Genomic DNA, 56547 nt, shown 5'->3' with positions numbered 1-56547 from the left:
CGCGCTTTGCCGACTGGTTCGCGCGCAACGAGAACGAGCCGGCGCTGCGCGCCATCATCGAAAAGGCGCTCGCGGCAAGGCCGGCGCGCGAATGGGAAACCATTCTGGAAGATGCCGGCGCGCCCTGCGCCAGCATCTGGAAGGTCGAGGAAGTGATCGACCATCCGCAGATCAAGGCGCGCGGCGCGATCCAGGAGCTCGATACGCCCTACGGGCGGCTTCGTTTCGCCGGCAGCGGATTCAAGCTCGCGCATGGCAGCGGCAAGCTCGACCGGATGGCGCCGGAGCTCGGTGCCGATACGGATGCGGTGCTGGGCGAGCTGGGATTTGACGCGGCGGAGATCGCCGGGCTGAGGGCAAGGGAGATTGTGTGAGGCCGAAGCCGCCTAGAACAACGACCCCTGCCCGTCATCGGCCGGCCCGGCCGCCGCTTTCCGCACCGCCCGCTTCGGTTTCGCGGCCTCTACCTCCGCCTCGATCTCCTCCGCGCTGATCGGAAGGAGCAACTGATCGTCGTCATTGGCGACGCGGTTGACGCGGGTGGAGACCGGGTGCCATGCGAATTCGCCGATGCGCGGGGCGGTCATCAGCGACAACACGGCATCGACGTCATCGCTGCGGCTGTCGAGCCAGCGCTCGAAATCGCGCGGGCTGATGGTGACGGGCACGCGATCATGCAGCGTGGCGAGATCCTCGCCCGCGGCCGCCGTGACGATCGCGACCGTGTCGAGCTCCTCGCCGTTCGGCCCGACCCAGGTCTCGAACACCGCTGCAAAGCCGAGCGGCGCGCCGTCGGCGCGATGGATGAAGAACGGCTGCTTGCGGCCATCCTCCGTCTTCCATTCGTAATAGCCGTCGGCCGGAATCAGGCCGCGTCGCCGGCGAATCGCGCGTTTGAAGGCGGGCTTCTCCAGCACCGTCTCGGAACGCGCATTGATCAGCAGCGTAAACCCGCGGGGATCTTTGACCCAGCCCGGCAACAGGCCCCAGCGCATCAGGCGGAAATGGCGCGCGCCGTTCTCGGCCAGCACGACCGGAATCGGTTGTGTCGGGGCCACGTTGAACCGGGGCGGGAAGTTCGGCTGCTCGATGTAGCCGAACAGTTGCCGCAAAGCCGCGGGGGCCGAAGTTATGACGAAGCGTCCACACATCCTTGAGGGCCTATATAGGGTCCGTTCAGGTCCTTTTAACTCCGAACGTTAACACTGCGGCAGATGAGCTCAACGGTCTCCCAGCCGGCGCGAATGCATGGACAGACGGCGCCCGAGGCAGCGGCCTGGGCCGAGCGGCTGCGCGTGGCCAACATCAACCCGCGGACCGGGCTTGCCACCGACTATCTCAACCATTTCAATGAAGCCGTGATGCTGCTGGAAATGGTCCCGGACATGCCGGAATGCGCGGAAGATTTTCTGACCTGGTCGCCACTTTCCTATGCCGAGCATTTCACCGCCTCGAATTTCAAGGCCCGGGATCTGGCGATCGAAGCCTATGAAAAGGCCGACCCGAATGTGCGCGCCCAGTTCGACCACCTTGCCGACACCATGACCTCGATCCTGACGGCGGTCGGCTCGGCCATGCGCGAGGTCGAGAAGGACACGACCCGCGTTCGCCTCGCCGAGCAGGCCGCCCACTGGGTCAAGCCGCTGATCGCGGCCTGCGGCGGCATCATCAATGGCGGCGCGGAAGCCGACATCGACACCATCATGGCGAACTGAGCCCGAACAGGTGAAGTCATGGCTGCGATCGTTCAGCCCACCCGTCCCCAGATCGCGGTCAGTGCCGCGATTTTTCGTGACGGCAAAGTGCTTCTGACCCGTCGCGCGCGCTCGCCGGCAAGGGGGTTCTATTCGCTGCCGGGCGGCCGGGTCGAATTCGGCGAATCGCTGCACCAGGCGCTGGGCCGCGAGATCGAGGAGGAGACCGGGCTCGATATCGACATCATCGGCCTCGCGGGCTGGCGCGAAGTGCTCCCCGCCGCGGCCGGCGCCGGCCACTACCTGATCATGTCCTTTGCTGCCCGCTGGGTGGCCCGGGAGCCGGTTCTCAACGACGAGCTCGACGACTACCGCTGGATCGCCCCGCAGGCCCTGGCGGGCCTTGGCGACCTCAAGCTGACCGGCGGGCTGGAAGAGGTCATCCAGTCGGCCCACCGGCTGATCGGCCCCTGACCGCCCCCGCCTTGCGTCCACCGCCCCGAGGAGGCATACACCCCGCCGATGTCGACGCGATTTCTGGCCATTTTTGCCCTGATTCTCGCCTGCGCCTCGGTGCCCACGAGGGCTCAGGACGGGGCAGCGCCGTTTGACGGCGATTTGCAGCGGCTGGCGGAGATCCTCGGTGGGCTGCACTATCTGCGCGGCATCTGCGGGTCCAACGAGGGCAACAAATGGCGCAGCGAGATGCAGGCGCTGATCGATGCCGAAACCCCCGCGGGCGAACGCCGCACCCGCATGATCGCCGGCTTCAACCGCGGCTATAACGGCTTTCAGCAGACCTACCGGAGCTGCACGCCGGCCGCGACGGTGGCGATCCGCCGCTACATCGAGGAAGGCTCGAAGATCTCGCGCGATCTCACGGCGCGTTACGCCAACTGAACTCTCCATTCGTCATCCCGGGGCGCGACGAAGTCGCGATTTCGGAATGACAGCGGCGGGAACCCTGTCATCGACTTTGTACACAGCCGTTAACCGTTCCTAAAGATGTGGCCTAGCGGGCGTTAACGCGCGTGCTACACCTCTCGCACAGCGCATCGCCGTGGATCGCGCCCCAGCCCTGATCGAGTTTCATGAGCCATCCAGTGTCCTACGCCCCCGCACGCGCGCCGCTGCCCGATCACGAGCAGAAGCAGGCCGCACTGAGCTATCTCAACGAGGCCTGGGCCGAAGCGCGCCATGATGGCGTCGACGGCGACTGCCTGGCGCAGGCCAGCCTGTTCGCGGCCCTTGCCGAGCTCGTCGGTACCTATGGCGAGGACGCAGTGGCGAAGTTCGTCGAAGGTTTTCCCGGCCGCATCCGCAACGGCGAATTCTCGGTCGACATCTCCCGACAGTAAGTCTTTCTCCAGGCAGCAAGTCTTGCCGAAAATGACCCCGCCACGCAGGCGGGGCCAGTCTACGGATGAATGACTTTACGACGAGGTCTTGACGACGAAGTCTTGACGACGAAGTCTTGGCAAGACGTCGCGAAGTCTGCCGTGTTTATCGCACGGGAGCGCTCTCGCCCGGACAAGCATTAGTCTTGGGATCGCCGGGAGATGTTCCCGCTGCCGTCGAGAATGCGCTCCCGGCCCGTTACGGCTCGATCTTGAGCGTCGCTTTCATGTTGGGATGATAGCGGCAGTAATAATCGACCGTGCCCGCCTTCTTCAGAACCAACGTCCCTGATTTTTTCGCCGGCAGGTTCACGTCGAAATCGCCGTTCCCAGCGGTCGCGGTGTGGGCGAAGACGTCCTTGTTGATCCATTCAATGGTGTCGCCGACCTCGGCCGAAGCGTCTTTCGGCGACACCTCGAGATTCTCCATCGTGATCTCTATGGTCGCAGCGTGCGCCGGGACGGCCGACGCCACGAGCAGGACCGCTGACGCGATCGCAGACAATCGTCCCGGCATCATCGCCTCCCTATTTCAGCTCCGCCGCGACGTGCTCGGCGTGCTGCTGATGGCCCTGGAAGATTTTCAGACCGGTCTGCAGCAGGCTCTTCAGTTCGGCATTGCTGGCGGATGGAATGAGCTGGGTTTCCAGCGCGCCGTTGACCGTTTTGTGGTAGGCGACCTCGTTTGCGACATAGGCCTTGTCGAAGGCCGCACCGCTCAGCTTGTCCTGTTCGGCGAGCTTCTCGCTCGCCTGCTTTGACAGCGCCTTGCTGGTGTCGTTGTCTTCAGGCGTGACGTTCAGCTTCTTGACCAGCGCGAGCGCCTGCTTGTTGACGGCCTCGTGGTCGCGCAGCATGTCCTCGGCGAACGCCTTCACGTCCTTGTTCCTGGCCTTCTTCTGCGCCTGCTTGGCTGCGTTGATGTCGATCACGCCCGCGGTGTAGGCGATATGGGCGATCTGCGGATCGGTCAGCTTGTCGGCGGCTCTGGCGCCTTGCAGCAGCGCAGGGCTCGACAACAAAATTGCAGCGGCGATCGCCGCGCTCCAACGAACGAACATGGTTTGAAACTCCTGTGGTGCCGGACGTTTTGCCGGCGCGTTGCTTCACAGGCGTTGGATGGGACTATGGCGCGAACGTTCCCGAAAAACTTCAGCCGCCGATGCCGAGCCGCTTCAGCACTGACACGGTCAGCCGCTCGCAGCGCCACCCGGCGAACGGGAACGCATCCATTACCACCGGACCGATCTCCTTCTCGACGTTCTCGCGCAACATGGTGCGCGCACGGTGCAGTCGCGTCTTCACGGTCTCGGGCTTGACGCCGAGCAACTCGGCGGTCTCCTCGATGTTCATGCCTTCCATGACGCGTGCGACGAAGACCATGCGGAAGACATCCGGTAATTCATCGATGGCGCGCTCGACGACGCGCTGGATTTCACGTTGGGCCATGGTCCTTTCCGGATCGCCTGCGGGAGAAGCGGGAAATTTGATGATCTGCGCCTCGAGCGTCGCTTCGGGCACCGAGCCCAGCTCGACATGGGGCCTGGTGCTTCGCGCCCGGCCAAGCGCCTCGTTGATGGCGATGCGCGACAGCCAGGTCGACAGCCCGGATTCGCCGCGGAAGCCGTCGAGATGGGTGAAGGCGCGGACATAGGTTTCCTGAACAACATCCTCGGCTTCGCTGTCGCTGCGCAGAATTCCGCGCGCCAGACGATAGAGCCTGCGGTTGTTGGTCTGCATGATCTCGCGCAGCGCGGTCTCGTCACGGCCCCGCGCCCGCTCGACCAGTTCGGCTTCCAATGTCCTGACTTCTGATGTTTTGGCGCTGGCGGACAGGCCGGCTGCGGTCCGTGGCATGGCGGTCACCTGCTGGTTTGGCTTCGTTCCGGACATTGGATGCCGCCCCAAGGGAAAGGTTCCCAAGTTTCTGTCCCTCCCTTGGGGGAGGGACCAGGGAATGTCCTAATCAGTCTCGATCGGGAGCGCCGGTTCCCTCGCCCACTCGCCCATCGAGGCGTCGTAGAGCGTCACCTTGTCGTAACCGAGCTGCGTCAGCAGCAGCAGGTCGATCGTCGCCGAGATGCCGCCGCCGCAATAGCAGATCACATCCTTGTCGCGGGTGACGCCTGCGGCGACGAATTTGGCTTCGGCATCGGCGAGCGTCGTCAGAGTCTTGTCGGCATTGACGAGCGTTGCCGCTGATACGTTGACGCTGCCGGTAATGCGGCCGGGCCGCCCGTAGCGGCTCGGCTCGAGGCCGCGATGAAACTGCGGACCGAGCGCGTTGACGATAACAGTCGCGGGATCGCCGAGCCGTGCCTTCACTGCATTCTTGTCGACGAAGAAGCCTGCGCGCGGTGTGGCCTTGAAGGTCGTGGCCGGATAACCTTTCGGGGCGCCTGTTACGACCGGCCGTCCCTCTTCCTTCCATTTGTCGAGGCCACCGTCGAGCACCCGCGCGTCAACGCCGAGCGAGCGCAGCATCCACCAGAACCGCGTCGACCACATCATGGTGCCGATGCTGTAGAGCACTACGGACTTGGATGCATCGAGGCCGTGGCGGCCGAAGGCAGCCTCCAGCTGGGCCACGTCAGGCATCATGAAGAATTGCCGCGCAGAGGCGTCGGAGAACTCGCCTTGCAGGTCGAGAAAATCAGCGCCCGGGATATGGCCCGCCTCGAACGTCTTGTCGCCGGGCACCGCGCGATAGGGCACGTCGCTGCCCGGCGGCACCGGCTCGTTGTAGGTCGTGCAGTCGTAGAGGCGCAAGTTGGGATCGCCGAGCTGGGCTGCGAGTTGCTCGGTGCTGATGAGGGATGTCGGTTGGGTCATTGTGCGCTCCCATGTCTCCCAATGTCGTCCCGGCGAAGGCCGGGACCCATAGCCCCGGGAAGAAATTATGTGGAGGCTAGTCGTTCGGTACTGCGACTTTCGCAACCGAGACACCTCGCGGTGTGGGTCCCGGCCTTCGCCGGGACGACATCGAGTGTGCTGCGCGCGCGTGCTGCCTCACCGCAAATTACTTACGCCTTCAACGTCTCCAGAAACCGCACCGGCTCACCTTGCGCGGCGGTCACGAGCTCGCCCTGCCACATCACACGGCGGCCGCGGATGAAGGTGCCGACGGGCCAGCCGGTGACGCGCAACCCGTCATAGGGGGTCCAGCCGGCCTTGGACGCGACCCATTTGTTGGTGATGGTCTCGCTGCGCTTGAGATCGACGACGGTGAAGTCGGCGTCGTAGCCGGCGGCGATGCGGCCCTTGCAGGCCATGTTGTAGAGGCGCGCGGGGCCGGCGCTGGTGAGATCGACGAAACGCGCCAGCGACAGGCGGCCGGCATTGACGTGGTCGAGCATGAGCGGCACCAGCGTCTGCACGCCGGTCATGCCGGAGGGCGAGGCCGGATAGGTCTTCTGTTTCTCTTCGAGCGTATGCGGGGCGTGGTCCGACCCGAGCACGTCGATGATGCCCTGCTCGATGCCGCGCCAGATTCCGGCGCGGTGATCGGCGCCGCGCACCGGCGGATTCATCTGCGCCAACGTGCCGAGCCGCTCGTAGCATTCGGGCGCGACCAGCGTGAGATGATGCGGCGTCGCCTCGCAGGACGCGACATCCTTGTGGTCGCGCAAAAATTCGATCTCTTCCTTGGTCGAGATGTGCAGCACATGGATGCGCTTGCCCGTCTCGTGCGCGAGCTTCACCAGCCGCTGCGTTGCCATCAGCGCCGCGGTCTCGTCGCGCCACACCGGGTGCGAGCGCGTGTCGCCCTCGATGCGCAGCGATTTGCGCTCGTTGAGGCGGTATTCGTCCTCCGCGTGGAACGCTGCGCGGCGGCGAATCACCTGGAAGATGCGGCGCAGGCTTTCGTCGTCTTCCACCAAGAGCGCGCCGGTCGAGGAGCCGATGAACACCTTGACGCCGGCGCAACCGGGCGCTCGCTCCAGCACCGGCAGGTCCTGCACGTTCTCGCGGGTGCCGCCGATGAAGAAGGCGAAGTCGCAATGCATGCGGTGATGGGCACGCTTCACCTTGTCGGTGAAGGTGGCCTCGGTCACGGTCAATGGCGAGGTGTTCGGCATCTCGAACACGGCGGTGACGCCGCCCATCACGGCGCTTCGCGAGCCGGTCTCGAGGTCTTCCTTCTGCTCCAGCCCGGGCTCGCGGAAATGCACCTGCGTGTCCATCACGCCGGGCAGGATGTGCAGGCCCTTGCAGTCGATCACCTCCGCGGCGGAAGCCTGCGACAGCGCACCGATCTCGGCAATGCGGCCGTTGACGACGCCGATATCGCGGGCTCCCTCGCCGTCCTGGTTGACGACAGTGCCGCCCTTGAGGATCACGTCGAAACGCTGGGTCATGGCTGAAGGCCTCTCTCGTCCCCAAGCGCAGGGCTTGAGGTCTTGTCGTTTTTGCCTTGCGGGCTTACGTTCCGGAGCAACATGTCGCAAGAGATTTTCGTATGAAATCAGCGTTTCTTCCGGACCGGGGCGTGATCAAGGTCGCGGGCGAGGATGCGCGCAACTTCCTCAATGGCCTCGTCACGACCGATGTCGACAAGCTGAAGCCGGGCCTGGGTCGATTCGGCGCGCTGCTGACGCCGCAGGGCAAGATCATCGTGGATTTCCTGATCACGGAAGCGCCTGCCGGCCATGGCGGCGGGTTCCTGATCGATTGCCCGAAGCCGCTTGCCGACGGCCTCGCCACCAAGCTGAAATTCTACAAGCTGCGCGCCAAGGTCACGGTGGAAAACCTGTCCGACGATCTCGGCGTGCTCGCGGCCTGGGACGGCAAGCCCGCGGCGCAGCCCGACCTCGCCTTCGCCGATCCGCGCAATGAGGGCCTCGGCTACCGCATCCTGATCCCCGAAGATCTCAAACAGAAGCTGTCCGATCTGATCGGCGCCGAGCTCGTCGATGCCGCCGCATACGAAGCCCACCGCATCGCGCTCGGCGTGCCGCGCGGCGGGCTCGATTTCACGTACAGCGATGCGTTCCCGCACGAGACCAACATGGACCGCCTTTCCGGCGTCGATTTCGACAAGGGCTGCTATGTCGGTCAGGAGGTCGTCTCGCGCATGCAGCATCGCGGCACCGCGCGCACCCGCAGCGTGAAGTTGCTGCTCGAGGACTCCTCGCCAGAGCCCGGCGTCAGCGTCATGGCCGGCGACAAGCCCGTCGGCACGATGGGCTCGTCGGCGAAAGGAAAGGGCATTGCGTTGGTGCGCATCGACCGCGTTGCCGACGCGCTCGATGCCGGCCAGCCGCTCACCGCCGGCGGCTTGGCATTGACACTTGCGGAACCAGACGTCGTGCGCATTCCAACGAAGCAACCCATCGCATGAGCCGTGCTCCCCGCCTGCATCCCGACGGAAAGACCCGCTGCCCCTGGCCCGGCGAAGATCCGCTCTACGTCGCCTATCATGACACCGAATGGGGCGTGCCGGAATATGATGACCGCGCGCTCTATGAGAAGCTGATCCTCGACGGTTTCCAGGCCGGCCTGTCCTGGATCACGATCCTGCGCAAGCGCGATAATTTCCGCAAAGCCTTCGACGATTTCCAGCCGGAAAAGATCGCACGCTACAGCGAGAAGAAAGTTCACGCGTTGATGAACGATGCCGGCATCGTGCGCAACAAGGCCAAGATCGGCGGCGCGATAGCGAGCGCGAAATCCTATCTCGACATCATGGAGAAGGGCCCCGGCTTCTCAAAATTCCTGTGGGACTTCATGGACGGAAGGCCCAAGGTCAATCATTTCAAGACCACCGCGAGCGTGCCGGCCTCGACGCCGCTCTCCATGCAGATCTCCAAGGAGCTGTCCTCGCGCGGTTTCAAATTCGTCGGCCCGACCATCGTCTATGCCTTCATGCAGGCGACCGGCATGGTCAACGATCATCTCGTCGACTGCCATTGTCACGCGAGCTGCGGCAAGACGCAGCGCAAGCCGCGCCTCAAGTCCAAATGACGGCCAGGAAGTCGTCACGCGATGTGGCGTCTCGTGCCTGGCAGCGCATGCTGTCGGGCCGGCGGCTCGATTTGCTCGATCCCTCCCCGCTCGATATCGAGATCGCCGACGTCGCGCATGGGCTGGCGCGTGTCGCCCGCTGGAACGGCCAGACCATCGGCGCGCATATCTTCTCGGTCGCGCAGCACACGCTGCTGGTCGAAACCGTGATGCGGCACGAGAACCCGCGCGTGGATCTGCGCGTGCGGCTCGCCGCGCTGCTGCACGATGCGCCCGAATATGTGATCGGCGATATGATATCGCCGTTCAAGGCGGTTCTGGACGGCCATTACAAGGCGGTCGAGAAACGCCTGCTCGGAGCCATCCACATCCGCTTTGGCCTGCCGCCGGTGCTGCCGGAGGAGATCACGTTGGCGATCAAGGCCGCCGATCGCGGCGCGGCCTATCTGGAGGCGACGACGCTCGCCGGTTTTAGCGAGAGCGAGGCCAAGCGCCTGTTCGGCAAGGATCCCGGCCTCTCCGACAGCGTCCGGCGCGACTATCTCACTCCCTGGACGGCTGCCCGGGCCGAGAAGCAGTTTCTGGAGCGGTTTGGCGCAGTGTTTGCCTGATCGTTGTCGTGGGTTAAAGTCCTGCGGGGCGGGTAGGGGCGCCCTTGCGCCGTGCCCACCCATTTTTCGCAAATGAGACGAAAGTGGTGGGTACGCTTCGCTTTGCCCACCCCGCCAACGCTCGCTATAATCTGCGGAAAAAGGTCCGCCATGATCCACGTCTGTTCCCTCGCCGCCCTTCCCGAAACCGTCCGCCTCACCAAGGCCAGCCATGTGCTGACCGTGATGGCCAATGTCGAGCAGGTCGCGCGGCCGGTGTCGGTGCTGCCGGCCAACCATCTCAAGGTGTCGATGGACGACATCACCGAGGAGATGGACGGTTTCGTCGCGCCATCGGAAACGCATATCGAGCAGGTGCTGAGCTTCGTACGCAGCTGGGACCGCGACGCGCCGCTGGTGGTGCATTGCTATGCCGGCATCAGCCGCTCCACCGCGAGCGCCTTCGCCGCCGTATGCGCACTCAATCCGGATCGCGACGAGACCGAGATCGCGAAGAAGATCCGGGCAGCTTCCCCGATCGCCTCGCCGAACCGCCGCATCGTCGGCCTCGCCGACCGTGCGCTGGGGCGCAACGGCCGCATGCTGCGTGCGCTCGACGAGATGGGACCGGGCGCGATGATGGTCGAAGGCCGCCCCTTCGTGATCGAGCTCGAATGAACGTTGCGCACGACAGCACAGGTGCGCTCCCTCTCCCGCTTGCGAGCAGGGCCATCGCAGGCGTGCCTTTACGCAAACGCCTCCACGTCGTCATGGCCGGGCTTGTCCCGGCCATCCACGACGTCTCCTGCGGCACGAAAAACGTGGATGCCCGGGACAAGCCCGGGCATGACGAGTTTGCGGCTGCACCGGCGATCGCCATCGCATGAGCGAAAAGCTGCTGACGCCGATCGAGATCGGCTTGACCGCCGCGATCGTCGCGATCGAGAATCATGAGCCGCTGATCCTCACCGCGCGCGACAGTGACGGACTGGCCGGCCTGCCGTTCGGCCCGTTCGATGCGCCGAGCCATCGCACCTTCGAGATCGGCCTGCGGGCCTGGGTCGAGGAACAGACGGGCCTGCGGCTCGGCTATGTCGAACAGCTCTACACGTTCGGCGATCGCGGCCGGCATGCCGAGGCCGGCGACACCGGCGCGCACATGGTGTCGATCGGCTATCTCGCACTGACGCGCGCCATCGGCGGCGAACTCGCAGACACGAGTGCGAGCTTCGCGCCGTGGTATCGCTTTCTGCCCTGGGAGGACCGGCGCGAGGGGCCGCCGGCGATCATCGCGCGCGACATCATTCCCGCATTGACCGAGTGGGCCGAAGAGGAGACGCCGGAGACGACGCGCGCATTGCCGCGCAAGGATCGCGTGCGGTTCTATTTCGGTCTCGACGGCGCATCATGGGACGAGGAGCGCGTGCTCGACCGCTACGAGCTCCTGTACGAGGCCGGGCTGGTCGAGGAAGCACGGCGCGACGGCCGCCCTGCGGCATTAGCACGCAAGGCGCTGTCCGCGCTCGGTACATCCATGCGCTTCGACCACCGCCGGATTCTTGCGACAGCGATCGCGCGACTGCGTGCAAAATTGAAGTATCGTCCTGTCGTCTTTGAACTTTTGCCCGCCGAGTTCACACTTACCGAATTGCAGTATACGGTGGAGGCGATCTCCGGCCGACACCTGCACAAACAAAATTTCCGCCGCCTGGTCGAAATGGAAGCCCTGGTCGAACCGACCGGGGTGATGTCGACACAGACGGGCGGACGTCCGGCGGCGCTCTACCGCTTCCGTCGCGACGTGCTCCAGGAGCGGCCCGCGCCGGGCTTGCGCGTACGCTCCCGGCGCTAACCCGAGATATGCGTGATCGGCCCCTGCCCGCCGATTGCCTGGAGGCTTTATGTCTGACGGCCCGTTTGACGTCTTCGCGCTGATCATTGCGATCATCGCTTTCATCATCGCGATCAAGGCCTCCAGCCAGACGGCTGAGCTGCGACGACGGCTGAGCTCGCTCGAAGAGACGTTCCACGCGCAACGGCCCGTGCAGCCGCCGCGTATCCCGGCAGATGTGTGGGCTGAAGCGTCCGCGACGACTTCCGCAGCGCCGCCGCCACTTGTGCCCCAAGCCGAGGCGGAAGCCGAGGCGCCGCCCCTGCTCGTCACGGAGGACGTTTCACCGCCCCCGCTCGAAGCGAGCACCGAGGCCGACGCGACGCCGCCGCTGCCCGCCCCCGCGCCCGGCTTCGAGGAACGGCTCGGTACGCGCTGGGTGGTGTGGATCGGCGGCTTGGCGCTCGCGCTCGGCGGCTTCTTCATGGTGCGCTATTCGATCGAAGCCGGCCTCGTCGGCCCCGGCGTGCGCGTGTTCCTTGGCGGCGTGTTCGCGCTTGCGCTGCTTGGCGCCGGCGAATGGTCGCGGCGCAAGGAGAGCATCTCCAGCATCGCCGCGCTGCCAATCGCCAACATTCCCGCGATCCTCACCGCGGCCGGTACGGCGGTGGCATTTGCGACCATCTACGCGGCTTACGCGCTCTATGGCTTCCTCGTGCCCGCGACCGCCTTCGTGCTGCTCGGCCTCATCGCGCTCGGCACGCTGGCCGCGGCGCTTCTGCACGGGCCCGCACTTGCGGGCCTCGGCGTGGTCGGCGCGTTCGTGACGCCGATCCTCGTCTCCAGCGGCAAGCCGGACTATTGGGCGCTCTACATCTATCTCGCCATCGTCACCGCCGCGAGCTTCGGCCTCGCCCGTATCCGGTTGTGGCGCTGGCTTGCCGTCACTACCATCGCCTTCGCCGTGCTCTGGATCTTTCCGGGTCTCGACACCAGCGACTTGCAGGTCGCGCCGCACGCTTTCCATGTGATCGCGGGCTTCGTTCTTGCCGCTCTTCTCGTCGTCTGCGGCTTCATGTTCGGCCCGACGATCGAGGACGGTGAGATCGAGCCGGTCTCGTCGGGATCGCTCGGTGCCTATCTGTTCGGCGCGATGCTGATCGTGCTGTCGAGCGCGCATGCGGACCTGGCGCTGATCGCCTTCACGCTGCTCGTCGGCGCGACGCTGCTTGTCGCCTGGCGCGCGCCGGCGGCCACCGGCGCGCTCGGCGCAGCCGCCGCGACCGTCTTCGTCGTGTTCGCCGAATGGGCGGTGCGCGCCAATCCCGACATGCTGGTGCTGCCGGGCGGTCCAATCGCCGGCATCGCACCGACGGCGATCGACAGCGCGGTGACGCTGCATCTGGTGATGGCGGCGATCTTCGCCGCCGGCTTCGGCATCGCGGGCTTCCTCGCGCAGGGACGTTCGAACTCGGCGATCATTCCGGTGGTGTGGTCGGTCGCGGGTGTCGCGACGCCGATCGCGATCCTGGTCGCGCTCTACGCACGCATCGCGCATCTCGACCGCTCGATCCCGTTCGCCATTCTCGCGGTGCTGCTCGCCGCCGCCTTTGGCGCTGCCACCGAAGCGCTTGCGCGCCGCGAGACCCGGCCGGGCGCCATGATCTCCACGGCCTTGTTCGCGACCGGCACGCTCGGTGCGCTGGCGCTGGCGCTGACGTTTGCGCTGGAGAAGGGCTGGCTCACGATCGCACTGGCGCTGATGTCGCTCGGCACCGCCTGGATCTCGATGCAGCGGCCGATCCCGTTCCTGCGCTGGCTGGCCGCGATCTTCGCAGGCCTGGTCACCGCTCGTATCGGCTATGATCCACGCATCGTCGGCGACGCCGTCGGAACCACGCCGATCTTCAACTGGCTGTTGTGGGGCTACGGCCTGCCGGCGGCATCGTTCTGGGCGGCGAGCCTGTTCCTGCGCCGCCGCGGTGACGACGCCCCTCTGCGCATGGTCGAGAGCGCCGCGATCCTGTTCACCGCGCTGCTCGCCTTCATGGAGATCCGCCATTTTGCGACCGGCGGCAACATGACGTCAGCACCATCGCTGCTCGAATTCGCCCTCCAAGTCTGCATCACGCTCGCCATGGCGATCGGGCTGGAGCGCCTGAGGCAACGCAGCCGCAGCGTCGTGCACAATGTCGGCGCGGTCGTGCTCACGGCGATCGCCGGGCTCATCAGCGTTTTCGGCCTCTTGATCCTGGAGAACCCGCTGCTGTGGCGCACCGATGTCGGCGGCGCCGTGTTCAACCTGCTGCTGCTCGGCTACGCGCTGCCGGCGGTGCTGATGCTGTTGCTGTCCTATGCCGTGGCCGGCGAACGCGGCAAGGCCTATGCCAACACGATTGCGGGCGGCGCGCTGCTGTTCGCGCTTGCCTATGTCACGCTGGAGATCCGCCGCTTCTATCATGGCCCAATCCTCTCCACCGGGGCGACGACGGGCGCCGAGCAATATACCTATTCGATCGGCTGGCTCGGCTTCGGCGTGGTGCTGCTCGGCGTCGGCATTCTCGTCAATTCCGAGCGGGCGCGACTGGCGTCGGCCGTCGTGATCGCGCTGACGATCCTGAAGGCTTTCGTCATCGACATGTCGACGCTGACGGGCGTCTACCGCGCGCTGTCCTTCATGTGCCTCGGCATCGTGCTGGTCGCGATCGGCTGGCTCTACCAGCGTATCCTGTTCCGGCGGCAGGTCGCACCGCCGCCGGCTCCGCAGACGAGCATTTGAAGGTCAGGCCGCGCGAACCGATTCCAGGAATTGCGCGACCTCGACCTTGAGACGGGTGCTGTCCGTGGCCAGCGATTTCGCCGCCGACAGCACCTCGGTCGAGGCCTCTCCGGTCTCGATCGCACCGCGCTGCACGTCGGTGATGTTCGACGAGACCTCCTGCGTGCCGACCGAGGCCTGCTGCACGTTGCGCGAGATTTCCTGCGTCGCCGCGCCCTGCTCCTCGACGGCGGCGGCGATGGCCGCGGCCACCTCGGACAGCCGCTCGATGGTGCCGCCGATCTCCTGGATGGCACTGACCGATTCCTGCGTCGCCGCCTGGATGCCCGAGACCTGCGCCCCGATCTCGCCGGTGGCTTTCGCAGTCTGCTCGGCCAGCGCCTTGACCTCGGAGGCGACGACCGCGAAGCCGCGGCCGGCCTCGCCGGCACGCGCGGCTTCGATGGTCGCGTTCAGCGCCAGCAGATTGGTCTGGCCCGCGATGGTGTTGATGAGCTCGACGACGTCGCCGATGCGGGACGCCGCCTGCGACAGCGCGTTGACGCGGTCGTTCGTCCGCGTCGCCTGCTCGACGGCCTCCGCCGCCATTCGCGCTGAATCCTGCACGCGGCGGCTGATCTCTGTGATGGAGGACGACAGCTCCTCCGAAGCCGATGCCACCGCCTGGACGTTGGTCGAGGCTTCCTCGGAGGCGGCTGCGACGACGGTCGCGAGTTCCTGTCCGCGCTGCGCGGTGTTGGTCAGCGTCGAGGCGGAGGCCTCGAGCTCGGTCGAGGCCGAAGACACGGTGCCGACGACCTCGCCGATCATGGCTTCGAACTTGCGGGTGATGGCGTCGACGCGGCGGCCGCGTTCGATCTTGGCCTCGGCGTCGCGCGCAGCAGCCTCGTCGGCGGCCTTCTTGGCGATCAGCGCCTCCTTGAAGATCTGCAGCGCATCCGCCATCGAGCCGATCTCGGTGCGCTCGCCGCGATGCGGCACCTCGGCCGAGAGGTCACCTTCGCCGAGCGACTGCATCGGGCGGATGATCGAGGCAATGCCACGAGAAACGTCGCGCACGAGATAATAGGCGGCGCCGATCGCGATCACGACCGAGAACACGATGATGCCGACCAGCACGCGGAAGATCATGGCGTAGCTGTCGGCGGCCTGCTTGGTCTCCAGCTCGGCGCCGCGATTGTTCATCTCGATGCCCTTCTGAAGCAGCGGGTCGGCGGCCTGGGCCATCTTCGCGACTTTGGTCTGCAACAGCTCGTTGGCGTCGGTCGGGAAGCGGCCGACATTCTTGCGCGACAGCGCCATCACGTCCTGCACGCCGTTCAGATACTCGGCCCACGCCGTGCTCCATTGCCCATAGAGCGAGCGCTCCTCGGCGGTGGTGATTAGCGGCTCATAGACCTTGCGCGTCTGGTCGATCCGCGCCCGCAGCGAGGCCAAGCGCTTCTCGGCGGCGTCCTTGCCCTCGGCGGTGTCCTGCATCAGATGCAGGCGCAGCGCGACGCGCAGCTCGTTGATGTCGGCGCGAAGCGAGCCGAGCGCCCGCACGCTGGGCAGCCAGCTCTCCGCGATCTCGATAGTATGGGAATTGATGTTCTGCATGGTGCCGATCGCCGTCACGCCGACACCGGCGAGCGAAAGGACGAGGACCGACAGCACGGCCAGAAGCTTGAAGACGATGGACAATTTCGACATCACGACAAATCCCGATGTTACCTAGCAACGCGCAAATTGTCTGCGCCGCAAATCACCACGACGGTGGCGAGACGGAGGTCAGTTCAACAATGCTGGCTGGTTCTTATCCCGTGAGATTGCACCCATAGTTGCAAGCAGGCGTTAACAGGGAGCTACGTAAAATTACGGGACAAGCCTGATAGTCGCTATTTCTCCTGCAACCATCCGTTGCACCTGCACAGCCCCCTCATGCCGCGACGCGCGCCCGCTTGCGCCGCAACATGCGAGGCGGCCGCCGCTACGCCGCCCGTACCGATTCCAGGAAGCGCGCGACTTCGCTCTTGAGCCGGTTGCTCTCCTGCGACAGCGATTGCGCAGCAGAATGCACCTGCGCCGAGGCAGCCCCGGTTTCGCCTGCCCCGCGCTGCACGTGGCCGATATTCGCCGAGACTTCGGAAGTGCCATTCGCGGCGTGCTGGATGTTGCGGGAGATCTCCTGCGTAGCGGCGCCCTGCTCCTCGACCGCGGCGGCAATGGTCGACGAGATCTCCGACATCCGCGCGATGGTATCGCCGATCTCCTTGATCGCACCGGCTGAGTCTTGCGTTGCGTTTTGGATCGCACCGATGTGCTGGCTGATCTCGCCGGTGGCCTTCGCAGTCTGCTCGGCGAGCGCCTTCACTTCGGTCGCGACCACGGCAAAACCCTTGCCGGCTTCGCCCGCCCGCGCCGCCTCGATCGTTGCATTCAACGCTAGCAGATTGGTCTGGCTGGCGATGGTGTTGATCAGCTCGACCACGTCGCCAATGCGGGAGGCGGCCTTGGTCAGCTCGGCGACGCGCGCGTTGGTGCGCTGGGCCTGCTCGACCGCGACATCGGCGACACGCGCCGATTCCTGCACCTGACGGCTGATCTCGGAGATGGAGGAGGTCATTTCCTCGCTCGCCGAAGACACCGACTGCACGTTTGCGGAGGCCTCTTCGGAGGCGGCCGCCACGACAGTAGCAAGCCCGTTGCCGCGCTCGGCGGCCTGCGTCAGCGTGTTCGAGGACGCCTCCAGCTCGGTTGCAGCCGACGAGACAGTATCGATGATCTCGCCAACCGCGCCTTCGAAATTATCGGCAAGCCGGCGCATGTCGGCCTTGCGCTGCTGGCGCCCGCGCGCCTCAGCTTCGATCTGCTCGGTGCGCAGCCGCTCGGCCTCCGCCATGTTGGTCCTGAACACCTCGACGGCACCAGCCATCTCGCCGATCTCGTCCTTGCGCCCGATGCCGGGAACGGAAATCGAAAGCTCGCCGCGCGCAAGCCGCGTCATCGCACCGACCATGCCGGCAAGCGCCTTCGAGATCGAACGCCCCAGAAGGAAGCCGACCGCGGCGAGCACGACGACGGTAATGGCGAAGGCGACCATCATCCACATGCGCACGGCATCGCGGGTCGCAGCCTCTGCAGCTTCGGCCTTCTTGTAGAGTCCTTCGACTGTATTGCGCACCTCGACCATACCCGGCTCGAGCTCGCGGAAGATCTTCATCATGCTGGCGTCAAGGGCTGCGCTCTGCTGTGCAGTGTCGGCCCACGCCGTGAACTCGGACTGGTATTTCTGCAGCTTGGCCGTGATGTCGTTCATCACAGCCGTAGGAACTGCGACGACCTCTATCGCCTTGGAGAATTCGACTGCGGCCTTCTTAATCTCGGCGATGTATTTTTGGTCGCGCCGCAGCATGAAGTCCTTCTCATGCCGGCGCATCATCAGCATCCAGCTCGTGGTCCTGGGATCGTCGATCTCCTTGAGCTTGGCTTCGATGTCGTGCACCGCGGCGCGGAGCGAGCCGGACAGGCCCAGCGTCTCGCTCAGGCCGAGCCGGGTCTCCGCGGCAACCAATTTGCCGAAGTCCGACGCGTATCGCTTGAAGCCGTCCTGGGCCTGCTTCATCCGTTCGGAGAGCGCGCTCATGCCGCCGGCCGCCATCAGACGCTCGACCTCCTCGAAATCGCGGTTGATCGGCCCGATCAACTCCGCGTGCGCCTTGGCGTAGCTCTCGTTCCGGCGCTGCTGAAAGTTCTTCTCGTTGCGGCGCGCCTCCAGCATCTCGATCGAGAGCTGCTTGTCGAGATCGGCAATCGCACGAGCCCGGTTGGCGACGGCGCGGGAGGCGTCCTGGGAGAGGCTGCCAATCTGATAGATCGCGCCGAAGGCGACGAGACCCAACAATCCGAACAGTCCGATCGCCATGACCTTATGGGTGAGGCGAATGGAAGGGCCACTCATGGGATGTGCTCCAATACGATCGATACGCAATACAAGCAGGGCGACTCAGCGCCCGGAATATTGCGGAGATCATGACTGCATCGGTTTTCCGGAAGGTTAACCGTGCGCGGTCTTCGTCGCGTCTCCGCGATATTCACGCGCGCAAATGCCGCGCCTCTACGCGCGGCGGTTGCAGTTCTCTCAGAACATGCCGCGTCAGGCCGCGCGCACGGTGTCGAGGAATTTGCCGACCTCGAGCTTGAGGCGATTGCTGTCGCCCGACAGCGACTGTGCCGCTGCCAGCACCTGCGACGATGCCGATCCGGTTTCGCCCGCGCCGCGCTGCACGTCGGTGATGTTGGACGAGACCTGATGGGTGCCCTCGGCCGCCTGCTGCACGTTGCGGGAAATCTCCTGCGTCGCCGCGCCCTGCTCCTCGACGGCCGCGGCGATCGTGGACGATATCTCGGACAGCTTTTCGATGGTGTTGCTGATGGCGCTGATCGCGCTGACCGAGTCCTGCGTTGCCGCCTGAATGCCGGAAATCTGCTGGCCGATCTCGCCGGTCGCCTTCGCGGTCTGCTCGGCGAGCGCCTTCACTTCGGAAGCCACCACGGCAAAGCCGCGACCGGCCTCGCCGGCGCGTGCCGCCTCGATGGTGGCATTGAGCGCCAGCAGGTTGGTCTGGCCGGCGATGGTGTTGATCAACTCGACCACGTCGCCAATGCGAGCCGCCGCCTTGGACAATTCGCCGACACGATCGGTCGTGGTTCGGGCCTGGGTAACCGCCTCGCTCGCGACCCGCGCCGATTCCTGCACCTGCCGGCTGATCTCGGTGATCGAGGACGACAGCTCTTCGGTCGCAGAGGCAACCGACTGCACATTGGTCGACGCCTCCTCGGAGGCCGCGGCCACAACTATCGTCAGTTCCTGTGCCCGCTCCGCCGTCGAGGTCAGCGTCGAGGCCGAAGCCTCGAGCTCCGTCGCGGCCGAGGAGACGGTGTCGACGATCTCGCCGACGGCGCCTTCGAAACTGTCGGCAAGCCTGCGCATGTCCGCCTTGCGCTGCTCGGCCGCCATCTGGTCCTGCCGCATCTTGGCTTCCGCTTCCTCGCGCGCCTTCTGCTCCGAGACGACCTTGAATTTCTCGACGGCCGCGGCGACGCCGCCGACCTCGTCCTTGCGGCCGAGACCCGGCAGGACAACAGAGAAGTCACCGCCAGCGAGCTTGTCCATGGCAACCGTGAGCGCGCGGATCGGCCGGGCGATGGTCAGGAAGGACATCAGCCACGAACCTATGAGGACGAGCACGGCGCACGCGCCGACCACCATGCCGAGACGCTCGCTCGCGGCCATCTCCTGTGTCGCGGCAGCGATTTCTTCCTCGCTTTTATGCTTGGCGAAATCGGCAATCTCGCTGGTCAAATTATCCAGTTGCGTAGCGAGCGGCAGCGTCACCTCACGGACATGGCGCGCGCCTTCCTCGGAAATCTTGGCGGCGCGGGCGGGGTCCGTGGCCGCCACGGCAATGGCCTCGCTGCGAACTGAGGCGTTCTGCTGCGCGCCCTTCAGGTAATCGGCGGACGTAGACTTGAGCTTCTCCATCCGCGCGCGATTTTCCGGGGAGTGCGTCAATCTGAGCATGGAATCGACGACGCCGTTCAGCGCTTTCGACCGCTCAAGCAGAGTCTCGCTCGCCTTTTGCAAGTCACCCTGATTGTTGGCAAGACGCATGTCCCGTACAGCGAGCTGCATGCCGCGTATCCCAAGCTTGGCTTCGGTGGCCTCGCGCACCAATTCCTGCTGCGCAATCGCTGCTTGGTTGGAATGACGCACGGTGTTGTTGCCGATGACCTGGCTCGCGATCATGGCGCCGACGAGAATAACGCCGAACGCCGAAGCGAGCGCGAGCTTGGTACCGATTTGCAGATTCTGGATGAGTTTCGACATGGGCGCGTTTCCCGGGGATTACGCGGCCAAGTCATTGTCGGCCGCCCTCGGCGTTGATCGCCCTTGCCTAAAAACTGAGCCTCAGGTGTGGTGATCCGGTTAACGACCGCCCCCGGACAAATACCGGACTCGCCAGAAATCCCTTGAAATACGGCACGTTCCGCGCGCTTAACAGGTTAACCACACGCGGCGGTAGGATGCCCGATTTCTAGCCAGTGCGACCGAGGGCCTTCTGGCTCTCGCCGATCAGGCTGATCCGGAACACCGGCTCCTTGTTCTCGTCGAGCAGCTCCATGCGCCATTCGGCGTTCTGCTTCAGGCCGCGCGAGATGCCGCCGAGCAAATTGGCACAGACTTCGGTCATCTCGGTCCAGGCCGCAGCGCGATCCTCGAACTCATATGGCTGGTCGGCAGCACCGGAATAGCGGCCGGTGCTGATACGGAAGAAGTACAGCGACATCGTTGAACCCTTTGATCGGGCCGCGCCCCCCGGCCGTACGCAAACTGGGGCGCGAACAGCTACCAACGCATGAAAGCCGCCGTCCGTATGACTACGGCGCGGCGGCTTCGTGTCTGATGACAGCCATCAACGGTAAAGTGCGCCGAGTGTCCCGCGCAGCCAACTCACTGGGTCGAGCGGCGCAGCTCCAGCGGGGCGTCGTCCCTGGCGGGCTCTGATTTGGCTTGCGGCTTCACCGGCTCGAGCCGGCTGCTCTCGACGCGCGGGGTCTCGACACGCGCGGCGACTTCGGTGTTGGGCGTGCCGACCGAACCCGTGTGTTCCGAAGTGCGCAGCGAGCGCGGCCGCGCGACAGCGCGCGCCATCAGCATCTGGTTGCCGCCCTGGTGATGGAAATCGCAATAGGCGAAGCCCATTCCCGACACCGAGCCGCGGAAACTGCGATCGTCGGTCTTTTCAAGGTTGAAACAGGGCTCGAACGGAATGCCCTTGATCGAGGCGCAGACGTTCTGGCCACGGATCTGAAGCGTGTTGCCGGGCAGGCGGAGATGTTTCACCGGACCTGCACCCGAGAACTGCACGGCGCCAGCGGCGCCGAGGTCGTCCATGATGCGGCCCGCGCCCCGGGTGCCGTCAAAGCAGGTGAAAGCAAACACCTTCCCGGCGACGAAGCGGCGCGCCTCATCGGCGTTCATGCTTCCAGCAATGGCCGGCGCGAACGTCGCTACCGCCGTGACCGCCCCCAACACAATACGCGCAAGCATGCTCAACTCCGAACCAACCCGCAGCGGGCTATGCCTTATCTCTTTACCCGCTGCTTACCATACTAACCATGGCGACATTGAAGCAGCATGGTTGGTAAAGTCTGAACGCCGTTAGACAATTTTTACCACCGTGCGACCGCGGACCTGGCCGGCCAGGATTTTAGCGCCCCACTCCGGAACGTCGGAAAGCGGGATTTCGTGAGTGATTTCAGCTAGTTTCGTCGGATCCAGATCGGACGCCAGGCGTTGCCAGGCGGCTTTCCGCGGCTCGATCGGGCACATCACGGAATCGATGCCGAGAAGGCACACCCCGCGCAAAATGAAGGGTGCGACGGAAGACGGCAGGTCCATGCCGCCGGCCAAGCCGCAGGCGGCGATCGCGCCGCCATACTTCGTCATCGACAGGAGATTTGCGAGCGTGGTCGAGCCGACGCTATCGACGCCACCTGCCCAGCGCTCCTTGGCGATGGGCTTGGCGGCCGCCGACAATTCATTGCGATCGATCACCTCAGTCGCGCCGATCTCTTTCAGATAGTCCGCTTCGGACGCACGGCCGGTGGAGGCGATGACGTGATAGCCGAGCTTCGAGAGCACGGCGGTTGCGACCGAGCCGACGCCACCCGCCGCGCCCGTCACCACGACCGGACCGCTCTTGGGCGACAGCCCGTGCTTCTCCAGCGCCAGCACGGACAGCATCGCGGTGAAGCCGGCGGTGCCGATCGCCATGGCGTCGCGCGCCGACAGGCCCTGCGGAAGAGCGACCAGCCAGTCGCCTTTCACCCGCGCCTTCTCGGCGTAGGCGCCGAGATGGGTTTCGCCCATGCCCCAGCCGGTGCAGACGACCTTGTCGCCCGCCTTCCATTGCGGATGCGAGGACTGCTCGACCGTGCCGGCGAAATCGATGCCCGCAATCATCGGGAAACGGCGCACTACCGGCGCCTTGCCGGTGAGCGCGAGGCCGTCCTTGTAGTTCAACGTCGACCATTCCACGCGGACGGTCACGTCGCCCTCCATCAGCTCGGCTTCGTCGAACTGCGTGAGCTGCGCGGTGGTGCCCTTGTCCGCCTTGTCGATCCGGATCGCCTTGAAAGTGGCCACAGCAAAACTCCCTGACTTGTTTCAGGGGATGTTTAGCCGATCAGGCAGGCTGCGCAACCGCCCGCTGGACCGGTTTCTCCACGATCGGAAGATTGATGAGCGCCGAGAGCACGCCGAACAGGATCGAGAGCCACCAGATCGGCGTGTAGGAACCGAACCGCTCGAACACGATGCCGCCGAGCCAGACGCCGAGGAAGCCGCCAACCTGATGGCTGACGAAGGCGAAACCATAGAGGGTGGCGAACCAGCGCGTGCCGAACATGATCGCGACCAGCGCCGAGGTCGGCGGCACGGTCGACAGCCAGGTCAGGCCGGAGACCGCTCCGAACGCAATCGCCGAGAACGGCGTGATCGGGAACGAGATGAAGGCAAGCGTCGCAAGCGCGCGGGTGAAATAGATGGTCGAGAGGATGTAGCGCTTGGGCAGGCTGTTCTGGAGATAGCCGACGCTCAGCGATCCCATGATGTTGAACAAGCCGATCGCCGCGATCACCCAGCCGCCGATTTGCGTGGAGATGCCGCTATCGACCAGGAAGGCCGGCAAATGCACCGTGATAAAGGCAAGCTGGAAGCCGCAAGTGAAGAAGCCGAGGACAAGCAGCACGTAGGAGCGATGGCCGAAGGCTTCCGCGAGTGCTTTGGTGAAGGTCTGTTGGTCCGCAGGCGCCGCGTTTGCCGTGCTTGCGACCGGCGGCGTCGAGAGCGCCAGCGCCAGCGGGATGATCAGCAGCATCAGGAAACCGAACACGGTGAGCGCCTGCTGCCAGCCGAAATTGTCGATCAAGGCCACACCGATCGGCGCGAACAGGAACTGCCCGAACGATCCCGCCGCAGTGCCGGCGCCGAGCGCAAGGCCGCGCTTCTCGGCCGGCAAGAGCTTGGTGAACGCCGAGAGCACCAGATTGAACGAGCAGCCGGCGAGACCGAAGCCGACCATGACGCCGGCGCCGATGTTCAGCGACAGCGGAGTCGAGGAATAGCGCATCAGGAGCAAGCCGCCGGCATAGAGCAGAGCGCCGACGCACATCACCCGGAACAGGCCGAAGCGATCGGCGACCGCGCCGGCGACGGGCTGGCCCAATCCCCACAGCAAATTCTGAAACGCGATCGCGAGCCCGAACACGTCGCGGCCCCAGGCATATTCATGGCTCATCGGCTGCACGAAGAAGCCGAGCGCCGAGCGCGGGCCGAAGCCGAGCATCCCGATCGCGCAGCCGCAGAGAATGATGATCGCCGGCGTGCGCCAGGTGGAGGAACGGGAAACCGAACCGAGTTCGCCCATCTGTGTCGACATGCTGTTCCTCGTGCGTCGTCGCGGATTTCGCAAAATGGCAACCGCGAGCCAGCTCGTTTAATGCATTTGCATGAAAACCCCAAGTCAAAAACGATTGCATTCCGCGAAGAGCTGGCGCCGGAGCATTGCATTTCCTCGCGGCCTTATCCGACGCGCGCCGAGCGTCCGACCTAACGGATCCGGGTGTCCATTTGACGGAAATGTGTGCGGCGAGATCTGGCGGCCTGCCGCGCAGGGTGTTATGTTTGATTTACTCAAGTTGAGCATATTCGATAGTCCACCGGCCCCTCGGCCGGATTTCTCAGGCTAAAGATATACTCATACTGAGCATAATTGACATGCACGGGAGGCTTGGATGCCGCTAACTGGAATTTACGGCCCCGACGACTTTGCCAACCGGCCCCAGGGCCACGTCATCACCACGGCACGGGCCGAGCAGGCGCGAACCGGACCTTCGCTGCCGATGCCTTCGCTGGAATGGACGCCGGAGGTCGAGCGAGCCACCGCACCGCTTTACGAGCGCGTGAAACACGTCATCCCGCCGATCGAATGGCCGCTGATGGCCCCGACGATCAAGGCGATCAACGAGCTGAAGCAGGCGCGGGGCGCGGTGATCCTCGCGCACAATTACCAGGCGCCGGAGATCTTCCACTGCGTCGCCGACATCGGCGGTGATTCGCTCCAGCTCGCCATCGAAGCCACCAGGGTGAAGGCCGATATCATCGTCCAGTGCGGCGTGCACTTCATGGCGGAGACGTCGAAACTGCTCAATCCGGACAAGACGGTGCTGATCCCCGATACGCGCGCCGGCTGCTCGCTCGCCGCCAGCATCACCGGTGCCGACGTCCGCCTGCTCCGCGACAAATTTCCCGGCGTGCCTGTCGTTGCCTATGTCAACACCTCCGCGGAGGTGAAGGCCGAGGTCGATATCTGCTGCACCTCGTCGAACGCGGTGCAGGTGGTCGAGAGCCTCGGCGTGCCGAGTGTGATCTTCCTGCCGGACCGCTATCTCGCCACTTACGTGGCCTCGAAGACCGACGTGAAGATCATCGCCTGGAAGGGTGCGTGCGAGGTGCACGAGCGTTTCACCGGCGCCGAGCTGCGCAGCTACCGCGAGGCCGATCCCTCCGTTCAGATCATCGCCCATCCCGAATGCCCTCCGGATGTGCTGGCCGAGGCCGACTTCACCGGCTCGACCGCGCACATGATCAACTGGGTGCGCGAGCGGCGGCCGCGGCGGCTGGTGATGATCACGGAATGCTCGATGGCCGACAATGTGCGCGCCGAGCTGCCGGATGTGGAAATACTGCGCCCCTGCAACATCTGCCCGCACATGAAGCGCATCACGCTGGCCAACATTCTGGAGAGCCTGCTGACGCTTCGTGAAGAGGTGACGATCGATCCCGCACTTGCGGACCGCGCAAGGCGCTCGGTCGAGCAGATGATCAATTTGAGGAACTAGCAATACACCTGCCGTCGTCCCGGCCTAGTGCGCAAGTGCGCACGGGGGGCCGGGACCCATAACCACCGAACGCCGTCGTTGCAAAGGACAGCGTCGAAGAGCTGAGCCAAACAACAGCTGCTGGCGCGTATGGTCCCGGCCCCCCGTGCGCAATTGCGCATTAGGCCGGGACGACGGCGAGAGCTTGGAGAATGCTATGACAACAAACAACATCCACACCCTCAGCCGCAGCGCCGACGACGTCATCATCGTCGGCGGCGGCCTTGCGGGATTGTTCTGCGCGCTCAAGCTCGCGCCACGGCCCGTGACATTGATCTCGGCCGCGCCGCTCGGACAGGGCGCGTCGTCCGCATGGGCGCAAGGCGGCATCGCCGCGGCAATGGCTGAAGGCGATACGCCGGAGGCGCACGCCGCGGACACGATCGCGGTCGGCGGCGGCATCGTCGACGAAGCGGTGGCGCTCGGCATCGCACGGGAAGCCGCGCCGCGGATTCACGATCTTCTCGCCTACGGCGTGCCGTTCGACCGCGATCTCGAAGGCCGGCTCGCAGTCGGGCGCGAAGCCGCACACTCGGCGCGGCGCATCGTGCATGTGCGCGGCGACGGCGCGGGCGCCGCCATTATCGCGGCGCTGAGCGATGCCGTGCGGTGCACGCCGTCGATCCGGCTGATCGAAGGTTTCGTCGCCGAAGCGCTGTTGACCGAGGACGGCGCCGTCACCGGCCTACAATTGCGCAAAACTGGCGAGGCGGAAGCACGCCCAATCCTGCTCGCCGCGCGGACGATGGTGCTCGCCACGGGCGGCATAGGCCATCTCTATGCCGTCACCACCAATCCGCGCGAGGCCTGCGGATCCGGCCTTGCGATCGCCGCACGCGCCGGCGCGGTGATCGCAGATCCCGAGTTCGTGCAGTTTCACCCGACCGCCATCATGGTCGGCCGCGATCCGGCGCCGCTCGCCACCGAAGCCTTGCGCGGCGAAGGCGCGACGCTGATCAACGGCCGTGGCGAGCGTTTCATGGTGGCGCGCCACCCGCTCGCCGAGCTCGCACCGCGCGACATCGTGGCCCGCGGCGTGTTCGCGGAGATCTCGGCCGGACGTGGCGCCTTCCTCGATGCGCGGCAGGCGCTGGGCGCACGTTTTGCCGATAAATTCCCGACCGTTCATGCAAGCTGCATCGCCGCCGGCATCGATCCCGCCACGCAGGCCGTCCCGATCGCACCGGCGGCGCACTATCACATGGGCGGCATCGCGGTCGACGATCGCGGCCGCAGCTCGATCGACGGGCTCTGGGCCGGCGGCGAAGTGTCGTCCACCGGCGCGCATGGCGCGAACCGGCTGGCGTCGAATTCGCTGCTCGAGGCCGTGGTCTACGCCGCACGCATCGCCGATGACATCGCCGGCCGCACCAGCCCCTCGCCCGCCCGCCTTGCGGACGTGGTGATACCGCGGGGCGGCGCGCCGGATGCTGCGGCCGTGAAGCAGCTGCGGATGCTGATGAGCGCGCATGTCGGCGTGATCCGCGATGATGACGGGCTTGCGGACGCGGTTCGCAGCTTCGCCGCGCTCGAACACGAGGCCACGAGCATCGCGGTCCGCAACATGGCAACGGCAGCCCTGCTCGTGGCGGCATCGGCTTGGAACCGGTGCGAGAGCCGCGGCGCGCATTTCCGCTCCGACCACTCTGCGGACGATCCCGCACTCGCGCAACGCACGATGACGACGCTCGCAGCAGTGCGCGAGATCGCGGACAGCCTGACCAAATGTCCGAAATCACGAACCGCGCAACCCTTGACCGTCTGACGGAGTTCTTCCCATGATCACCCCGATCTCTCTGCAATATCCCGACGCCTTCCTCTCCCCGCTCGCGATCGACGGGGCCGTGCTGCGCGCGCTCGATGAGGATCTCGGACGCGCCGGCGACATCACCTCGCTTGCGACGATTCCCGAGGCAACGAAGGCGCAAGCGATCCTGGTCGCACGGCAATCCGGCGTGATCGCCGGCTTGCCGCTGGCGCTCGCCACCTTGCAAAAGCTTTCGCCTGACATCGAGGTACGCGCACATGTTCGCGACGCCGCGCGCGTCGGCCGCGGACAGCAGGTGCTGACGATCTCGGGGCCGGCACGCGCCATCCTCACGGCGGAGCGGACCGCGCTGAACTTCGTCGGCCGCATGTCGGGCGTTGCGACGCTCACGGCGGACTATGTTGCGCGCACCGAGGGCACCCGGATGCGAATCTGCTGCACGCGAAAGACCACGCCTGGGCTGCGCGCGTTGGAGAAATACGCGGTACGCTGCGGTGGCGGCTTCAATCACCGCTTCGGGCTCGACGACGCGATCCTGATCAAGGACAACCACATCGCGGTCGCCGGCGGCATCCGCCCGGTGCTGGAGCGCGCCCGCGCCCATGCCGGCCATCTCGTCAAGATCGAGATCGAGGTCGACACGCTTCCGCAGTTGCGCGAGGTGCTCGACACCGGCCTTGCCGATGCCGCGCTGCTCGACAACATGGACATTGCGACGCTGCGCGAAGCCGTTGGGATCAACGAGGGACGCCTCGAGCTGGAGGCATCTGGCGGTGTCACCCTGGACTCGATCCCAGCCATCGCGGCGACCGGCGTCGACTACGCCTCAGCCGGCGCGCTGACGCATTCGGCGCCGAATTTCGACTGCGCGTTGGATATCGAGGCGTGAGGTCGGTCTTACCTCTCCGTCATGGCCGGGCTTGTCCCGGCCACCCACGCCTTGCGACTCGGTGCAAAGAACGTGGATGCCCGGGACAAGCCCGGGCATGACGAATTCTTGTGAACGCCTACCTTCGTTCGCTTACGCCCATCTCGGCGGAGCTCTTGGCTTCCTGGGTGAGCTCGGCGGAGAGCGCGGCGGTCTGCGCGGGGGTGCCCCAGCTCGGTTCCTCGCTGCCGTCGCCCCAGGCGCGCGGGCGATAGAAGGTGTGGACGCCGGTCTTGTACATCTTCTTCATCTCGGCGACCCAGGACGGGCGCACCCAATAGGCGTGGTAGTGCGTGGACTTGCCGACCTCGGGCAGCCAGATCTGGCCGTCGAGCATGGCCTTCGAGATCTTTTTCGCACGCTCCCACATCTCGGGCTCGCGGATCACGTCGGCATTGTTGTCGCAGGCGAAGGTGAACTGGCAGGCGAGATGGCGGTGCTTGTTCTGATAGACGGCGCCGCACACCGTGTCCGGATATTTTCCGGAGAACACGCGGTTCATCACCACCTGCGCAACCGCCATCTGGCCGCGCACGGCCTCGCCGCGAGACTCGAAATAGATGGCCTCCGCGAGGCATTTTTCGGACTTCGCGCGCGACTTGTCGTCGAGTGCGAGCCGCTCCGCCGGCGATCTGGCGCGCTGGTTGTCGACGTTGACCTCACCCTTCGGCGCGACGCTCTCGCCGCTTTCGATATCCCTCGCAATATCCACCGACGGCGGCGACAGCGAGGCCGTCACCTTCATGTCGGGGTCGGGCATCACGATCAGCGGCTCCGCACCAGGTTGCCAGCTCTCGATGCTCTCGACATTGCCGCCGAGCGAGGAGCTGCCGAAGAACAGGTTCGAGGTTTTGACGCGGAATGGATCGCGCGGCGGTGCAGCCGGAATGGTGGCCTGCTTCAGCGCTTCGAGCGGCTGGAGCGCGAGCGAGCGCGCAGCGTCGCTGGCTTGTGGCGCATTGGTGTATTGCGGCAACGGCGGCGCGCGCAGCGCTTCCGCGAGTTCGGGGTCGAGCACGGCCGCGGACTCCGGCGACATCGCCTGTGGCAAAGCGACAGTCTTGGCGCCGAACACCGAGCTGTTCGACGTCGCGGGATCTTCCTGCGTCGGCGCTGCCGTCGGCGCGCCCGCTTCGGGAGCCTGCGTCGGTATGACCGTTGCGAGGCGATCACCCTTCATGGAGCGATCGACCTTGGGAAAATCGGCGGCCTGGTAGCGCGGCGGCGCCTGAAGCGCCGGATTGCGGCTGATCCCGCCGGTGACGTCGCGGCCGTCGAGGCTCGCGAGGCGAACCATCGCGCTCTGCGGAGCCGAAGTGCCGATCGGCCGGGAAAAACTGTAAGTGGCGAGCTGGATGGAGGACGCAGCAGAGAACACCTGCCTCTGCCAACGCTCCGCGACGCCGGGTTGGCGCGCCAGCAGCGAGGCAATGTCCTGATAGCCGGTCTCTCTCGGCATCAATGCGAAGATGCAGAGACCGATGCCGAAGGACGCGAACCGCGCGCCCTTCGGATGGGTACGCAACAAAAACATCGATACGCTCACGCTACGCTTACGCTAGAAAAATCGAGCCGCAGTACATCCGTGCAATTCGATCTTTATCGTGAGTATCTAATTTAGGTTGCCGGGGCGTTAATCGGCGTTGCGCATGCGGCACACGCAAGCAATCGCAGGTGTTTTCACGGGGTGACGATGCGCCTTGGTAAATGCGCCCTCACGCGACGGGGTAAACAATTGGTCAACGCGAATGGTGAAGGAACCCTTGCGCGCACGTATCGCCACGGGCCGCGCGGTTCGGTTCCATCGTCACATCAACAACCGCTGTCATGCCCCGCGAAGGCGGGCATCCAGTACGCCGAGGCTTCTGCGTTCAAGCACTGACGTCTCGGCGTACTGGATCGCCCGGTCGAGCCGGGCGATGACAGCGAGTGTGTGGTGGTCGCGATGACGGTGTGGCGAGAGCATCGCTTCAAATGACAGAGGCGGGGTTTTGCCCCGCCTCTTTCGCTCTCAACATTTCAACTCGTCGCTTATGCCTGGCTCGCGACCGCCTTGCCGAGCGCGGCTTGCGCGGCGGCGAGGCGGGCGATCGGAACGCGGTAGGGCGAGCAGGAGACGTAGTCGAGGCCGATCGCGTGGCAGAAGGCGACGGAGGCGGGATCGCCGCCATGCTCGCCGCAGATGCCGACCTTGAGCGAGGCGCGCGTCTTGCGACCACGTGCGACGCCGATCTTGACGAGCTCGCCGACGCCTTCCTGGTCGAGCGCGACGAAGGGATCGATCGGCAGGATGCCCTTGGACACGTAGGTGCCGAGGAAGCTCGCGGCATCGTCACGGCTGATGCCGTACGTCGTCTGCGTGAGGTCGTTGGTACCGAACGAGAAGAACTCGGCGCTCTCCGCGATCTCGGCCGCGAGCAGGCAGGCGCGCGGCAGCTCGATCATGGTGCCGACCTGATAGGTCAGCTTGGTGTTGGTGTCGCGCATCACCGCCTTTGCGGTGGAGTCGATGCGCGCCTTGACGAGGTCGAGCTCCATCTTGGTGGCGATCAGCGGTACCATCACCTCGAGGCCGACGGCCTTGCCGGTGCGCTTCTCGGCCTCGACCGCCGCTTCGAAGATCGCACGCGCCTGCATCTCGGCGATCTCGGGATAGGCGATCGCGATGCGGCAGCCGCGGAAGCCGAGCATCGGATTGAACTCCGACAGCTCGCGCGCGCGGTCGGCCAGGCGCCGCGGGTCGGTGTTCATGGCGCGCGCCACTTCCTCGACCTCGGCATGGGTGTGCGGCAGGAACTCGTGCAGCGGCGGATCAAGCAAACGGATCGTGACGGGCAGACCCTTCATGATCTCGAACAGCTCGACGAAGTCGGCGCGCTGCATGGGCAGCAGCTTTGCCAGTGCAGCGCGCCGCGACTGCTCGTCCTCGGAGAGGATCATCTCGCGCACGGTGCGGATACGCGTCTCCTCGAAGAACATGTGCTCGGTACGGCAGAGGCCGATGCCTTCCGCGCCGAACTTGATCGCGGTGTGCGCGTCCTCCGGCGTGTCCGCGTTGACGCGCACGCCGATCTTGCGGACCTGGTCGGCCCATTTCATCAACGTGCCGAACTCGCCGGACAGTTCGGGCTCGATCATCGGCATGCGGCCGGCCAGCACCTGGCCGAGCGAGCCGTCGATGGTGATGACGTCGCCGGTCTTGAAGGTGCGCGAGCCGATGCTCATGGTGCCGCGGCCGTAATCGACGCGGATGGTGCCGCAACCGGAGACGCAGGGCTTGCCCATGCCGCGCGCGACCACTGCAGCATGCGAGGTCATGCCACCGCGGGTGGTCAAGATGCCTTCGGCGGCGTGCATGCCGTGGATGTCTTCGGGGCTGGTCTCGATCCGGACCAGAATCACCTTGCGGCCGTCGGCCTGAAGCTTGGCCGCTTCGTCCGAGGAGAACACGATCTCGCCGGAGGCCGCACCCGGCGAGGCCGGTAGGCCGGTCGCGATCACGTCGCGCTTGGCGTTGGGGTCGATGGTCGGATGCAGCAGCTGGTCGAGCGAGGCGGGGTCGATCCGCGTCACCGCTTCCTTCTTGGTGATCAGGCCTTCATTGGCGAGTTCGACCGCGATGCGCAGCGCCGCTTTCGCGGTGCGCTTGCCGCCGCGGGTCTGCAGCATCCAGAGCTTGCCCTGCTCGACCGTGAACTCCATGTCCTGCATGTCGCGGTAGTGCTTCTCAAGCAGCGTGTAGATCCGCGTCAGCTCCTTGAAGGCCTCCGGCATCGCCGATTCCATCGACGCCTTGTCGGAGCCCGAGTCCTTGCGCGCTTCCTCGGTGATGTCCTGCGGCGTGCGGATGCCCGCCACCACGTCCTCGCCTTGCGCGTTGATCAGGAACTCGCCGTAGAGCTTGCTCTCGCCGGTCGAGGGATTGCGCGTGAAGGCAACGCCGGTCGCCGAGGTCTCGCCCATGTTGCCGAACACCATGGCCTGCACGTTGACCGCGGTGCCCCAGGATTCCGGAATGTCGTGCAGTCTACGGTAGGTCACCGCGCGGGCGTTCATCCAGGATGAAAACACCGCGCCGATCGCGCCCCAGAGCTGGTCGTGCGGATCCTGCGGAAAATCCTTGCCGGTTTCGCGCGCGACCGCGTCCTTGTACTTGCCGACCAGATCGACCCAGTCGTCGGCGGTGAGATCCGTGTCGAGCGTGTAGCCCTGGCTGTCCTTGAAGGTGTCGAGGATTTCCTCGAAATGATGATGCTCGAAGCCGAGCACCACGTCCGAATACATGGTGATGAAGCGGCGATAGCTGTCATAGGCGAAGCGGCGATCGCCGGACAGTTCCGACAGCGCTTCCACCGTCTCGTCGTTGAGGCCGAGATTGAGCACGGTGTCCATCATGCCCGGCATCGAGGCGCGGCCGCCGGAACGCACGGAGACGAGCAGCGGGTTCCTGGAATCGCCGAAGATCTTGCCGGTCAACTTGCCGACATGGTCGAGCGCCTTCTCAACCTGCGACTTCAATTCCTTCGGGTAGGACTTGTCGTGCGCATAGAAGTAGGTGCAGACCGAGGTCGGAATGGTGAAGCCCGGAGGCACCGGCAGGCCGAGATTGGCCATCTCGGCGAGGTTGGCGCCCTTGCCGCCGAGCAGATCGCGCATCTCCGCTTTGCCCTCGGCCTTGCCGTCCCCGAACGTGAACACCCACTTGCCGGCCTTGGCCGCAACAGGCGCAGCCTTGGCTAGGGCAGCCTTGCTCGGTGCCGGCTTTACGGCGACCTTCGGCGCAACCGGCTTCGTCGGTGCCTTCGCAACAGCCTTGGAAGCCGGCTTGGCAACCGGCTTAACAGCGGCTTTGGCCACCGGCTTCGGGGCGCGCTTGGCAAGTGCCTTGCGGGCCGCCGGCGCGGCTTTCGCCTTGGCGGAGGACTTTGATTTCGCTGGCATTTTCGCTGGAGTTTTCGAGGCGGCTTTGGCCATAGCTTGCACACAACCTGCGAGAGGAATGGGTAATTGCGGGCCTTACACCACTTTGGGCAGGTCCGCGCAAGTCGGAGAGTTCCGTAGAATGAAGGCCTAGAGATGGAGCCACTTCAACAATCCGAGCCCGATCGCACCATTTATGATGAGAAAGATCGCGACGATCAGGTTCAACAGGCGCGGCATGATCAGGATGAGCACACCCGCAAGCAGCGACAGGATCGGCGAGATGTGGGCGACGGTGATGTGCATGAATTTTCTTTCCGTGGGGTGGGGGCGAATCGCGGCGGGATCATAGCGGACTGGGTTCCGCGGGTAGAGACGCACTGGGGACGCGCGAGTTCCCGGCTTCGCGAAAACTGCCCGAAAATGCCGCGAATGCGGCGGGCGTTTTCCGGAACATCGCGAAGACGCATGCATTGGCAACCGGTCGCGCCATTGGCGCTTCCCGAAAACCTTCTCGAAGGAGTTGCCCATGCGGAACAGGATTCTTGCTCTTGCAGCGCTCGCGGCCGCGATCGGCTCGCCCCTTGCGGCGCAGGCGCAAAGCAGCGTCACCGTGGGACGCGCGCCCGTCGTCGTCGACAGTGGCCCGACCATTGCGGTCGAGCAGCGGCCGGCTTTCCGCGACTATGTCGTTGAACAACGTGTGCCGGCTTTCCGCATCCCGGATCGCGTGGTGGTCGGTGCCACCTTACCTGAAAGCGGCGTCACCTATTATGACGTGCCGCAACGTTTCGGCGCTACCACCTATCGCTACACCGTCGTGAACGGCGAGACCGTGTTGGTCGAGCCGCGCTCGCGGCGCATCGTCGAGGTGATGGACTAGCGTCTTCAGGGATCGACTAGGTGTCCGGCGCGTCACATCAATCAGGCTGACGCGAGCAGTATAGTCGGACATCAGGCCCCGCCCGGTCCTCCCCCCGCCGGGCGGGGCTTTTTGTGCTTTCGTCATTCCGAGGCGCGCGAAGCGCGAGCCCGGAATGACAGTGTTGGCGGCCGCGAGACCGCGCTCAATCCTGGATCTTCGAGAAATCCGCCACCGCACGCGTGGCGCTGCGGATTTCGTTGAGCAGCTTCAGGCGGTTCTCACGCACCTTCGCATCCTCGTCGTTGACGCGAACTTTCTCGAAGAACGCATCGACCGGCGGGCGCAGCTTTGCCATCGCGCTCATCGCAGCCGCGAAGTCTTCCTTGGCGACAGCAGCGCTTGCCTCCGCCTTCACTTCGCCGATCGCATTGGCCAGCGCCTTCTCCTCGCCGAGACCGTAGAGCGCGGCATCGGGCGCCCCGTCGACCGTGCGCTTGTCCTTCTTCTCCTCAATGCCGAGGATATTGCTGGCGCGCTTGATGCCGGCGAGCAGGTTCTTACCGTCCTCGGACTCGAGGAATTTGCCGAGCGCCTCGACGCGGCGGACGATCATCAGAAGGTCGTCCTGGTCGCCGAGCGCGAACACGGCGTCGACGAGATCGTGCCGCGCGCCTTGCTCGCGGAGTTGGACCTTGAGGCGATCGGCGAAGAAGGCAAGCAGGTCGCTCGGAAGCTTCTGCGCATCGGCAGGCTTCAAGGACAAGCCGGCGAGTGCGGACGCCGCCATCTTCATGATCGACAGACGCAGTGCGTTCTCAGCGATCAGCCTGATCACACCCAGCGCCGCGCGACGCAACGCATAGGGGTCCTTGCTTCCCGTCGGCTTCTCATCGATGGCCCAGAAGCCAACGAGCGTGTCGAGCTTGTCCGCGAGCGCCACTGCGACGCTGACCGGATCGGTTGGCACGCGATCAGCTGGCCCTTGGGGCTTGTAGTGCTCCTCGCAGGCCGCGGCGACGGAGGCATCCTCGCCCTGCGCGAGCGCGTAGTACTTGCCCATCAGGCCCTGCACCTCGGGGAATTCGCCGACGACTTCGGTCAGCAAATCCGCCTTCGCCAGATGCGCGGCGCGCGTCGCCTTAGCGACATCGGCACCGACCAGCGGCGCGATCTCGGCGGCGAGGCGTTCGATCCGCTTGATACGCGCGGCCTGCGTTCCAAGCTTCTCGTGAAACACGATCTGCTCGAACTTCGGCAGGCGGTCTTCCAGCTTCGTCTTCAGATCCGTCTCATAGAAGAACTTCGCATCCGACAGGCGCGGACGGATCACGCGCTCGTTGCCGGCGACGATGGTCTTGCCGCCGTCGGCCGCCTCAATGTTCGCCGTGAGGACGAACTTGTTCGTCAGCTTGCCCGTCTTGGGATCTTTGACGACGAAGCACTTCTGGTTGTTGCGGATGGTCGCGCGGATCACCTCGTTGGGGATCGCGAGATATTCCGCTTCGAACGATCCCATCATGACGACGGGCCATTCGACCAGGCCCGAAACCTCATCGAGCAGCACCTGGTCCTCGACCAGTTCGAACCCTTGCGCGAAGGTCAGTTCCTTGGCGTCGGCAAAGATGATGTCCTTGCGCGCCTGCGGATCGAGGATGACTTTTGCGGCCTTCAGCTTCGCTTCGTAGTCCTCGAAGCGGCGGACGGAAATCGCAGCCGGCGCCATGAAACGATGGCCGTAGGTGGTCTGGCCGGTCTCGATACCATCCACCGAGAATTTCACGACGTCGGGCTCTTCGGTCTCGAGCCCGAACGTCGCAATGATCGCGTGCAGCGGGCGCACCCAGCTCAGCGATCCCGGTTTGCCGGAGCGCGCGCCCCAGCGCATCGATTTCGGCCAGGGGAAAGTGCGGATGATCACAGGGAGAATTTCCGCGAGCACGTCGATGGCGTCGCGGCCGGGCTTCTCGATCAGCGCGATGTAGAAGTCGCCCTTCGGGTCGCGCTGGATCTTGGCCTCATCCAGCGACGTCAAACCCGTCGCCTTCAGGAAACCCTGCACGGCCGCATCGGCCGCGCCGATCTTCGGTCCACGGCGTTCGGTCTTCAGGTCAGGCTGGCGCGCAGGGATGCCGTGCACGGTGAGCGCAAGGCGGCGCGGCGTCGCGAACGCCTTTGCGCCCTCGTAGACGAGACCTTCGGCGACGAGCTTGTCGGTGACCATGCGGCGCAGATCGTCCGCCGCCTTGGCCTGCATGCGCGCGGGGATTTCTTCGGAGAACAATTCAAGCAAAAGATCGGGCATCAGGCCGCTCCGCCCGCTTCAGTATGGATCCAGGCCTCGCCGCAAGCTTTTGCCAATTCGCGCACGCGAAGAATGTAGCTCTGCCGCTCCGTCACCGAAATCACGCCGCGCGCGTCGAGCAGGTTGAACACGTGGCTCGCCTTGATGCATTGGTCATAGGCCGGCAGCGACATCAGATGGGCCTCGCGCTTGCCGTCCTTCCAGCCAGCTTCTAGGTACTTTCTGCACGCGCTTTCAGCCATCTTGAACTGCTCGAACAGCATCGCGGTGTCGGCGACTTCGAAATTGTGCTTCGAATATTCCCGCTCGGCCTGCAGGAAGACATCGCCATAGGTGACCTTGGCATCACCGTCGCGGCCGTTGAAATTGAGGTCGTAGACGCGATCGACGCCCTGCACGTACATCGCGAGCCGCTCGAGCCCATAGGTGAGCTCACCCGCGACCGGCGCGCATTCGACACCCGCGACCTGCTGGAAATAGGTGAACTGGCTGACTTCCATGCCGTCGCACCAGCACTCCCAGCCGAGGCCCCAGGCGCCCAGCGTCGGGCTCTCCCAATCGTCCTCGACGAAGCGAATGTCGTGCACGGCGGAATCGATACCGATCGCGGCGAGCGACTTCAGGTACAGCTCCTGAAGGTTCGGCGGCGACGGCTTCATAATCACCTGGAACTGGTAGTAGTGCTGCAGCCGGTTCGGATTCTCGCCGTAGCGGCCGTCCTTGGGCCGCCGCGAGGGCTGCACATAGGCCGCATTCCAGGGCTTTGGCCCCAGCGCGCGCAGCGTGGTCGCAGGATGGAAGGTACCCGCACCCATCTCCATGTCGTAGGGCTGCAGGATCACGCAGCCCTGCTCGGCCCAGAACCGCTGGAGCGCGAGGATAAAGCCCTGGAACGAGCGTTCCGGGCGCATATGGGCGGGCAAGAAGGCGTCCATCGTCAGATCGGGCTCTCGCGGGGGGTTGAATCGCGCGGGACCGTATCGACGGCAGGGGTGGGAATCAAGGCAAAGGGGGTGGAATGGCCGTCATTCCGGGGCGCCCGAAAGGCGAACCCGGAATCTCGAGCTTCTCAGGTGCGCAACTGCGCACCTAGTTCGATGCTTCGCATCGCCCCGGAATGACGGCGTATGAAAGACGCCAACTAACCCGGCCGATAGGCTCCAGTCACGGGATCCTGTTTCAGGGTCTGGACGGCTCCCATATGGGCGGCCTCGGCGACGCGCGAGAGGCGCATCTCCTCCAGTTCCTGGTTGATCCTGATAGCGGTCTTGTAGGCCCAGCGGACCACGGCAAGCCCGCCCAGGACGCCCGCGAATGCGACGAACGGCGGCATCGGTCGTTCCTTGTTCAGTGCTCAGCCCCACGTGCATTCTTGCGCAGACCGGACCGCACCGCAATTGGCCCAGCTTCAAGTCTCCTTGGGGCCAAATGGCGCGGCAGGGCTCCGTCTAGAACCCGAATTTCGCCCAGATCGCCCGCGTCTCGACCGCAGAGATCAGCTCGTCCGGCAGGCCGGCCATTGATTCCATGGCCGAAAGCTGCCCCGCGCCGGGCGATTTCCGGCCCAAAAGGCCGGAGAGCAGGCCGGTTGGCTGGGCAATCACGGGGGTGAGAACCTTCTCGCCAAAGCGGGCACGAAGAGTTGAGCGGAGATCGCCGATGCTGTCGGCGAGCCCCAGCGCGATCGAACTCTCGCCGGCCCAGTACTCGCCCGTGAACAGCGTGTCGTCGGAGCCCTTCAGGCGTGCGCCGCGGCTTTCCTTCACCAGCGCGATGAAGATCTGATGGATCTCGCGCTGGAGTGCCTTGAGCTTGGCGACGTCGTCGGGGTTTTCAGGAAGGAACGGGTCGAGCATCGCCTTGTGCGCGCCGGCGGTGTAGAGGCGCCGCTCGATGCCGAGCCGCTTGATCGCCTCCTGAAAACCAAAGCTGCCGCCGACCACGCCGATCGAGCCGAGGATCGAAGACGGATCGCAGATGATCTCGTCGCCGGCGCAGGCGATCATGTAGCCGCCGGAAGCCGCGACGTCCTCGACGAACACCAGCACCGGCAGCTTCTTCTCCGCCGCGAGCTGCTTGATGCGCAGGTAGATCTGGCGCGACTGCACCGGCGAGCCGCCGGGCGAGTTGATCACCAGCGCCACCGCCTTGGCGTTGCGCGTCGAAAACGCCCGCTCCAGCACCCGCGAAACGGTCGCGAGCGTCATACCCGGGCGCAGCGGCGTCACCGCGCCGATCACACCGGACAGCCGCACCACCGGCACCACGGCAGTGCCGGGACGGAAGCGCGCCGGCAGATATTGCATGAGCTTGTCGGCCAGGCCGGAACTCTCACGATCGTTCAATTGTTCGGCCATGCCGTTACCTCTGATTAACCATTTCTTATCACGCGACTGTCATTGGAAGGGCCCGGAACGTGTTTTGCAGAAACCCCGTTGAGAGGCTGCAATGGGCCAGCGGAGAACACCATGAAAATCTATCTGCTGATGCTGCTGATCGGTGCGCTGTTCATGGCGATCCGCTTGACGACTCCCCAAGAGCAGCAGTCGGAATCGCTTCCGCAATAGCTCAGCACGGTTCCACCAGGGGTAGAACCGCTCTTCCCTCCAGAATATCCATCACCTCTTTTTTCGGCACGCGTGACTCCTCGTTGAGCATGAGGCCCGGCAACAATCGTGCCGGAGCCCTCCCGCCCTTGATCGCGCGCACCAGCACGCGGATCGCAGGCCGCCCGGCTTCACCGTGAACCGGCAGAATCGCGAGGCTGCCGAAGCCGCGAGACAGCGCCGCCAGAACCTCCGCGATCCCATCTGCGCGCCAAATCAATGTCAGCGCGCCATTCGATCGGAGGATGCGCCGCGCCGCATGCACCCAGGCATTCAGCGTCTCATCCGTCGCCACATGCGCGATCTGGCGCGCCTGATCGGGCGAACCGCGATGGCGAGCGGGATCGTTGAAGGGCGGGTTCATCAGCACCACGTCGACGCTGTCCGGCGCGAGCCCGCTGGCTACGAAGGCCTGCGCGTCCGCGGTGACGTCGAGCACGATCGTCTCGGCGGCAATCGCATTCGCTGCCGCATTGGCGCGCGCAAGCTCCGCCAGCTCGGGATCGATCTCGACCAGGCCGAGCCTGATCCCCGCAACGCGCCGAGCCAACGCAAGGCCCGCCGTGCCGATGCCGGCGCCGAGATCGACGACACGGTCGCCCGCCCTCGCCTCCGTCGCCGCCGCGAGCAGAATGGCGTCGTGCCCGGCGCGATGGCCGGACCGCTTCTGCTTCAGCCGCAATTGCCCGCCAAGAAAGGCGTCCTCGGTGAGGTCTGCCAGCGCTTCACTCATCGCCGCGCAGTTCGTGGCTGAGGCCGGCCTCGGTCAGGAGCTGCCGGGCCTCGAGGGCGTCGTCCTCATGGACCAGGATCCGCCGCGGCAAAATGCCGAGCGAGCCCTCGATGATGCTCATGTTCTGGTCCAGCACCAGATGATGGATGTTGGCGCCGTCGAGCAGCGCGCCGATCGCCGACACCAGCACCATATCGTTGGTCCGAACCAGTTCTCGCAAAACACAGGCCTCCTGCCTGACGGGGATTAAGCGCCAAATGTCAATGGTTCCACGGCCCTTGCCGCATCCCCGTCCAGTTTCTATTGTCTTTCCATCAGAATAGCCCTTCCGGGGCAAATATTGGAGACCGGCGTGGCCGTCATCGTACCTTTCGAAACTCCCGGCGCGTCGATCGAAGAGCTGGTTGCCCTTGTCGCCGGAGACATGGAGCGCGTCAACGCCACGATCCTGTCGCGGACCGGTTCGGACGTGACCATGATCCCGGAGGTCGCCAACCATTTGATCTCCTCCGGGGGCAAGCGCCTGCGGCCGATGCTGACGCTGGCCATGGCCAACCTCGCCGGCTACACCGGCGACGGTCATATCAAGCTCGCCGCCAGCGTCGAGTTCATGCATACCGCCACCTTGCTCCATGACGACGTCGTCGACGAGAGCGAGATGCGCCGGGGCAAGCTGTCGGCGCGCATGCTCTGGGGCAATGAGGCGAGCGTGCTGGTCGGCGATTTCCTGCTCGGCCAGGCCTTCCGCATGATGGTCGAGGTCGGCTCGCTCCGCGCGCTCGACATTCTCTCCGCGGCCGCCGCGACCATCGCCGAGGGCGAGGTGATGCAGCTTGCCGCCGCCAAGAACACCGCGACCACCGAGGACGAATATCTCGCCGTGATCCGCGGCAAGACCGCCGAGCTGTTCGCCGCCGCCTGCGAAGTGGGCCCCGTGATCGCCAACCGCCCCAAGGCGGAGCAGACCGCCTGCCGCTCGGTCGGCATGAATCTCGGCATCGCTTTCCAGCTCGTTGACGACGTGCTCGACTATGGCGGCAAGAGCGCCAAGCTCGGCAAGAACACCGGCGACGATTTCCGCGAGGGCAAGATCACGCTGCCGGTCGTGCTCGCCTTCCGCCGCGGCAACGACACCGAGCGCGCCTTCTGGATCCGCGCGCTCGAGCGCGGCGAGATCGGCGACACCGACCTCGACCACGCCATCGGGTTGATGAACAAGCATCGTGCGCTCGAAGACACCCGGAGCCGCGCCCAGCACTACGGCGCCATGGCCGTTGATGCGCTCGCGCTGTTTCCGTCCTCTCCGATGAAGAGCGCGCTGGAGCAGGTTGTGGCGTTCTGCCTGGCACGGTCGCATTAGCTTCTCGCATCCTTAGCGCCTGCTGGTAACTACACCCTCAGTATCGTCCCGGCGAAGGCCGGGACCCATTACCCCGGTCAGCGTTGTCTTAGCGGCTGTGGCCACCATCGTGCATCACAACAACAGTCGTGGGTATGGGTCCCGGCCTTCGCCGGGACGACATCGTTGAGGTACGCGCCACCACTGCATCAACAGCGTCATTGCGAGCGCAGCGAAGCAATCCAGAATCTTCCCGCAGAGGGACTCTAGATTGCTTGGCTGCGCTCGCAATGACGAGCTAGGTGTGCGAGGGCCGCCTTCCAACTTGCATTCAAATCCTATGCGCCGTCTTGCGGCACACCTCCGTCGGAGTATTCCAACGGTTCGCCTGCTAACTTGCATTTTGCAAGTAACTCTCCTACCTTCCCCTCATGCAGCCCAAATCCCCCTCCATCCAGGAATGTCCGGTCGGCCGCGCCGTGGAGACGGTCGGCGAATGGTGGAGCATTTTGATCCTCCGCGATGCGTTCCAGGGCGCAACGAAGTTCGACGAGTTTTCGCAAAGCCTCGGGATCGCGCCGAACATCCTGTCCCGGCGGTTGGCCCATCTCACCGAAAGCGGCATGTTCGTCCGCCGCCGCTACAATGAACGGCCTCCGCGCTATGAATATGTGCTGACGGACAAGGCGCGGGACTTCTTCCCCGTGATCGCAACCCTGCTCGCCTGGGGCAACAAGCATCTCGCCCCGAAGGGCGAAGCCATCCTGCTCGCGAACCGGCGCAATCGTCGCCCCTTTAATCCGGTCGTGGTCGATGCCGCCGACATGCAGCCGATCACGCTCACCAATGCGGTCATTATCGCGGGTCCCCGCGCCAGCCGTGTCATGCGCAAGCGGCTGATCTCGCTCAAAGCCATGAACCCGGCCGTCGCGCCGGCTGGAGACTGACATGCGTCGTATCGTCGTGACGGGAATGGGCGCGGTGTCGCCGCTTGGCTGCGGTGTCGAACTGTCCTGGCGCCGGCTACTGGCCGGCCAAAGCGGGCTGCGCCCGTTGCCGGAATGGTCGCAGGCGCTGCCCGCACGCATCGCCGGCCTCGTGCCCGACAAGGCCGATGACGCGGACGGCGGCTTCGATCCCGCGCAGGCCGCCGCGCCGAAAGACCAGCGCAAGATGGACCGCTTCATCCTGTTCGCGCTGCTCGCCACCGCAGAAGCTGTGGCGCAGGCAGGCTGGACGCCGCAGGACGCGGCGGCGCAGGAACGAACCGCGACGATCATCGCCTCCGGCGTCGGCGGTTTTCCGGCCATGGCGGAGGCGGTGCGCATCACCGAACAGCGCGGCCCGCGCCGGCTGTCGCCGTTCACGATCCCTTCCTTCCTCGCCAATCTCGCTGCGGGGCATGTCTCGATCAAATACGGCTACAAGGGAGCGCTGGGCACACCGGTCACGGCCTGCGCCGCCGGCGTTCAGGCGATCGGCGATGCCGCGCGCATGATCCGCACGGGCGAGACTGATGTGGCGATCTGCGGCGGTACCGAAGCCTGCATCGACATCGTCAGCCTCGGCGGCTTCGCCGCGGCCCGCGCTCTGTCGAGCGGGTTCAATGACGCGCGCGCCTCGCGCCCGTTCGACCGCGACCGCGACGGTTTTGTCATGGGCGAAGGCGCCGGCATCCTGGTGATCGAGGAGCTGGAGCATGCATTGGCACGTGGCGCGACGCCGATCGCGGAGATCGTCGGATACGGCACGACCGCAGACGCCTATCACATGACATCGGGTCCGCCTGACGGCGACGGCGCCCGGCGCGCCATGGAAATCGCGCTCCGGCAGGCCAAGCTTGCGCCCGCGGATTTGCAGCATCTGAACGCGCATGCGACGTCGACGCCGGCCGGCGACGAGAGCGAGCTTGGCGCGATTGCCGCGCTGTTCGGCCGCAACCGCGGCATCGCCGTGAGCGCGACCAAGTCGGCCACCGGCCATCTGCTCGGTGCTGCCGGTGGACTGGAAGCGGTCTTCACCGTGCTCGCCCTGCGCGACCAGATCGCGCCGCCGACGCTCAATCTCGAAAACCCTGATCCCGGCGCTGACGGCATCGACATCGTCGCCGGTGTGGCGCGCCCGATGCCGATGCAGCACGCGATCTCGAACGGGTTCGGCTTCGGCGGGGTGAATGCCAGCGTGATCTTCCGCCGGATGGGCTAAACGATGGGCCTTAATTGACGGGCCTTGCAATCGCGGCAAGCATCGCTACCAAAGCAGGATGATCAACACGAATTTCTGGCTGTTCCTGGCCGCCGCTTGTCTCATCGCCGCCATTCCCGGCCCCGGTATTTTCTACGTGGCGGCACGGACCTTGTCGGAAGGGCGCGCCAGCGGTTTTGCATCGACCGCGGGCACCGCGCTCGGCGGGCTGGTTCATGTGGTCGCGGGCAGCCTCGGCATCTCCGCGATCATCCTTGCCAGCGCCGAGCTGTTCGCCGCCGTGAAATTTGTCGGCGCACTCTATCTGGTCTGGCTCGGGATCAGGACATTTCGCAGCGCCAGCCGCGCGCCGTCATTCGAGACCGAGCCCGTCGGCGACAAACGCGCCTTTCGCGACGGCGTGCTGGTCGAGGCGCTGAACCCGAAGACCGCCGCATTCTTCCTCGCCTTCATTCCGCAGTTCCTTGACCCGGCGGGATCGAACCCGACGCTGCAATTCATCACGTTGGGTGCGATCTCGGTGACGCTGAACACACTCGCCGATATCGTGGTGGTGCTGATGGCTTCCGCGACACGCACGCAGTTGATCGGAAGGCCGCACCTGATGCGACGTCTCACCCAGGGCTCCGGCGTCTTCATCGCAGGGCTCGGCCTGTCGCTCGCACTGGCCCGACGGCCCGTGAATGGATAGCGCCACCATGCTCGCTCCGCAAAGCCGCAGTTACGAGTCTCACGGCCTGCGGCTGCACTATGCCGACTGGGGCAACGACGGCGCGCCTGTCGCCATCCTAGTCCACGGCGGCCGCGATCACTGCCGGAGCTGGGACGTCATCGCCCGGTCGCTGCAGCCGCATTTTCACGTGCTCGCACCCGACCTGCGCGGTCACGGCGATTCCGACTGGACAAAAGGCGGCAGCTACGCGCTGACGGAGTATGTGTACGACCTCGCCCAGCTCGTCCGTGTCATCGCAGCACCTCAAGTCACTCTCATCGGCCATTCCATGGGCGGCATGGTCAGCCTCATCTTTACAGGGGCATTCCCCGAACAGGTCTCGAAGCTGGTCGTGCTCGACGGCGTGACGATGTTGCCGGATACACCAAAACCGCCGGTGCATGAGCGCATCGGCAAATGGGTCGGCCAGCTCGACAAGCTGCACGACCGCGCACCGCGCCGCTATTCGACCCTCGAAGACGCCGCGGCGCAGATGGTGCTTCACAACAAGCGGCTGTCCCGCGACCTCGCGCTGCATCTCGCCACCCACGGCGCGCGGCAGAACGAGGACGGCACCTATAGCTGGAAGTTCGATCCCTACCAGCGCGCCTCTGCGCCGCACCGGCTCTGGCCGGACGATCACATTGGGCTGTGGTCGCGCATCACCTGTCCGACGCTGCTCTTGAATGCCGGCGAAAGCTTTCTGGCTGGCGCGAGGGCCGCGGGCCTGGAGCGCTACTTTCCGCAGGCGCGCGTCGAGACCATCGCCGGAGCCGGACACTGGCTGCAACATGACAAGCCGCAGGAGGTGTTGAGTGAGATCCGGGAGTTTCTCGGGCTGGCCTAGCTCAACGTCCCCGAATGCACCCACCAGCCGGAATGATCCCTGCGGATCTTCTCAGCGGCGGCATGCGCTTCGGCAGATGCGCCATAGATCGCAAAGCACGTCGCACCCGAGCCGGACATGCGGGCAAGCTTGACGCCGGCGGAGCCACGCAAGGCTTCCAGCACATCGCCGATGACAGGCTCGATGCGCATCGCGGGGGCTTCGAGATCGTTGGCGACGGCCTCGAGCGTGTCGACCCAATCGTCAATGGAGGCGCCCTCGCCCGGCCAGGCCGGGGCGTCGAAGACGGACGTGGCGCCGACCAGGAGTTCGCCGTTGCGCAGGCCCAGCGCCTGAAACACATCCTTGGTCGCGACCGGCACGCGCGGATTGACCATCACGCAGGGCATGCTCGGCAGCATCAAGGGCAGCAGCTGCTCGCCGACACCGGTCATGTCGCAGGCGCGCGAGAACAGACACACCGGCACGTCGGCACCGGTCGCAAGCGCAACCTTCTGCAGCCGCGGGTCGTCGAGTTCCAGATTGTTGAGACGCGCCAGCAACCGCAGCGCCGCCGCGGCGTCGGCCGAGCCGCCGCCGATACCGGCCGCAACCGGGAGCACCTTGTCGAGCGCGAAGGCGCCCAGCTTCAGGTTCGGGACGGCTTCGGCCAGGAGCTTGGCCGCCTTGAACACGAGGTTGTCGGCCATGTCGCCGCAGGCCGCTGCAAGCGGCCCCGTCGTGGTGAGCTTCAGCTCGCCGCCGGGCTCCAGTGTGAGCCGGTCGGCGCAGTCGGCAAAGGCGACGACGCTTTCGAGATCATGATAGCCATCGGTACGACGGCCGACCACACGAAGGCTCAGATTGACCTTCGCGCGCCCTTCTTCAATCAACGCCGGCATTGACGACACGCCCCCAACTTCAACTCACTCAGCCGCCCTTGCCGTCGTCCTTCTTCTTCTCCTTCTCCGCCTGCGCAGCCGAGGAGTTCGAATTGTCGTCGGTCATACCGTTTGCAATCTTGGCCTCGATCTTCGGAAGCTCATCCGCCTCGGGCTTGAGATCGCGGGCGTGGGCCCACTGGAACTTGGCCTCCAGCGTGCGGCCGACGCGCCAATAGGCATCGCCAAGGTGATCGTTGATGGTGGGATCCTCGGGCTTGAGGTCAATGGCGCGCTCGAGGTTCTTCACCGCGTCTTCGTAATTGCCGATGCGGTAATAGGCCCAGCCGAGGGAATCGACGATGTAGCCGTCATCCGGGCGCTGCTCGACCGCCCGCTTGATCATCTTCATGCCTTCGTCGAGATTGATGCCCTGGTCGATCCAGGAATAGCCGAGATAGTTGAGGACGTGCGGTTGGTCGGGCTGCAGCTCGAGCGCCTTCTTCATGTCGGCTTCGGCCTTGCCCCACTGCTTGGAGCGCTCCTCGCAGATGCCGCGATAATAGTACCAGACGCTGTTGGCCTTGTCGTTGCCGGCCGGCAGCACGTCGACGCCTTGCGAATAGGTTGCGCCGCATTCGCCAAACTTCTTGCGGCCGCGCTCGATGTTGCCGAGCGCCATGATCGCTTCGAGATCCTTGGAGTCCTCAGTGGTGACGCCCTTGAGGATCTTGATCGCCTCCTCGGTGCGGTCGGCGGAATCCAGATCGATGGCGAGCTGGATCTGGGCGTTGCGCTTGAGCGGCGAGGACGACGGCACCCGCTCATAGACCTTGATCGCCATCTGCGGCCGCTTCACCGATTCATAGAGATCGGCGAGCGAGAGCAGCGCCAGGGGATGGGTTGGCTGGAGGTAGAGCGAGAGCTGGAGATAGACCAGCGCCAGATCCTCGCCGCCGCGGCGGGTCAGCGTGGCGCCGATGCCGTAGAGTGCTTCTGCGGCGCCGGCTTGCGCGCTATCGGCCAGCGGCGGCATCTTTTTGCCGGCCTTGGTGTCGCGCAACCCTTCCACGATCAGCGGATGGCGGGCGAGCTTCTTGTCGAAAGCCTGGTAGACCGTGGTCGCGGCGGCCGAGTCCTTGTTGCGCGACAGCCAGCGCGCATAGGCCTCGGTGACGCGCAGCATGGAATCGTCGAGCTTGTAGGCACGCTCGAACCGGGTGCCCGCGTCTTTCTCCTTGCCGGCGAGTTCGAGGATCATGCCGGCGTGGAGGTCCTTGAACAGCGGATACCATTCCGGACCGGCCAGCTTGTCGATGGTGGCGACGCCGCCCTTGGCATCGCCCGCACCATAGGCGGCCCAGCCCGACAGCAGCGTGGCCACGAGATCGGTGATCGGACCGCGGATCGACTGGTTGATGTTGGTCTGCGCGGCCGCATACTTCTTGAACTTGAGATCGTGCACGCCGACGACGAGGCGTGCAACGCGGTTGGTCTTGTCGATGGTCAGGATGCGCTCGGCGAGCTTGACGGCCTCATCGATGTCGCCGTCTGCAACCGAGGAGATGAAGGCGCGGTCAAGCAGCTCGTTGTTCTTGGGATCGGTGCGCAGGGCCGAGCGATAGAACGCGGCGGCGGAGGCCGCATCGCGCTCGACGCTGGCGTGGCGGGCGGCGAGATAGCTGCCGGAAGTGGTCAGCGCCTTCAGATCGTTTCGGGTCGGAAACTGCGCCGCCGTGTCGGACGGATGATCCGGCGTCTGCGCCAGGACCCTGCCGGGGACCGTCGCGATCGCTGTGCCCATGAGGGCGATGGCGGCAACAGTCCAGCGGTTGAAACGATTTGAAAACATCAGGGCTCGCCTTGAGTTGGTAGTGCCTGGGTCTGAAGAAGGCCGTATCGCATGCGAACGCGGCCGGTGGCATGGGGACCCGGAACCGTCGGGCTAACAATGCCGCTTTTGGCGCTTCACCGCAAGGATTCGGGCCGGGCGATCCCCTCCGCACGCCCCAAATCGGCCAAGTGACCGGTCAAGAGCGCCCCAAGACGCCGCCAGTATGGCCTTATCGTGACCACGGACCGCGACCGCGGCCGGGTTCTCACGCGAACGTGCGTCGCAGGGACAAGATCACGCAACTTTGGTCACATTGGGCCTTGGCCACATGGCCGTGGCTTGCTGACCCCGCCTACATCGCCTCGTAGTTTGGACCGCCGCCGCCCTCCGGGGGAACCCAAGTGATGTTGCCGTTGGGATCCTTTACGTCGCAGGTTTTGCAGTGGACGCAGTTCTGGGCGTTGATCTGGAAGCGCGGGCTCGAACCTTCCTCGATCCACTCATAGACGCCGGCCGGGCAATAACGATTCGAGGGACCGGCGAACACGTCGTGCTCGGAGGTTTTCTGGAGGTTCATGTCCGTGACCTTGAGATGGACCGGTTGATCCTCCTCATGATTGGTATTGGACAGAAACACCGACGAAAGCTTGTCGAAGGAGATTTTGCCGTCCGGCTTCGGGTAGGTCCGCGGCGCGTGGGTCTTGGCCGGATCGAGCGTCGCGCGGTCGGGCTTCGCGTGCGACTGGGTGCCAAACAGCGAGCCGCCGAACAGCGTGTTGCACCACATGTCGAAGCCGCCGAGCGCAACGCCGAGCACCGTGCCGAACTTCGACCACAGCGGCTTGACGTTGCGGACCAGGAACAAATCCTTGCCGACCGAGGAGGAGCGCCAGGCGTTCTCGTAGTCGACGATCTCGTCATTGGCGCGATCGGCAGCAATGGCGGACGCGACGTGCTCGGCGGCGAGCATGCCCGTGCCCATCGCGTTGTGCACGCCCTTGATGCGGGGAACGTTGACGAAGCCGGCCGCGCATCCGATCAGCGCGCCGCCGGGAAAGCTGAGTTTCGGCACCGACTGGTAGCCGCCTTCGGTGATGGCGCGCGCGCCATAAGCGAGCCGCTTGGCACCTTCGAAGGTGGAGCGGATCGAGGGATGGGTCTTGAAACGCTGGAACTCGTCGAACGGCGACAGGTAAGGATCGTCGTAGTTGAGATGCACCACAAAGCCGACGGCAACGAGATTGTCGTCGTAATGATAGAGGAACGAGCCGCCGCCGGTCTTCAGGTCGAGCGGCCAGCCGAACGAATGCTGGATCATGCCCTTCTGGTGCTTGGCGGGATCGATCTGCCAGACTTCCTTGAGCCCGATGCCGAACTTCGCAGGCTCGCTCTTGGTATCCAGCGCGAACTTCGCGATGAGCTGCTTGGTCAGGCTGCCGCGCGCGCCTTCCGCGAACAGCGTGTACTTTCCAAGCAATTCCATGCCACGGGTAAAGGAGTCCTTCGGCTTGCCGTCACGGCCGATGCCCATGTCGCCGGTGGCGATGCCCTTCACCGCGCCCTGCTCGTCATAGAGCACTTCGGCGGCGGCAAAGCCCGGATAGATCTCGACGCCGAGGGCCTCTGCCTTGCGCGCGAGCCAGCGGCAGACATTGCCGAGCGACCCGATATAACAGTGATGGTTGTCCATCAGCGGCGGCATGATGAAGTTCGGCAGCCTGATCGCGCCGCCGCCCGTCATCCAGTAGAAGCGATCGTCCTTGACCTGCGTCTTGAGCGGACAATCGGAATCCTCGCGCCAGTCCGGGATCAGCTTGTCGAGCCCGGCCGGGTCGATCACGGCGCCGGAGAGAATATGCGCACCGACCTCGGAGCCCTTTTCCACCACGACGACATTGAGATCGGCATTGATCTGCTTGAGCCGGATCGCCGCAGCCAGGCCCGAGGGGCCGGCGCCGACGATGACGACGTCGAATTCCATGGATTCGCGCGGGGGAAGTTCTTCGGTGCTCATCTGATCTCAGCCCTTGAGACGGTCCTTGGTCGATTGCGCCCTCTTGTTTCCGATTTTTCCGGGTAGGACAACCTCGGAATCGCGTTCCGCCGGGGTGCAAGGCGCTCCAAACTGATATAAAAGTCTGACTTTCCAAATGATCCCCGAACCCGCGCCCACCGTCCGAGAGCTTCTCGCCTTCTATTTGGAGGCGGGTGTCGATTGCGCGCTCGTGGAGGAACCGATTGACCGCCTGGCGGAAGTCGACGCCCCGCCTCCGGCCCCGCGCGCCGCACCTCCGCTCGAGGCGCCACGGCCGGTTACGGCTCCCGCGGTCATCCGCGGCGAGGCGGCACCCGCGCCCGACATCGCGATCGCCTCAGCGCGCGAGGCCGCACGCACCGCGCCGACCTTGGAGGCGCTGCGCGAGTTGATGCAGAGCTTTGACGGCTGCGCGCTGAAGCACACAGCGACACGGTTGGTTTTCGCCGACGGTAATCCGCAGGCGCGCATCATGTTCGTCGGCGAGGCACCGGGCCGCGACGAGGACATCGAGGGGCTGCCCTTCGTCGGACGCAGCGGCAAGCTGCTCGATTTGATGATAGGAGCCATAGGCCTCAACCGCAGCACCGCCTACATCGCCAACGTGATCCCCTGGCGGCCGCCCGGCAATCGCACGCCGACGCCGCAGGAAACGCAAATCTGCCTGCCATTCATCCAGCGCCAGATCGAGCTGGTGAATCCGGATGTGCTGGTGACGCTCGGCAATCCCTCGACGCAGACGCTGCTGTCGACCCGCGAAGGCATCATGCGCACCCGCGGCCGCTGGTTCGACTACGAGACGGGCGCGCGCACCATCCGCGCGCTGCCGACCTTCCACCCGGCCTATCTGTTGCGCTCGCCATCCTACAAGCGGCTGGCCTGGCAGGATCTGCGCGCGATCGCGAAGGCGCTGGCGGGCGCGTGAGGAGCCGTACGACCTCTCCCCGTCATTGCGAGCGCAGCGAAGCAATCCAGAATCTTTCCGCGGAGGGACTCTGGATTGTTTCGTCGCAAGCGCTCCTCGCAATGACGACGGAAAGAGGGAGCGACTACGCCCCCTTCGGCCGCACAATGGCCCAGCCGATGCGCAGGAGTTGCTGGCGTCCGGTCACCAGCCATTCGAAGGCGCGCGGGACTTCCGGGACGATGCCCGGAAAGCGCGCGAGGATGTCCGGCGGCGGGGTCCCGGCGGTATCGGAGGCCCGCCAGACCACGACGCCGCCGGTCTCGCTGAACTTGGCCTGATTGATCCAGGGCGTACGCGCGGGCTCGGCATCGATGAAGAGATGCGGCCGGCCGGAATGCAGCGTGATCAAGCTCGCAAGCTGGGTCTCGCCGGCGACCGCGCGCAGACGATGATTGGTGCGGCGGGCAAAGCTCTCGTCGAAGAAGTCCGAAATCGCCCGCGCCGGCATCGACGTCGCGATCTCGTTGGCACCGGTCCACGGCAGGAGCAGGACGGCGAGCACGACGCCGATTGCGGGCGCGATGACGGCGGCCGCCCAGACCATCCGCAGCATCCTCGCGCGGCGCATCGCGATGAGGTCGCCGGCCCCCACGACCACGGCAAGCCCCGACAAGACCAGCACGACGCCGGCGCCACCGACGACGGCGTCGAGGCCCAGCAGACCGGAGATCAGCACCGCGCCAAGCGCCGGCGCGAGTGCGAAGAAATAGACGAAATTGCGCGCGAGCGGCTCGACCGGCGGGCGGAAGATGATCGGCGCCTCCTCGCTCTTGGGAACGAACAAGCCGGTGTTGAGCACCGTCAGCGCCGGGATCGCGGCCGCACCGAGCAGGAGCCCCCCGAGCAGCCAGGCCGCGTGCAGTGCGCGGGCATTGAGCTCGCTGACCGCAGGCAAGGTCGGCAGGACGAGCGCCTCGGCGCGCATCAGCCAGACGGCATAGGGCAGTGCCAGCACCGCGACGACCACCAGCGCAAACAGCGGGTCGAAGGCGCGCAATGTGCGGCGGCCGCCCGCGGTTGCGAGCGCGAAGACGACGATCAGTAGCAGCAGGAAGATCGCAGCCGGCGTCGTCAGCAGCAAGAGGCCCGCCTCGATCGACCAGGCGAACCAGGCGTTGCCGCGGCGCTGTCCGATGATCTGCCAGGAGTGCAGCAGCAGCAGCGCCCAGAGTGGCCGCGCCAGCACCAGGGGGCTGAAGTCGAGTGTGGGCGAGGAGAAGGCCAGCAGCGTCATGGTCAGCAGCACGGCCAGCACTGCCTGCTGGGGGCCGACCACCGCGCGGGAGAGATGATAGAGCGTGATGAGGGTCGCGATCCCGCAGAGCTCGGCCAGGACATAGACGCCGAACACGTGGCCGCCGGCGGCGCGATAGGCGATGTCGGCGAGCCAGACCGGCAAGGGCGGGCCCAAATCAGTGCCGACCTGGTATTCGCGGCCGAAGGCCAGCAGGGTCGCGAGGCTGCCGGGCGGGCTGCGATAAAACACCAGCGCCACGAACAGCCACATCGCGGCCTGGAGCAGCACGACGATCCAGACGATCAGCCGCGGCCGCGCGCGAATGAGCTCGATGACCAGGGAGGTAAACCGCATGCAACGTCCGAAAGATGCAGCCAACCCGTCAAGCCGGCCCTATTCGCTGACGACTGTTTTGATAAAGGGCGTGACGCGTCGTGGCAACCGAGTCTCGGCTAGAGATTGGCCGACGCGTCGACTTCCAAGCCCGTATCCACCTGCAGCTCGATCTCGGTCACCGCAAACAGATCCTGTGCCGGCTCGACCGTCCAGGGCATGTGCTTGGCGCGTGCGGCGGCGACGGGGGCGAAGAAGCTGCGGTGGTGGACGGTGGGGCCGAGGCGGTTGAGCGCATCGAGGTGCTCGGGCACGGCGTAGCCCTTGTGCTGCTCGAAACCGTAGCCGGGACAGTCCTGAGCCAGTGCGCACATCAGGCGGTCCCGCGTCACCTTGGCGATGATCGAGGCCGCTGCGATCGACAGGACGATGCCGTCGCCACCGATCACGGCCTCGCAATCGCATTCCGTATCGAGCCGGTCGCGGCCGTCGACGAAGACATGCCGGGGCTGCTCGGGCAGCGCCACCACGGCGCGCTTCAGTGCCCACAGCGAGGCGCGCAGGATGTTGTCGCGGTCGATGCGGGCGCGCGAGGCGACTGCCACCGAGACCTGGGCGGTGGCGCAGATCTTGTCGAACAGCCTTTCGCGCTCCTCGGCCGTCAGGCGCTTGGAATCATCGATGCCGCGCGGGATGCGGTCGGGATCGAGAATCACCGCCGCCGCCACCACAGGTCCGGCCAACGGCCCGCGGCCGGCCTCATCGCAGCCTGCCACCGGCCAGACGCCACGCTTGATCAGCGCGCGCTCGCGGCGGAAGCTTGGGGCGACGATAATGGCGCTCTTTGTGCCGGCCAGCGCCTTGGCGATTTTTTTGGGCGCAGCCTTGTCGTTCTTAGGCGCAGCCTTCTTGCTCTCAGGCGCAGCCTTCTTGGGCGCGTCTTTGACCGGCTTCTTGGCGGATTGATCCCGAATCATGGCCGGGATCGTGCGCAAGCGGCATGGCCTGCGCAACCGGGAACCTCGGACAATTCCCGCTATTCAAGATTCAGGTCAGCCGCCCTATTCCGCCAGATGCACCCGCCGGTCCTCGCCGACCTCGATGCCGGGCGCGACCACGACTTCCCATGGATGGCCATCAGGATCGGCGAAATAGCCGGAATAGCCGCCGTAATCGGTCTCGTGCGCGGCCTTCAGCAGCGCGGCTCCCTTGCCGATGGCGAAAGCCAGCACCGCGTCCACCTCCTCACGCGCGCGGCAGTTCCATGCGAGCGTCATGCCGCGGAACGTCGATGGCCTCGGATGATCCGGCAATTTGGCGTCGACCGCGAGCTGATCCCAGGGAAACAACGCGAGCACCGGACCGCCGGTGTCATAGAACGCAACGGCCTCGCCGGTCAGCTTGAGCCGGCGCGAGAAACCGAGCGCGTCGTAAAAGGCAATGCTGGCGCGGATGTCGTTCACGCCCAGCGTGATGACGGTGAGCCGCGGGATTGGAGCTGCCAGTTCCTGACTCATACGACGCCTCTCCCACTTCGTCCCTCAGAACAGGCTGAGCTGATCGCCGTTCCGCTTCGGCTTGGCAAAATGATCCGTCGTCAGCTTGGAGCGCCGCTTGTTCAGCCCGAGCCTGTCGCAGGCGATCTCGAAGCGGCGGCCGATGGTCCAGGCCATCGGGCCGGTGCCCTTCATGCGCTCGCCCCATTTCGCGTCGTAGTCACGGCCGCCGCGCATGTCGCGGATCAGTGTGAAGACGTGGCGATAGCGGTCCGGATAGTTCGCCATCAGCCATTCGCGAAAGAGATCGCGCACCTCGAGCGGCAACCGCAGCAACACGTAGGAGGCTTCCTTGACGCCGGCATGGGCGGCGGCATCCAGGATGCGCTCGATCTCGGAATCGTTCAGCGCGGGGATCACGGGCGCGACCATGACGGTGGTCGGAATGCCGGCCTCGGAAAGCTGCTGCAGCGCCTCCAGCCGCTTCGGCGGCGTTGACGCCCGTGGCTCCATTGTGCGCGCCAATTTCGGATCGAGCGAGGTCACGGAGATCCCGACCTTGGCGAGGTTGCGCTTGGCCATGCGCGCGAGAATGTCGATGTCGCGGGTCACCAGCGCCGACTTGGTGACGATCCCGACGGGATGGCCGGCGCGCTCCAGCACCTCCAGAATGCCGCGCATGATTTTGCGCTCGCGCTCGATCGGCTGATAGGGATCAGTGTTGGTGCCGATCGCGATCATCCGCGGCTCGTAGCCGGGCGCCGCAAGCTCCTTCTCGAGCAGCGCCGGCGCCTCGGGCTTTACAAACAGCTTCGATTCGAAGTCGAGCCCCGGCGACAGGCCGAGATAGGCATGCGTCGGCCGCGCGAAGCAATAGACGCAGCCGTGCTCGCAGCCGCGGTAGGGATTGATCGAGCGGTCGAAGCCGATGTCGGGAGAATCGTTGCGGGTGATCACTTTGCGCGAAGTGTCGACCGCGACCGTGGTCTTGAACGGCGGCAGTTCTTCAAGGCTCTGCCAGCCATCGTCGAAGGCGACGCGCGCCTCGGCCTCGAAGCGGCCGCTGGCGTTGGACTGCGCGCCCCGGCCTCGCCTGCGCTGGCGGTCGATGGCGACCGCCAGCTCAGGGAAGTCAGAAGGCGCACCCGCCGGCTCGGAGGGCGCCGTGACCGGCGGGTGCTTGAGAGCATGAGAGGATGCTGGACTCATGACGCGAAGATAGCACGTCGAAGGAACAAATCAAGAACACAAACAAAAAACGTGAAAACAACCCCATGCACAGTAGAGCTGCCCAAACTTCGCGCGCCGGCTTTTGACCTCACGCAACAGTGGTGTCACGGCGATCCCGTTTGATGCTGCCGAAGGATCGATCTCGCCGGAACTCGGTTGGTGACGATCCCGGGTGAAGGTCGGCAGGAATATGACAAATCAACAACAATCGGCCGCCGCGAGCGGCGACCTCGATCTCCTCGATCGCTATTGGCGCGCCGCGAACTATCTCTCCGTCGGGCAAATCTACCTGCTCGACAACCCGCTGCTGCGCGAGCCGTTACGGCCCGAGCACATCAAGCCGCGTTTGCTCGGCCATTGGGGCACGACGCCCGGTTTGAACTTCATTTATGCCCATCTCAACCGCGTCATCCGTGCGCTGGATCTGAGCATGATCTATGTCTGCGGTCCCGGCCACGGCGGCCCCGGCATGGTCGCCAACACTTATCTCGAAGGCAGCTACAGCGAGATCTATCCCGATATCGCGCGCGATACCGACGGACTGCGCAAGCTGTTCAGGCAGTTCTCCTTCCCCGGCGGCATCCCCAGTCACGCGGCGCCGGAAACGCCGGGCTCGATCCACGAAGGCGGCGAGCTCGGTTACGCGCTGGTGCACGCCTATGGCGCGGCATTCGACAATCCCGACCTGATCGTCGCCTGTGTCGTCGGCGACGGCGAGGCCGAGACCGGCCCGCTCGCGGCGTCCTGGCATTCCAACAAATTCCTCAATCCTGCGCATGACGGCGCGGTGCTGCCGATCCTGCATCTCAATGGGTACAAGATTGCCAATCCGACCGTGCTTGGGCGGATGCGCGACGACGAGATCCGCGATCTCTTCCGCGGGCTCGGGCACGAGCCGCTGTTCGTCCAGGGCGACGATCCCAAATTGATGCACCAGATCATGGCGGACGCGCTCGACGTCGCGCTCGCCAGTATCCGGTCGATCCAGCAGCACGCCCGCGACGGCCGCAAGAGCGTCGAACGCCCGCGTTGGCCGATGATCGTGCTGCGCAGCCCGAAGGGCTGGACCGGCCCCAAGGAAGTCGACGGCAAGAAGGTCGAAGGTTTTTGGCGTGCGCATCAGGTGCCCGTCGCGAACTGTCGCGAGAACCCGGCGCATCTGAATATTCTCGAAGAGTGGATGCGCAGCTACGAGCCGGAAAAGCTGTTCGACGCGAACGGCGCGCTCATTGCCGAGCTCCAGGCGCTCGCGCCCGAAGGCCATCGCCGCATGGGCGCCAATCCACACGCCAATGGCGGCCTTCTGAAGAAGGAGCTGAAGCTGCCGGACTTCCGCAGCTTCGCCGTCGAGGTCGCTCAGCCGGGCGGCGTCGCGGCGGAGGCAACCCGCGAGCTCGGAAAATTCCTGCGCGACGTCATCCGCCTCAACGCCGAGGCCCGCAATTTCCGCATCATGGGCCCGGACGAAACCGCGTCAAACCGGCTCGATGCGGTGTTCGAGGCCACCGAACGCGTCTGGATGGAGCCGACAAAACCTTACGACGTGCATCTCGCCCAGGACGGACGCGTGATGGAAGTCCTGAGCGAGCATCTCTGTCAGGGCTGGTTAGAGGGCTATCTGCTCACCGGACGGCACGGCTTCTTCTCCTGCTACGAGGCGTTCATCCACATCGTGGATTCCATGTTCAACCAGCACGCCAAATGGCTGAAGGTGACGCGGCATCTGCCGTGGCGGCGCCCGATCGCCTCGCTCAACTACCTGCTCACCTCGCATGTCTGGCGTCAGGACCACAACGGCTTCAGCCATCAGGATCCCGGTTTCGTCGATCTCGTCGCCAACAAGAAGGCCGACATCGTTCGCATCTACTTCCCGCCGGACGCCAACACGCTGCTGTGGATCGCCGATCATTGCCTGCGCACCTATGACCGCATCAACGTCATCGTCGCCGGCAAGCAGCCGGCGCCGCAATGGCTGTCGATGCAGGAGGCAGCCACGCATTGCGATGCCGGCATCGGCATCTGGAGCTGGGCCGGCACCGAAGATGCGAATGGCGAGCCCGATGTCGTGATGGCCTGCGCCGGCGACGTG

At 65.2% G+C, this 56547-nt stretch carries 51 protein-coding genes (2 of these 51 running past the window's edge); 22 read left to right on the top strand and 29 right to left on the bottom strand.

Annotation, left to right across the window (positions count from 1 at the left end; translation table 11 throughout):
- Positions 1 to 374, top strand: partial view of a CaiB/BaiF CoA transferase family protein gene (locus tag AC0L3P_RS11450; RefSeq protein ID WP_473301908.1) — the 3' end only. 820 nt of this gene lie to the left of the window's left edge; the window shows 374 of its 1194 coding nt (coding positions 821-1194); its start codon lies off the left edge, out of view; the stop codon is at positions 372 to 374.
- Positions 375 to 386: 12 nt separating this feature from the next.
- Here the strand turns inward: AC0L3P_RS11450 and AC0L3P_RS11445 are convergent, their stop codons facing one another.
- Positions 387 to 1151, bottom strand: coding sequence for an SOS response-associated peptidase (locus tag AC0L3P_RS11445; protein ID WP_473301907.1), 765 nt, complete (start codon positions 1149 to 1151; stop codon positions 387 to 389).
- Positions 1152 to 1214: 63 nt separating this feature from the next.
- Between AC0L3P_RS11445 and AC0L3P_RS11440 the strand changes: the two genes are divergently transcribed.
- The 4 genes from AC0L3P_RS11440 (at position 1215) to AC0L3P_RS11425 (ending at position 3052) form a co-directional block, all read left to right on the top strand.
- On the top strand, positions 1215 to 1715 hold the full coding sequence (locus AC0L3P_RS11440; protein ID WP_275171650.1) for a hypothetical protein: 501 nt from the start codon (positions 1215 to 1217) through the stop codon (positions 1713 to 1715).
- Between the two features lie 18 nt (positions 1716 to 1733).
- On the top strand, positions 1734 to 2168 hold the full coding sequence (locus AC0L3P_RS11435; RefSeq protein WP_473301906.1) for an NUDIX hydrolase: 435 nt from the start codon (positions 1734 to 1736) through the stop codon (positions 2166 to 2168).
- 48 nt (positions 2169 to 2216) lie between these two features.
- Positions 2217 to 2594: a TIGR02301 family protein gene (locus AC0L3P_RS11430; protein ID WP_106945075.1), complete on the top strand. Its 378-nt coding sequence runs from the start codon at positions 2217 to 2219 to the stop codon at positions 2592 to 2594.
- A 191-nt stretch (positions 2595 to 2785) separates the two neighbouring features.
- Positions 2786 to 3052, top strand: coding sequence for a hypothetical protein (locus AC0L3P_RS11425; RefSeq protein ID WP_007594892.1), 267 nt, complete (start codon positions 2786 to 2788; stop codon positions 3050 to 3052).
- Between the two features lie 238 nt (positions 3053 to 3290).
- Here AC0L3P_RS11425 and AC0L3P_RS11420 read toward each other — a convergent pair whose 3' ends face one another.
- The 5 genes from AC0L3P_RS11420 to AC0L3P_RS11400 all read right to left on the bottom strand — a co-directional run bounded on the left by AC0L3P_RS11420 (position 3291) and on the right by AC0L3P_RS11400 (position 7449).
- A complete protein-coding gene (locus tag AC0L3P_RS11420; protein ID WP_473301905.1) occupies positions 3291 to 3608 on the bottom strand; it encodes a cupredoxin domain-containing protein in 318 nt (105 codons plus the stop codon).
- Positions 3609 to 3618: 10 nt separating this feature from the next.
- Entirely contained in the window at positions 3619 to 4152 is a 534-nt protein-coding gene (locus tag AC0L3P_RS11415) for a DUF4142 domain-containing protein (RefSeq protein WP_275171642.1), read from the bottom strand.
- Between the two features lie 91 nt (positions 4153 to 4243).
- On the bottom strand, positions 4244 to 4948 hold the full coding sequence (locus AC0L3P_RS11410) for an RNA polymerase sigma factor (protein ID WP_473301904.1): 705 nt from the start codon (positions 4946 to 4948) through the stop codon (positions 4244 to 4246).
- A 105-nt stretch (positions 4949 to 5053) separates the two neighbouring features.
- Positions 5054 to 5923 carry a sulfurtransferase gene (locus tag AC0L3P_RS11405; protein ID WP_473301903.1) on the bottom strand — a complete coding sequence of 290 codons (870 nt, stop codon included), beginning with the start codon at positions 5921 to 5923 and terminating at the stop codon, positions 5054 to 5056.
- A 191-nt stretch (positions 5924 to 6114) separates the two neighbouring features.
- Positions 6115 to 7449: a dihydroorotase gene (locus AC0L3P_RS11400; RefSeq protein WP_473301902.1), complete on the bottom strand. Its 1335-nt coding sequence runs from the start codon at positions 7447 to 7449 to the stop codon at positions 6115 to 6117.
- 101 nt (positions 7450 to 7550) lie between these two features.
- Between AC0L3P_RS11400 and ygfZ the strand changes: the two genes are divergently transcribed.
- The 6 genes from ygfZ (at position 7551) to AC0L3P_RS11370 (ending at position 14255) form a co-directional block, all read left to right on the top strand.
- The gene (gene ygfZ, locus AC0L3P_RS11395; RefSeq protein WP_473301901.1) at positions 7551 to 8432 is read left to right on the top strand and encodes a CAF17-like 4Fe-4S cluster assembly/insertion protein YgfZ; all 882 of its coding nucleotides are present in this window, start codon (positions 7551 to 7553) and stop codon (positions 8430 to 8432) included.
- Positions 8429 to 9055 (top strand): DNA-3-methyladenine glycosylase I, encoded by a 627-nt coding sequence (locus tag AC0L3P_RS11390; RefSeq protein WP_473301900.1) that lies wholly within the window; start codon positions 8429 to 8431, stop codon positions 9053 to 9055. Before ygfZ ends, AC0L3P_RS11390 begins: the two co-directional genes overlap by 4 nt.
- Positions 9052 to 9666, top strand: coding sequence for an HD family hydrolase (locus AC0L3P_RS11385; protein WP_275171630.1), 615 nt, complete (start codon positions 9052 to 9054; stop codon positions 9664 to 9666). Before AC0L3P_RS11390 ends, AC0L3P_RS11385 begins: the two co-directional genes overlap by 4 nt.
- Before the next feature lie 150 nt (positions 9667 to 9816).
- Positions 9817 to 10323 (top strand): tyrosine phosphatase family protein, encoded by a 507-nt coding sequence (locus AC0L3P_RS11380; protein ID WP_275171628.1) that lies wholly within the window; start codon positions 9817 to 9819, stop codon positions 10321 to 10323.
- A gap of 205 nt (positions 10324 to 10528) precedes the next feature.
- Positions 10529 to 11497, top strand: coding sequence for an NUDIX hydrolase (locus AC0L3P_RS11375; protein WP_473301899.1), 969 nt, complete (start codon positions 10529 to 10531; stop codon positions 11495 to 11497).
- Between the two features lie 49 nt (positions 11498 to 11546).
- Positions 11547 to 14255, top strand: coding sequence for a DUF2339 domain-containing protein (locus AC0L3P_RS11370; RefSeq protein WP_473301898.1), 2709 nt, complete (start codon positions 11547 to 11549; stop codon positions 14253 to 14255).
- Positions 14256 to 14258: 3 nt separating this feature from the next.
- On the opposite strand, the gene AC0L3P_RS11365 is transcribed toward AC0L3P_RS11370, so the two are convergent.
- From AC0L3P_RS11365 to AC0L3P_RS11335, 7 genes are all read right to left on the bottom strand, one after another.
- Positions 14259 to 15947 (bottom strand): methyl-accepting chemotaxis protein, encoded by a 1689-nt coding sequence (locus tag AC0L3P_RS11365; RefSeq protein ID WP_275171622.1) that lies wholly within the window; start codon positions 15945 to 15947, stop codon positions 14259 to 14261.
- 277 nt (positions 15948 to 16224) lie between these two features.
- Positions 16225 to 18195, bottom strand: a complete 1971-nt coding sequence (locus AC0L3P_RS11360) for a methyl-accepting chemotaxis protein (RefSeq protein WP_473301897.1) — start codon at positions 18193 to 18195, stop codon at positions 16225 to 16227.
- Between the two features lie 195 nt (positions 18196 to 18390).
- Positions 18391 to 20124: a methyl-accepting chemotaxis protein gene (locus AC0L3P_RS11355; protein ID WP_473301896.1), complete on the bottom strand. Its 1734-nt coding sequence runs from the start codon at positions 20122 to 20124 to the stop codon at positions 18391 to 18393.
- 208 nt (positions 20125 to 20332) lie between these two features.
- Positions 20333 to 20584, bottom strand: a complete 252-nt coding sequence (locus AC0L3P_RS11350) for a DUF6894 family protein (protein ID WP_247298960.1) — start codon at positions 20582 to 20584, stop codon at positions 20333 to 20335.
- Positions 20585 to 20748: 164 nt separating this feature from the next.
- Complete coding sequence (locus AC0L3P_RS11345) at positions 20749 to 21348, bottom strand: hypothetical protein (RefSeq protein ID WP_275171616.1); 600 nt, start codon at positions 21346 to 21348, stop codon at positions 20749 to 20751.
- Positions 21349 to 21459: 111 nt separating this feature from the next.
- On the bottom strand, positions 21460 to 22446 hold the full coding sequence (gene acuI / locus AC0L3P_RS11340; RefSeq protein ID WP_473301895.1) for an acrylyl-CoA reductase (NADPH): 987 nt from the start codon (positions 22444 to 22446) through the stop codon (positions 21460 to 21462).
- Between the two features lie 40 nt (positions 22447 to 22486).
- The gene (locus tag AC0L3P_RS11335; protein WP_354057178.1) at positions 22487 to 23740 is read right to left on the bottom strand and encodes an MFS transporter; all 1254 of its coding nucleotides are present in this window, start codon (positions 23738 to 23740) and stop codon (positions 22487 to 22489) included.
- Positions 23741 to 24095: 355 nt separating this feature from the next.
- Here AC0L3P_RS11335 and nadA point away from each other — a divergent pair, with 355 nt between their 5' ends.
- The 3 genes from nadA (at position 24096) to nadC (ending at position 27898) form a co-directional block, all read left to right on the top strand.
- Positions 24096 to 25202, top strand: coding sequence for a quinolinate synthase NadA (gene nadA, locus AC0L3P_RS11330; protein WP_473301894.1), 1107 nt, complete (start codon positions 24096 to 24098; stop codon positions 25200 to 25202).
- Positions 25203 to 25398: 196 nt separating this feature from the next.
- Positions 25399 to 27006: an L-aspartate oxidase gene (locus AC0L3P_RS11325; protein ID WP_473301893.1), complete on the top strand. Its 1608-nt coding sequence runs from the start codon at positions 25399 to 25401 to the stop codon at positions 27004 to 27006.
- Between the two features lie 13 nt (positions 27007 to 27019).
- Complete coding sequence (nadC, locus tag AC0L3P_RS11320; protein WP_473301892.1) at positions 27020 to 27898, top strand: carboxylating nicotinate-nucleotide diphosphorylase; 879 nt, start codon at positions 27020 to 27022, stop codon at positions 27896 to 27898.
- Between the two features lie 118 nt (positions 27899 to 28016).
- Here nadC and AC0L3P_RS11315 read toward each other — a convergent pair whose 3' ends face one another.
- The 3 genes from AC0L3P_RS11315 to AC0L3P_RS11305 all read right to left on the bottom strand — a co-directional run bounded on the left by AC0L3P_RS11315 (position 28017) and on the right by AC0L3P_RS11305 (position 33163).
- Positions 28017 to 29471: a cell wall hydrolase gene (locus AC0L3P_RS11315; protein ID WP_473301891.1), complete on the bottom strand. Its 1455-nt coding sequence runs from the start codon at positions 29469 to 29471 to the stop codon at positions 28017 to 28019.
- A 497-nt stretch (positions 29472 to 29968) separates the two neighbouring features.
- Complete coding sequence (ppdK, locus tag AC0L3P_RS11310) at positions 29969 to 32911, bottom strand: pyruvate, phosphate dikinase (protein WP_473301890.1); 2943 nt, start codon at positions 32909 to 32911, stop codon at positions 29969 to 29971.
- A gap of 96 nt (positions 32912 to 33007) precedes the next feature.
- Positions 33008 to 33163 (bottom strand): DUF3096 domain-containing protein, encoded by a 156-nt coding sequence (locus AC0L3P_RS11305; RefSeq protein ID WP_007594951.1) that lies wholly within the window; start codon positions 33161 to 33163, stop codon positions 33008 to 33010.
- Between the two features lie 223 nt (positions 33164 to 33386).
- Between AC0L3P_RS11305 and AC0L3P_RS11300 the strand changes: the two genes are divergently transcribed.
- Complete coding sequence (locus tag AC0L3P_RS11300; RefSeq protein ID WP_007594952.1) at positions 33387 to 33740, top strand: DUF1236 domain-containing protein; 354 nt, start codon at positions 33387 to 33389, stop codon at positions 33738 to 33740.
- Positions 33741 to 33924: 184 nt separating this feature from the next.
- Here AC0L3P_RS11300 and glyS read toward each other — a convergent pair whose 3' ends face one another.
- The 6 genes from glyS to AC0L3P_RS11270 form a co-directional block, all read right to left on the bottom strand.
- Positions 33925 to 36024 (bottom strand): glycine--tRNA ligase subunit beta, encoded by a 2100-nt coding sequence (glyS, locus tag AC0L3P_RS11295; protein ID WP_473301889.1) that lies wholly within the window; start codon positions 36022 to 36024, stop codon positions 33925 to 33927.
- A complete protein-coding gene (locus AC0L3P_RS11290; RefSeq protein WP_473301888.1) occupies positions 36024 to 36959 on the bottom strand; it encodes a glycine--tRNA ligase subunit alpha in 936 nt (311 codons plus the stop codon). The genes glyS and AC0L3P_RS11290 overlap by 1 nt, the downstream gene beginning before the upstream one ends.
- Before the next feature lie 206 nt (positions 36960 to 37165).
- The gene (locus tag AC0L3P_RS11285) at positions 37166 to 37357 is read right to left on the bottom strand and encodes a hypothetical protein (protein WP_473301887.1); all 192 of its coding nucleotides are present in this window, start codon (positions 37355 to 37357) and stop codon (positions 37166 to 37168) included.
- Between the two features lie 115 nt (positions 37358 to 37472).
- Positions 37473 to 38381, bottom strand: a complete 909-nt coding sequence (locus AC0L3P_RS11280; protein ID WP_473301886.1) for a S49 family peptidase — start codon at positions 38379 to 38381, stop codon at positions 37473 to 37475.
- A 211-nt stretch (positions 38382 to 38592) separates the two neighbouring features.
- Positions 38593 to 39363 carry a tRNA1(Val) (adenine(37)-N6)-methyltransferase gene (locus AC0L3P_RS11275; RefSeq protein ID WP_275171599.1) on the bottom strand — a complete coding sequence of 257 codons (771 nt, stop codon included), beginning with the start codon at positions 39361 to 39363 and terminating at the stop codon, positions 38593 to 38595.
- Entirely contained in the window at positions 39356 to 39583 is a 228-nt protein-coding gene (locus AC0L3P_RS11270) for a putative signal transducing protein (protein WP_007594964.1), read from the bottom strand. Before AC0L3P_RS11270 ends, AC0L3P_RS11275 begins: the two co-directional genes overlap by 8 nt.
- 132 nt (positions 39584 to 39715) lie before the next feature.
- Between AC0L3P_RS11270 and AC0L3P_RS11265 the strand changes: the two genes are divergently transcribed.
- The 5 genes from AC0L3P_RS11265 (at position 39716) to AC0L3P_RS11245 (ending at position 44466) form a co-directional block, all read left to right on the top strand.
- Complete coding sequence (locus AC0L3P_RS11265) at positions 39716 to 40723, top strand: polyprenyl synthetase family protein (protein WP_007594965.1); 1008 nt, start codon at positions 39716 to 39718, stop codon at positions 40721 to 40723.
- Positions 40724 to 41133: 410 nt separating this feature from the next.
- Positions 41134 to 41649: a winged helix-turn-helix transcriptional regulator gene (locus AC0L3P_RS11260; protein ID WP_275171598.1), complete on the top strand. Its 516-nt coding sequence runs from the start codon at positions 41134 to 41136 to the stop codon at positions 41647 to 41649.
- 1 nt (position 41650) lies between these two features.
- Positions 41651 to 42907: a beta-ketoacyl-ACP synthase II gene (gene fabF, locus AC0L3P_RS11255; protein ID WP_473301885.1), complete on the top strand. Its 1257-nt coding sequence runs from the start codon at positions 41651 to 41653 to the stop codon at positions 42905 to 42907.
- Between the two features lie 58 nt (positions 42908 to 42965).
- Positions 42966 to 43598, top strand: coding sequence for a LysE family translocator (locus AC0L3P_RS11250; RefSeq protein ID WP_473301884.1), 633 nt, complete (start codon positions 42966 to 42968; stop codon positions 43596 to 43598).
- A gap of 7 nt (positions 43599 to 43605) precedes the next feature.
- Positions 43606 to 44466, top strand: coding sequence for an alpha/beta fold hydrolase (locus AC0L3P_RS11245; RefSeq protein WP_473301883.1), 861 nt, complete (start codon positions 43606 to 43608; stop codon positions 44464 to 44466).
- Here the strand turns inward: AC0L3P_RS11245 and AC0L3P_RS11240 are convergent.
- The 3 genes from AC0L3P_RS11240 to AC0L3P_RS11230 all read right to left on the bottom strand — a co-directional run bounded on the left by AC0L3P_RS11240 (position 44463) and on the right by AC0L3P_RS11230 (position 49174).
- Positions 44463 to 45347, bottom strand: a complete 885-nt coding sequence (locus tag AC0L3P_RS11240) for a 4-(cytidine 5'-diphospho)-2-C-methyl-D-erythritol kinase (protein ID WP_473301882.1) — start codon at positions 45345 to 45347, stop codon at positions 44463 to 44465. The genes AC0L3P_RS11245 and AC0L3P_RS11240 overlap by 4 nt on opposite strands.
- A 28-nt stretch (positions 45348 to 45375) precedes the next feature.
- Entirely contained in the window at positions 45376 to 47178 is a 1803-nt protein-coding gene (locus AC0L3P_RS11235; RefSeq protein WP_473301881.1) for a tetratricopeptide repeat protein, read from the bottom strand.
- Between the two features lie 334 nt (positions 47179 to 47512).
- Complete coding sequence (locus AC0L3P_RS11230; RefSeq protein WP_473301880.1) at positions 47513 to 49174, bottom strand: electron transfer flavoprotein-ubiquinone oxidoreductase; 1662 nt, start codon at positions 49172 to 49174, stop codon at positions 47513 to 47515.
- Between the two features lie 136 nt (positions 49175 to 49310).
- Between AC0L3P_RS11230 and AC0L3P_RS11225 the strand changes: the two genes are divergently transcribed.
- On the top strand, positions 49311 to 50120 hold the full coding sequence (locus tag AC0L3P_RS11225; protein ID WP_473301879.1) for a uracil-DNA glycosylase: 810 nt from the start codon (positions 49311 to 49313) through the stop codon (positions 50118 to 50120).
- Positions 50121 to 50244: 124 nt separating this feature from the next.
- Here AC0L3P_RS11225 and AC0L3P_RS11220 read toward each other — a convergent pair whose 3' ends face one another.
- The 4 genes from AC0L3P_RS11220 to AC0L3P_RS11205 form a co-directional block, all read right to left on the bottom strand.
- On the bottom strand, positions 50245 to 51753 hold the full coding sequence (locus AC0L3P_RS11220) for a glycosyltransferase family 39 protein (protein ID WP_354057211.1): 1509 nt from the start codon (positions 51751 to 51753) through the stop codon (positions 50245 to 50247).
- A 98-nt stretch (positions 51754 to 51851) separates the two neighbouring features.
- Positions 51852 to 52709, bottom strand: a complete 858-nt coding sequence (locus tag AC0L3P_RS11215; RefSeq protein ID WP_473301878.1) for a ribonuclease HII — start codon at positions 52707 to 52709, stop codon at positions 51852 to 51854.
- Between the two features lie 84 nt (positions 52710 to 52793).
- Positions 52794 to 53249, bottom strand: coding sequence for a VOC family protein (locus AC0L3P_RS11210; RefSeq protein ID WP_473301877.1), 456 nt, complete (start codon positions 53247 to 53249; stop codon positions 52794 to 52796).
- Between the two features lie 24 nt (positions 53250 to 53273).
- On the bottom strand, positions 53274 to 54437 hold the full coding sequence (locus AC0L3P_RS11205; protein ID WP_473301876.1) for a PA0069 family radical SAM protein: 1164 nt from the start codon (positions 54435 to 54437) through the stop codon (positions 53274 to 53276).
- 211 nt (positions 54438 to 54648) lie between these two features.
- Here AC0L3P_RS11205 and AC0L3P_RS11200 point away from each other — a divergent pair, with 211 nt between their 5' ends.
- A protein-coding gene (locus AC0L3P_RS11200) for a phosphoketolase family protein (RefSeq protein ID WP_473301875.1) crosses the window boundary here: on the top strand, positions 54649 to 56547 show its 5' portion. Its footprint extends 516 nt past the window's final position; 1899 of the gene's 2415 nt are visible here — the first part of the coding sequence; its start codon is at positions 54649 to 54651; its stop codon lies beyond the right edge, outside the window.

The organism is Bradyrhizobium sp. WSM4874 (genome assembly GCF_055811835.1).
This window is presented reverse-complemented; position numbering and strand designations above follow the sequence as displayed.

What these genes read in the sequence shown, in the direction of transcription:
- AC0L3P_RS11335 (WP_354057178.1), bottom strand. Translation starts at nt 23,740, where the DNA reads ATGTCGACACAGATGGGCGAACTCGGTTCGGTTTCCCGTTCCTCCACC.
- AC0L3P_RS11205 (WP_473301876.1), bottom strand. Translation starts at nt 54,437, where the DNA reads ATGAGTCCAGCATCCTCTCATGCTCTCAAGCACCCGCCGGTCACGGCG.
- AC0L3P_RS11280 (WP_473301886.1), bottom strand. Translation starts at nt 38,381, where the DNA reads ATGGCCGAACAATTGAACGATCGTGAGAGTTCCGGCCTGGCCGACAAG.
- AC0L3P_RS11415 (WP_275171642.1), bottom strand. Translation starts at nt 4,152, where the DNA reads ATGTTCGTTCGTTGGAGCGCGGCGATCGCCGCTGCAATTTTGTTGTCG.
- AC0L3P_RS11305 (WP_007594951.1), bottom strand. Translation starts at nt 33,163, where the DNA reads ATGCACATCACCGTCGCCCACATCTCGCCGATCCTGTCGCTGCTTGCG.
- AC0L3P_RS11260 (WP_275171598.1), top strand. Translation starts at nt 41,134, where the DNA reads ATGCAGCCCAAATCCCCCTCCATCCAGGAATGTCCGGTCGGCCGCGCC.
- AC0L3P_RS11300 (WP_007594952.1), top strand. Translation starts at nt 33,387, where the DNA reads ATGCGGAACAGGATTCTTGCTCTTGCAGCGCTCGCGGCCGCGATCGGC.
- glyS (WP_473301889.1), bottom strand. Translation starts at nt 36,024, where the DNA reads ATGCCCGATCTTTTGCTTGAATTGTTCTCCGAAGAAATCCCCGCGCGC.
- AC0L3P_RS11375 (WP_473301899.1), top strand. Translation starts at nt 10,529, where the DNA reads ATGAGCGAAAAGCTGCTGACGCCGATCGAGATCGGCTTGACCGCCGCG.
- AC0L3P_RS11215 (WP_473301878.1), bottom strand. Translation starts at nt 52,709, where the DNA reads ATGATTCGGGATCAATCCGCCAAGAAGCCGGTCAAAGACGCGCCCAAG.
- AC0L3P_RS11275 (WP_275171599.1), bottom strand. Translation starts at nt 39,363, where the DNA reads ATGAGTGAAGCGCTGGCAGACCTCACCGAGGACGCCTTTCTTGGCGGG.
- AC0L3P_RS11230 (WP_473301880.1), bottom strand. Translation starts at nt 49,174, where the DNA reads ATGAGCACCGAAGAACTTCCCCCGCGCGAATCCATGGAATTCGACGTC.
- AC0L3P_RS11240 (WP_473301882.1), bottom strand. Translation starts at nt 45,347, where the DNA reads ATGCCGGCGTTGATTGAAGAAGGGCGCGCGAAGGTCAATCTGAGCCTT.
- AC0L3P_RS11430 (WP_106945075.1), top strand. Translation starts at nt 2,217, where the DNA reads ATGTCGACGCGATTTCTGGCCATTTTTGCCCTGATTCTCGCCTGCGCC.
- AC0L3P_RS11350 (WP_247298960.1), bottom strand. Translation starts at nt 20,584, where the DNA reads ATGTCGCTGTACTTCTTCCGTATCAGCACCGGCCGCTATTCCGGTGCT.
- AC0L3P_RS11235 (WP_473301881.1), bottom strand. Translation starts at nt 47,178, where the DNA reads ATGTTTTCAAATCGTTTCAACCGCTGGACTGTTGCCGCCATCGCCCTC.
- AC0L3P_RS11210 (WP_473301877.1), bottom strand. Translation starts at nt 53,249, where the DNA reads ATGAGTCAGGAACTGGCAGCTCCAATCCCGCGGCTCACCGTCATCACG.
- AC0L3P_RS11355 (WP_473301896.1), bottom strand. Translation starts at nt 20,124, where the DNA reads ATGTCGAAACTCATCCAGAATCTGCAAATCGGTACCAAGCTCGCGCTC.
- AC0L3P_RS11440 (WP_275171650.1), top strand. Translation starts at nt 1,215, where the DNA reads ATGAGCTCAACGGTCTCCCAGCCGGCGCGAATGCATGGACAGACGGCG.
- AC0L3P_RS11435 (WP_473301906.1), top strand. Translation starts at nt 1,734, where the DNA reads ATGGCTGCGATCGTTCAGCCCACCCGTCCCCAGATCGCGGTCAGTGCC.
- AC0L3P_RS11315 (WP_473301891.1), bottom strand. Translation starts at nt 29,471, where the DNA reads ATGTTTTTGTTGCGTACCCATCCGAAGGGCGCGCGGTTCGCGTCCTTC.
- nadC (WP_473301892.1), top strand. Translation starts at nt 27,020, where the DNA reads ATGATCACCCCGATCTCTCTGCAATATCCCGACGCCTTCCTCTCCCCG.
- AC0L3P_RS11250 (WP_473301884.1), top strand. Translation starts at nt 42,966, where the DNA reads ATGATCAACACGAATTTCTGGCTGTTCCTGGCCGCCGCTTGTCTCATC.
- AC0L3P_RS11325 (WP_473301893.1), top strand. Translation starts at nt 25,399, where the DNA reads ATGACAACAAACAACATCCACACCCTCAGCCGCAGCGCCGACGACGTC.
- AC0L3P_RS11285 (WP_473301887.1), bottom strand. Translation starts at nt 37,357, where the DNA reads ATGCCGCCGTTCGTCGCATTCGCGGGCGTCCTGGGCGGGCTTGCCGTG.
- AC0L3P_RS11370 (WP_473301898.1), top strand. Translation starts at nt 11,547, where the DNA reads ATGTCTGACGGCCCGTTTGACGTCTTCGCGCTGATCATTGCGATCATC.
- AC0L3P_RS11225 (WP_473301879.1), top strand. Translation starts at nt 49,311, where the DNA reads ATGATCCCCGAACCCGCGCCCACCGTCCGAGAGCTTCTCGCCTTCTAT.
- nadA (WP_473301894.1), top strand. Translation starts at nt 24,096, where the DNA reads ATGCCGCTAACTGGAATTTACGGCCCCGACGACTTTGCCAACCGGCCC.
- AC0L3P_RS11425 (WP_007594892.1), top strand. Translation starts at nt 2,786, where the DNA reads ATGAGCCATCCAGTGTCCTACGCCCCCGCACGCGCGCCGCTGCCCGAT.
- AC0L3P_RS11220 (WP_354057211.1), bottom strand. Translation starts at nt 51,753, where the DNA reads ATGCGGTTTACCTCCCTGGTCATCGAGCTCATTCGCGCGCGGCCGCGG.
- AC0L3P_RS11445 (WP_473301907.1), bottom strand. Translation starts at nt 1,151, where the DNA reads ATGTGTGGACGCTTCGTCATAACTTCGGCCCCCGCGGCTTTGCGGCAA.
- AC0L3P_RS11400 (WP_473301902.1), bottom strand. Translation starts at nt 7,449, where the DNA reads ATGACCCAGCGTTTCGACGTGATCCTCAAGGGCGGCACTGTCGTCAAC.
- ppdK (WP_473301890.1), bottom strand. Translation starts at nt 32,911, where the DNA reads ATGGCCAAAGCCGCCTCGAAAACTCCAGCGAAAATGCCAGCGAAATCA.
- AC0L3P_RS11345 (WP_275171616.1), bottom strand. Translation starts at nt 21,348, where the DNA reads ATGCTTGCGCGTATTGTGTTGGGGGCGGTCACGGCGGTAGCGACGTTC.
- AC0L3P_RS11420 (WP_473301905.1), bottom strand. Translation starts at nt 3,608, where the DNA reads ATGCCGGGACGATTGTCTGCGATCGCGTCAGCGGTCCTGCTCGTGGCG.
- fabF (WP_473301885.1), top strand. Translation starts at nt 41,651, where the DNA reads ATGCGTCGTATCGTCGTGACGGGAATGGGCGCGGTGTCGCCGCTTGGC.
- AC0L3P_RS11365 (WP_275171622.1), bottom strand. Translation starts at nt 15,947, where the DNA reads ATGTCGAAATTGTCCATCGTCTTCAAGCTTCTGGCCGTGCTGTCGGTC.
- AC0L3P_RS11245 (WP_473301883.1), top strand. Translation starts at nt 43,606, where the DNA reads ATGCTCGCTCCGCAAAGCCGCAGTTACGAGTCTCACGGCCTGCGGCTG.
- AC0L3P_RS11360 (WP_473301897.1), bottom strand. Translation starts at nt 18,195, where the DNA reads ATGAGTGGCCCTTCCATTCGCCTCACCCATAAGGTCATGGCGATCGGA.
- AC0L3P_RS11410 (WP_473301904.1), bottom strand. Translation starts at nt 4,948, where the DNA reads ATGCCACGGACCGCAGCCGGCCTGTCCGCCAGCGCCAAAACATCAGAA.
- ygfZ (WP_473301901.1), top strand. Translation starts at nt 7,551, where the DNA reads ATGAAATCAGCGTTTCTTCCGGACCGGGGCGTGATCAAGGTCGCGGGC.
- AC0L3P_RS11380 (WP_275171628.1), top strand. Translation starts at nt 9,817, where the DNA reads ATGATCCACGTCTGTTCCCTCGCCGCCCTTCCCGAAACCGTCCGCCTC.
- AC0L3P_RS11390 (WP_473301900.1), top strand. Translation starts at nt 8,429, where the DNA reads ATGAGCCGTGCTCCCCGCCTGCATCCCGACGGAAAGACCCGCTGCCCC.
- AC0L3P_RS11405 (WP_473301903.1), bottom strand. Translation starts at nt 5,923, where the DNA reads ATGACCCAACCGACATCCCTCATCAGCACCGAGCAACTCGCAGCCCAG.
- AC0L3P_RS11290 (WP_473301888.1), bottom strand. Translation starts at nt 36,959, where the DNA reads ATGGACGCCTTCTTGCCCGCCCATATGCGCCCGGAACGCTCGTTCCAG.
- AC0L3P_RS11385 (WP_275171630.1), top strand. Translation starts at nt 9,052, where the DNA reads ATGACGGCCAGGAAGTCGTCACGCGATGTGGCGTCTCGTGCCTGGCAG.